The organism is Daejeonella sp. (assembly GCF_017495225.1).
Lineage (GTDB): Bacteria > Bacteroidota > Bacteroidia > Sphingobacteriales > Sphingobacteriaceae > Daejeonella.
Window position 1 is genome coordinate 1 of the sequence record NZ_JAFEIG010000036.1, and the last position, 43,309, is coordinate 43,309.

At 36.8% G+C, this 43,309-nt stretch carries 38 protein-coding genes; 26 read left to right on the plus strand and 12 right to left on the minus strand.

Annotated features, from left to right (window positions below; all coding sequences use genetic code 11):
• Nucleotides 1-1,193, plus strand: a 1,193-nt coding sequence (locus tag QZ136_RS13235; protein ID WP_291404397.1) for a gliding motility-associated C-terminal domain-containing protein, incomplete at its 5' end; no start/stop codon positions are given.
• Between the two features lie 42 nt (nt 1,194-1,235).
• Complete coding sequence (locus QZ136_RS13240) at nt 1,236-2,129, plus strand: PorP/SprF family type IX secretion system membrane protein (RefSeq protein WP_291404399.1); 894 nt, start codon at nt 1,236-1,238, stop codon at nt 2,127-2,129.
• Between the two features lie 75 nt (nt 2,130-2,204).
• Here QZ136_RS13240 and QZ136_RS13245 read toward each other — a convergent pair whose 3' ends face one another.
• On the minus strand, nt 2,205-2,669 hold the full coding sequence (locus QZ136_RS13245; RefSeq protein WP_291404401.1) for a rhodanese-like domain-containing protein: 465 nt from the start codon (nt 2,667-2,669) through the stop codon (nt 2,205-2,207).
• A gap of 59 nt (nt 2,670-2,728) precedes the next feature.
• Complete coding sequence (locus tag QZ136_RS13250) at nt 2,729-3,316, minus strand: TlpA disulfide reductase family protein (RefSeq protein WP_291404403.1); 588 nt, start codon at nt 3,314-3,316, stop codon at nt 2,729-2,731.
• Between the two features lie 283 nt (nt 3,317-3,599).
• Here QZ136_RS13250 and QZ136_RS13255 point away from each other — a divergent pair, with 283 nt between their 5' ends.
• Entirely contained in the window at nt 3,600-3,896 is a 297-nt protein-coding gene (locus QZ136_RS13255) for a hypothetical protein (protein WP_291404405.1), read from the plus strand.
• A gap of 15 nt (nt 3,897-3,911) precedes the next feature.
• Here QZ136_RS13255 and QZ136_RS13260 read toward each other — a convergent pair whose 3' ends face one another.
• The 5 genes from QZ136_RS13260 to QZ136_RS13280 form a co-directional block, all read right to left on the minus strand.
• The gene (locus QZ136_RS13260; protein WP_291404407.1) at nt 3,912-4,772 is read right to left on the minus strand and encodes an N-acetylglucosamine kinase; all 861 of its coding nucleotides are present in this window, start codon (nt 4,770-4,772) and stop codon (nt 3,912-3,914) included.
• A gap of 3 nt (nt 4,773-4,775) precedes the next feature.
• Nucleotides 4,776-5,171 carry a response regulator gene (locus tag QZ136_RS13265; protein ID WP_291404409.1) on the minus strand — a complete coding sequence of 132 codons (396 nt, stop codon included), beginning with the start codon at nt 5,169-5,171 and terminating at the stop codon, nt 4,776-4,778.
• Nucleotides 5,172-5,220: 49 nt separating this feature from the next.
• On the minus strand, nt 5,221-6,534 hold the full coding sequence (locus QZ136_RS13270) for a TolC family protein (protein ID WP_291404411.1): 1,314 nt from the start codon (nt 6,532-6,534) through the stop codon (nt 5,221-5,223).
• Between the two features lie 71 nt (nt 6,535-6,605).
• Nucleotides 6,606-9,680 (minus strand): efflux RND transporter permease subunit, encoded by a 3,075-nt coding sequence (locus tag QZ136_RS13275; RefSeq protein ID WP_291404413.1) that lies wholly within the window; start codon nt 9,678-9,680, stop codon nt 6,606-6,608.
• A 41-nt stretch (nt 9,681-9,721) separates the two neighbouring features.
• Nucleotides 9,722-10,804, minus strand: a complete 1,083-nt coding sequence (locus QZ136_RS13280) for an efflux RND transporter periplasmic adaptor subunit (RefSeq protein ID WP_291404415.1) — start codon at nt 10,802-10,804, stop codon at nt 9,722-9,724.
• A 268-nt stretch (nt 10,805-11,072) separates the two neighbouring features.
• On the opposite strand from QZ136_RS13280, the gene QZ136_RS13285 reads away from it, so the two are divergent.
• Nucleotides 11,073-12,878, plus strand: a complete 1,806-nt coding sequence (locus tag QZ136_RS13285) for a PDZ domain-containing protein (protein ID WP_291404418.1) — start codon at nt 11,073-11,075, stop codon at nt 12,876-12,878.
• Between the two features lie 41 nt (nt 12,879-12,919).
• Here QZ136_RS13285 and QZ136_RS13290 read toward each other — a convergent pair whose 3' ends face one another.
• A complete protein-coding gene (locus QZ136_RS13290; RefSeq protein ID WP_291404420.1) occupies nt 12,920-13,393 on the minus strand; it encodes a hypothetical protein in 474 nt (157 codons plus the stop codon).
• Nucleotides 13,394-13,593: 200 nt separating this feature from the next.
• On the opposite strand from QZ136_RS13290, the gene QZ136_RS13295 reads away from it, so the two are divergent.
• Both QZ136_RS13295 and ggt read left to right on the plus strand, forming a co-directional pair.
• On the plus strand, nt 13,594-15,360 hold the full coding sequence (locus tag QZ136_RS13295) for a long-chain fatty acid--CoA ligase (RefSeq protein WP_291404422.1): 1,767 nt from the start codon (nt 13,594-13,596) through the stop codon (nt 15,358-15,360).
• Nucleotides 15,353-17,056, plus strand: a complete 1,704-nt coding sequence (gene ggt, locus QZ136_RS13300) for a gamma-glutamyltransferase (protein ID WP_291404424.1) — start codon at nt 15,353-15,355, stop codon at nt 17,054-17,056. Before QZ136_RS13295 ends, ggt begins: the two co-directional genes overlap by 8 nt.
• 13 nt (nt 17,057-17,069) lie before the next feature.
• On the opposite strand, the gene QZ136_RS13305 is transcribed toward ggt, so the two are convergent.
• Nucleotides 17,070-17,468: a hypothetical protein gene (locus QZ136_RS13305; protein ID WP_291404425.1), complete on the minus strand. Its 399-nt coding sequence runs from the start codon at nt 17,466-17,468 to the stop codon at nt 17,070-17,072.
• Nucleotides 17,469-17,594: 126 nt separating this feature from the next.
• Here QZ136_RS13305 and QZ136_RS13310 point away from each other — a divergent pair, with 126 nt between their 5' ends.
• From QZ136_RS13310 to QZ136_RS13360, 11 genes are all read left to right on the plus strand, one after another.
• Nucleotides 17,595-18,059, plus strand: coding sequence for a MarR family transcriptional regulator (locus QZ136_RS13310; protein ID WP_291404427.1), 465 nt, complete (start codon nt 17,595-17,597; stop codon nt 18,057-18,059).
• An 11-nt stretch (nt 18,060-18,070) separates the two neighbouring features.
• Complete coding sequence (locus tag QZ136_RS13315; protein ID WP_291404429.1) at nt 18,071-20,476, plus strand: 3-hydroxyacyl-CoA dehydrogenase/enoyl-CoA hydratase family protein; 2,406 nt, start codon at nt 18,071-18,073, stop codon at nt 20,474-20,476.
• Nucleotides 20,477-20,557: 81 nt separating this feature from the next.
• Complete coding sequence (locus QZ136_RS13320; RefSeq protein ID WP_291404431.1) at nt 20,558-20,929, plus strand: four helix bundle protein; 372 nt, start codon at nt 20,558-20,560, stop codon at nt 20,927-20,929.
• A 66-nt stretch (nt 20,930-20,995) separates the two neighbouring features.
• A complete protein-coding gene (locus tag QZ136_RS13325; RefSeq protein ID WP_291404433.1) occupies nt 20,996-22,168 on the plus strand; it encodes an acetyl-CoA C-acyltransferase in 1,173 nt (390 codons plus the stop codon).
• 277 nt (nt 22,169-22,445) lie between these two features.
• Nucleotides 22,446-22,832 carry a four helix bundle protein gene (locus QZ136_RS13330; RefSeq protein ID WP_291404435.1) on the plus strand — a complete coding sequence of 129 codons (387 nt, stop codon included), beginning with the start codon at nt 22,446-22,448 and terminating at the stop codon, nt 22,830-22,832.
• Between the two features lie 253 nt (nt 22,833-23,085).
• A complete protein-coding gene (locus QZ136_RS13335; protein ID WP_291404436.1) occupies nt 23,086-24,876 on the plus strand; it encodes an acyl-CoA dehydrogenase family protein in 1,791 nt (596 codons plus the stop codon).
• A 172-nt stretch (nt 24,877-25,048) separates the two neighbouring features.
• Entirely contained in the window at nt 25,049-25,231 is a 183-nt protein-coding gene (locus tag QZ136_RS13340) for a hypothetical protein (RefSeq protein ID WP_291404438.1), read from the plus strand.
• A gap of 4 nt (nt 25,232-25,235) precedes the next feature.
• Complete coding sequence (locus QZ136_RS13345; RefSeq protein WP_291404440.1) at nt 25,236-25,907, plus strand: TetR family transcriptional regulator C-terminal domain-containing protein; 672 nt, start codon at nt 25,236-25,238, stop codon at nt 25,905-25,907.
• A gap of 28 nt (nt 25,908-25,935) precedes the next feature.
• Nucleotides 25,936-27,246 carry an AarF/ABC1/UbiB kinase family protein gene (locus QZ136_RS13350; protein ID WP_291404442.1) on the plus strand — a complete coding sequence of 437 codons (1,311 nt, stop codon included), beginning with the start codon at nt 25,936-25,938 and terminating at the stop codon, nt 27,244-27,246.
• Between the two features lie 121 nt (nt 27,247-27,367).
• The gene (locus QZ136_RS13355; RefSeq protein WP_291404444.1) at nt 27,368-27,841 is read left to right on the plus strand and encodes an FKBP-type peptidyl-prolyl cis-trans isomerase; all 474 of its coding nucleotides are present in this window, start codon (nt 27,368-27,370) and stop codon (nt 27,839-27,841) included.
• 12 nt (nt 27,842-27,853) lie between these two features.
• Complete coding sequence (locus QZ136_RS13360) at nt 27,854-28,729, plus strand: FKBP-type peptidyl-prolyl cis-trans isomerase (protein ID WP_291404446.1); 876 nt, start codon at nt 27,854-27,856, stop codon at nt 28,727-28,729.
• A gap of 142 nt (nt 28,730-28,871) precedes the next feature.
• Here QZ136_RS13360 and QZ136_RS13365 read toward each other — a convergent pair whose 3' ends face one another.
• Nucleotides 28,872-29,300: a CBS domain-containing protein gene (locus QZ136_RS13365; RefSeq protein WP_291404448.1), complete on the minus strand. Its 429-nt coding sequence runs from the start codon at nt 29,298-29,300 to the stop codon at nt 28,872-28,874.
• Nucleotides 29,301-29,556: 256 nt separating this feature from the next.
• Here QZ136_RS13365 and QZ136_RS13370 point away from each other — a divergent pair, with 256 nt between their 5' ends.
• The 3 genes from QZ136_RS13370 (at nt 29,557) to odhB (ending at nt 35,193) form a co-directional block, all read left to right on the plus strand.
• The gene (locus QZ136_RS13370; RefSeq protein ID WP_291404450.1) at nt 29,557-30,996 is read left to right on the plus strand and encodes a DASH family cryptochrome; all 1,440 of its coding nucleotides are present in this window, start codon (nt 29,557-29,559) and stop codon (nt 30,994-30,996) included.
• Between the two features lie 177 nt (nt 30,997-31,173).
• Entirely contained in the window at nt 31,174-33,924 is a 2,751-nt protein-coding gene (locus QZ136_RS13375) for a 2-oxoglutarate dehydrogenase E1 component (RefSeq protein WP_291404452.1), read from the plus strand.
• A 57-nt stretch (nt 33,925-33,981) separates the two neighbouring features.
• Nucleotides 33,982-35,193: a 2-oxoglutarate dehydrogenase complex dihydrolipoyllysine-residue succinyltransferase gene (gene odhB, locus QZ136_RS13380; RefSeq protein WP_291404454.1), complete on the plus strand. Its 1,212-nt coding sequence runs from the start codon at nt 33,982-33,984 to the stop codon at nt 35,191-35,193.
• Nucleotides 35,194-35,329: 136 nt separating this feature from the next.
• On the opposite strand, the gene QZ136_RS13385 is transcribed toward odhB, so the two are convergent.
• Nucleotides 35,330-36,067 carry a head GIN domain-containing protein gene (locus tag QZ136_RS13385; RefSeq protein ID WP_291404456.1) on the minus strand — a complete coding sequence of 246 codons (738 nt, stop codon included), beginning with the start codon at nt 36,065-36,067 and terminating at the stop codon, nt 35,330-35,332.
• Nucleotides 36,068-36,136: 69 nt separating this feature from the next.
• Complete coding sequence (locus QZ136_RS13390; protein WP_291404459.1) at nt 36,137-37,777, minus strand: M1 family metallopeptidase; 1,641 nt, start codon at nt 37,775-37,777, stop codon at nt 36,137-36,139.
• A gap of 139 nt (nt 37,778-37,916) precedes the next feature.
• Between QZ136_RS13390 and lpdA the strand changes: the two genes are divergently transcribed.
• The 6 genes from lpdA (at nt 37,917) to QZ136_RS13420 (ending at nt 42,508) form a co-directional block, all read left to right on the plus strand.
• On the plus strand, nt 37,917-39,320 hold the full coding sequence (lpdA, locus tag QZ136_RS13395; RefSeq protein WP_291404461.1) for a dihydrolipoyl dehydrogenase: 1,404 nt from the start codon (nt 37,917-37,919) through the stop codon (nt 39,318-39,320).
• A 28-nt stretch (nt 39,321-39,348) separates the two neighbouring features.
• Nucleotides 39,349-39,807, plus strand: a complete 459-nt coding sequence (locus QZ136_RS13400) for a sterol desaturase family protein (RefSeq protein WP_291404462.1) — start codon at nt 39,349-39,351, stop codon at nt 39,805-39,807.
• Nucleotides 39,808-39,811: 4 nt separating this feature from the next.
• Complete coding sequence (gene murB / locus QZ136_RS13405; RefSeq protein ID WP_291404464.1) at nt 39,812-40,825, plus strand: UDP-N-acetylmuramate dehydrogenase; 1,014 nt, start codon at nt 39,812-39,814, stop codon at nt 40,823-40,825.
• A gap of 156 nt (nt 40,826-40,981) precedes the next feature.
• Nucleotides 40,982-41,515, plus strand: coding sequence for a sigma-70 family RNA polymerase sigma factor (locus tag QZ136_RS13410; protein WP_291404467.1), 534 nt, complete (start codon nt 40,982-40,984; stop codon nt 41,513-41,515).
• 73 nt (nt 41,516-41,588) lie between these two features.
• Entirely contained in the window at nt 41,589-42,272 is a 684-nt protein-coding gene (locus QZ136_RS13415; protein WP_291404469.1) for a lycopene cyclase domain-containing protein, read from the plus strand.
• On the plus strand, nt 42,269-42,508 hold the full coding sequence (locus tag QZ136_RS13420) for a cytochrome b5 domain-containing protein (RefSeq protein WP_291404471.1): 240 nt from the start codon (nt 42,269-42,271) through the stop codon (nt 42,506-42,508). Before QZ136_RS13415 ends, QZ136_RS13420 begins: the two co-directional genes overlap by 4 nt.
• The last annotated feature ends 801 nt before the right edge of the window (nt 42,509-43,309 follow it).

Genomic DNA, 43,309 nt, shown 5'->3' on the forward strand with positions numbered 1-43,309 from the left:
ATGCTGGCGGACTAAGCTTTGAGAACAGCTTTAGCATCAGTATTAATGATGTAAATGAAGTTCCAACAGCTATTTCGCTAAGCGCAACAAGCATCAATGAGAATTCAACTATCGGCACTGTCCTAGCAAACCTAAGCAGTAGCGATGTAGATGCAGGTGATTCGCATAGCTACACCTTAATTAGTGGAACAGGTGATACCAATAATTCAAGCTTTGAAATTGTAGCTAACCAAATCAAAGTGAAGGAAAGCTTCAATTTTGAGAATAAATCGAGTTACTCTATTCGTGTTCGTACCACCGATGCTGGAGCATTAAGCTATGAAAATACATTCACCATTACTGTGAATGATGTAAACGAGGTGCCAACCTCCATCGCAGTCACTAAGCTGAATCTTTACGAAGATAATAATGTGGATGAGCTCATCGGACTCCTATCTAGCACCGATGTGGATGCTGGTGATGCACATACTTATACTTTAGTCTCAGGAACTGGATCCACAGATAATGGCGCCTTTAAAATCCTGAATGGTCAGCTTCGTGCCGCGCAGGTATTAAAGTATGATTCAAAAAGCACATATACTGTTAGAATTAGAACTACTGACAAGGGTGGGCTAAGTCTTGAGCAAATTTTTTCAGTTACTCTCTCTCAGCGACCAGTCCTAACAGGAACAGGCAATGAAACCTATCCAAATACAAGAATATCAGCCAGCGCCAACCCTTCCATCAGCATGGGCTATAGCTCTGATTTATATGTTAGTGGAGCAGATATAGTGTCTTACAATTGGTTCCCATCTACGGGTTTAAACTCCAGTACTATCAGTAATCCAATAGCAAGTCCAAAAACTACTACGACTTATACGGTAGAAGTAACTAACCGCTTTGGAAGTAAGACGAGGATAGCTATAACAGTAACCGTGAGAGAAGATTATAATATCACGCCTAGCAATATTTTATCTCCAAATGGAGATGGAGAGAATGATGTATGGACGATTGAGAATCTATCAGCTTACCCGAATAATAAAGTCATGATTATAGACCGATCGGGTAAATTAATCTATTCCAAAACTAATTATACAAACGATTGGAACGGAATTTTTAATGGCAATGCGCTACCTGAAGGCACCTATTACTATATAATCACATTAAACAACGGAGCCGGCGAGAAGAAAGGCTTTATTACCATTATCAATTAAATCTATAGCCCTATAAATTAAATCTATATGTACCTAAAAAACATGTTTAAAAGTCTTTTTTTAACAGTAATTGCTCTTCTGATATTAGAAAGCAATTCAAATGCACAAATCAATCCGATGGCGGCTCAATACTTCCAGAATACGTATTTAGCTAATCCGGCGATGGCTGGAGTAAATCAAGGGATCCGCCTTAATTTAGGATACCGGAATCAGTGGAGTAATATCCAGGGGTCGCCAAGAAACTTATCGGTAACGGCTGATTATGGTGGCGAGAAGGTAGGCGTAGGAATGAATTTTTATAAGGATGAAGCGGGATTGCTAAATAGATCAAAGCTTCAGGCGACTTATGCTTATCACCTTCCATTAAATAATGAGGAAGGGAAACTTCATTTCGGGATATCGTTGGGCTTGCAAACCAATTCATTAAACACTCAAAATATTGTGGGTTCTAGCAATGATTTAAGTGCCATGCGCTATAATGATCAGGAGAATATCATTGATGGTGATTTTGGAATGGCTTATTCGGATAAGAAGTTCAGAATTGAGGGGGCTGTAAGTAATCTTAAAAATCAGTTACAGATTGAGGATAATGAAATCTCGGATTATGCTACCTTCATGACTGCCTTTACGTATATGGCTCAAGTGTCCGACTGGCAGGTACATCCTAAATTGGTTTATCGTGGCGTTAAAAACTTCAATGATATATTGGATATGGGACTAGAGCTTCGTACACCAGATGATCAATTGGGCTTTATGAGCATGTATCATACTAATAAAAGCATGAGCTTTGGTTTAAGTTATCAGAAGTTGAAGCAGTGGCAATTATTAGTGCTTTATAATACGCCTGTCCAGGCCTTAAAGAGTTATGCAACGGGTACTTTTGAAATTGGCTTGCAATTGAATGCAGGAGGGATTTTTAAGGGGAAAAAGCAATAGGTAATATATAATACGAACAAAAGCCTGCTAATTCTTAATTAGTAGGCTTTTGTATTTAATGATTAACTAATTCAATTATTTTCCTGCCAGCGGATAACCTTTGTCAATCCAATCTTTCTTCACATTTGTAGGGATATTCAAGAGTTTCCCATTATTAAAACCCATGCTCTTTAACATGGCTACCGCAGGACGAATATTAGGGCATCTGCTGAATGGGCAACAGCCGCAATAAACTACAACATAACTTGTTTTTGGGAGTCCCGAAAGTGTTTTTCTTAATCTCTCTAAATTCTCCTTTTCGCTAGCCGCACCAAGGTTTTTGGCTCCTTTAATGTTTTCAACTACTCCAATATTATAAATTAAAGGCTGCTTTGCCTTCGGATTTGCAAGTATTGCAGCTAAGGCAGCTGGTTCTATTAAATCTTTCTGAGTCCAATTATCTTTTTTATCCAAAGATTGGTTGGTATTTATGCTGGTTTGAGCATTAGAAATAGAAATTATGCTAATGCTAAATAGGAGTGTAAATAGGATTTTTTTCATTTGTTTTGAATTATAATACAAAATTAACGATTTTTTAGTCAATTAATTTTTTAGTCGCCTTATTTACTAAGGGTATTTAAGAAATCAATCATTTTCTGATTATTATAATCCGCCATGCCAGTATGGTGAAAAACTAAAGTACCATCGGGACCAATAATTGCGGTTGTTGGGAGGCTTCCACCGAATATATTTTCCGGTATTCCAGATTCACTTGTATAAACCTTTAAGTTGAATGAATTGGTTTTCATGTATGCCACAGAAGATTTTACCTTAGCATCCACATCCACCATAATAAACTCAACTTTGTCTTTGTTTGTAATTTTTGATGCTAATGTATTGATGGAGGGCATTTCTGCGCGACAAGGAGGGCACCAAGTAGCCCAAAAATTAATAAAATAAACTTTACCATTCCGCTCAGCGGTATTTATGATTTCGCCATTTTCGGATCTGAAAATCATAGGTGGTGGAATTGTTTTATTGCTACCCGAATCTTCTGTCTCTACGCTTGCTTCTGCATTAAATAATCCAGTAAACATCAAACCTCTTATCAAAAATGCTCTTGCATCAGTGCTGAAAAATACAACAGAGATAAATAGAATAAAAAAAACATTCCCAATGTTAGCTTTCAAATAATTCAATATTTTCATGATTCCTTAATCCTTAAGATGCAATTTACAGAGATTTCTTCACGACTTATGTAACAAGTGTTGCATTGCTTTTATTTTTTTATAGTTTATTTTATTCCCAAACATATTCCTGTTTTTATTTTTAGTTAAAATATTTCTTTTTGATTCATAAATAAATTTAATATATTTAATTAAAATGATATATATTTAATTCAAAATACACTATATTTCTATTGTATTTATTTAAAAAAAAATCGAATTTTATAATTCTTCTTCTTTTTTGAATCAATTTACCTATTGTATTATGGCAAAAAGTAATATTTCGGCAATAAAAAATTGGATTAAAACAATGGGTTTTGAATTGGTTGACACACATGATTTTATAGATCAAGCAGTTAAAATCAATTATTATACCTTAGGTAATTTTGGCGTTTATGAAGAAATTTCAATTAAAGTTGGCAAACCTGATGATTTGCGATTTATAACCTGGAATCCCTGGGGTATTGATTTTGAGGTTCATTCAATAACAGAGCTGCATGATGCATACCAAGACTTTATTCGTTTTAGTCCCGAAATGAAATCCCAAAATAAATTTCTATAAGTCTATTTGTGCAATTTATCTCAATATTTTCTCTCCATTTTTAGAGATAAACGAAGATAGTTCTTCAATAGGATGCTTTAGGATTTTACCAACCTTTATACCTTGTTCTGCGCATAATCGTTTTAAAATATCCGAAAAATGAAAGGCGATTGATCCCACAAAATGACAGGTATGTAGTTTATAGTCTTCGTATGATTTGATATTCGTTTCAATAAATTCATTAAATCCCTTTTCCAATAATTCTATGATGTAGGGATGGCTCAAGTTTTCACTCATAAATGGAGCAAATGAGGCCAAATAAAAATTAGGTGATGGTTCTTGATAAATTCGTTTGATAATCGATTCTTTGTCGATTTGATATTTATTGTAGAACTCTTTAGAAAGTTCTTGTGGCATGGTGCCATATAAAAACCCGGTAATTAGTTTTCTGCCAAAGTAAGTGCCAGAGCCTTCATCACCTAAAATATAGCCTAAGCCATGCTTACTATCATGCACTTTTTTCCCATCAAAATATGATATGTTTGATCCAGTGCCTATAATGCAGCAAATGCCTTTGCTCAGTCCAGTGGTAGCGTAAATACACGCAATCAGGTCGATATCTACACTAACAAATGCATTTTTAAAGATTTTGGATAGTGCATTGGAAATTAATTCACGTCGATCGGGACTAGAGCATCCGGCTCCAAAGAAATAGATTTCTTTTACCTGTTCAGTATATCCCTGTATTTCGGGTGTTTCCTGAAAAATTTTAATAATGTCTTTTTCAGTTAGAAAGAAGGGATTTATTCCAGCTGTTCTAAACGAGATACTTTGATTTTCTGATACAGTTAATATCCAATCGGCTTTACTTGAGCCACTATCCGCAACTAATAACATAATTTATATTTCCTGAATTGATTGTTTACTTAAGGGTTTCCCAATAAATTTTGAAACCATTGGGTTTTCCTTAATTTGTTTTATGTCTGTTGGATCAAGGGAAGATGTGAGTATGTATATTTTGATTTTACCAGGCTCTAAGCCAGGGATTTCCATTAAAGAATTAAGAAATTCGAAACCATTCATCATGGGCATTCTTAGGTCTAGGAAAATTACTTCTGGTAATAATTGCCCATTTTCTAGAGCAGTTTTTATTAACTGAAACGCTTCAATGGGATTATCAATAAGGGTGATTGATTGCGCGAATTTCTCATTTTCTAAAATCTTTTTATTGATCAGATTGTCGATATAACTATCATCAATGAGAAAAACATTTTTGTATTTAAAGCCATCCATCATGCCAAAAATACTAATTCTTGGCGTTAAAGCAAATCAAGTGTCTTTTAAATTAATCTAGATTTAATTTCCCAGATAGTTGGAGTAAAGCTATTTCTGCTAGCTTAGCCTCAAATTGTGAATTAGTGAATCGGGCGTTCGCATTGATATAATTGCGTTGCGCCTCTCTAAATTCTAATGGAGCTACACTTCCAATCTTGAACTTCTCTAGCGTAATATCCATGTTCTGTTTTGCTACAGCTAGGTTCTCTTGTTCTAGTCTAACAAGCTCTAAATTAGTTTGATAGGTTTGATAAAGAGAGGTTAGTTGTGAAACTATATTCTGGTTCACTTTATCATACTGAATTCGACTGTTTTCAATCTCTAGTGAGGCATTTTTCTCATTTCTCTTCTGCAAATAGCCATTAAATATGTTAACAGACGCAGTCAATCCATAGTTTAGTCCCCGCCCCGTTGATGTCCTCGCAAATCCCAATTCTGAAGTCGATTGATTGAAATTATAACCCGAATTTAGGTTAATAACCGGATATCTATTGGCCTTAACCTGCTTGAGATTAATCTCTGCAATTCGTCGGTTAATTAGCGCAGTTTGTAAATTGGGGTTTAATTGGGATGCAGATGATTGTAAATCTGCAAATAGGAGGTTATTACCGATGATGATGCTATCTGAAACAACAAAATCTGCCTTTATCTCTCTGGCTAACAGTTCATTAAGCTTAATTTTAGTGCTGCGATATAAATCTAACTGCCTCAACAGATTGGTAGTGTCTGTATTTAAATCTACCGATGCTGCAAGTACTTCCAGCTTAGCAGCTTTCCCAATTTTAAATCTATTATTTGAGTTCTTTAACCTTAATTGTGAAATAGTTAAAGCCTCATTCAATGCCTTTATCTGTTGCTGCTGTGAAACAAGATCGTAATAATTATTGATTACATCGGCTAACGTATTCTGTATAGTTAACTTTAAATTAGCTTCTCCTAATAGCTCCAATTCTTTTAGTCGGTCGTAGCGTGCAAACATTTGAAATCCGTCAAATACTTGCCAGTTTATAACCGGACCATAAACTAAGTTTGAATTTCTTGCACCATTTCTTTCTTGGGTTACTCCACTAGAAAGTGTTTGTTTGGTATTAGAAACGGTATTATTAGTGCTAAAATTTCCGGTTACAACAGGCAACATTCCAGCATTTGCACGATTGAAATTATTCTTAGCTTGCTCAACATTGTTCTTAGTGAGCTTAATGTCAAAATTATTTTCAAGTGCAATCTGCACGGCTTGCTCCAAACTTAACTTTTCCTGTGCCTGTGTATTACTGGCAAAAAGTAAAATTAAGACTAGATATTTTATCAATACTTTTTTGTTCATATGCTTTTAATGTGCATCAACTAATGTTTAAATTCAATAATTAATTTTAAATTAATATTTTTAATAAATTATTAATTATTCTTTTCGAATTCTGGGTGTGCTTTATGTTTTCTTGACCACATTGAATAAATGGCTGGGATGACATAGAGTGTTAATACCAATGAGAATAAAGTACCACCGATAATTACAATTCCCATACTCATGCGACTCTTTGCAGCTGCTCCAAGGGCCATGGCGATTGGTAATGCGCCAAGGGCAATAGCTAGACTTGTCATTAAGATTGGTCTTAAACGTGCCGCAGAAGCCTCAATAATTGCTTCAGAGATAGGCTTTCCTTGTTCTTTTAACTGATTTGCAAATTCCACAATCAGAATACCATTCTTTGTTACCAGTCCTATGAGCATAATTGTACCTATCTGACTAAAGATATTCCATGTTTGGCCAAATAGCCACAAGGATAAAAATGCACCTGCTACAGCCATTGGTACCGTTAAAATAATGATAAATGGATCGATGAAGCTCTCAAATTGGGCTGCCAAGATTAGGTAAACCAATAGAAGCGCCAGAGCAAATGCAAATAGTGTATTTGATGAGCTTTCTTGAAAGTCTCTTGACTCTCCACTTAATTCTGTCGTGAAGCTGTCGTCTAAAATTTTATCCTTAGCGCGATCCATGGCTTCAATTCCATCTCCAATACTTTTTCCTGGTGCTAATCCTGCAGAAACGGTTGCCGACATGAATCGATTATAATGGTATAATTGCGGCGGAGTACTTGTTTCTTCTACCTGTATAAGATTATCTAATTGAATAAGTTGTCCTTGATTGTTCCTCACAAAAATGGAGGTAAGATCTAGAGGGTCGTTTCTATTAATCTTTTCGTACTGCCCAATAACTTGGTACTGCTTCCCATTCATCTGGAAATATGCAAATCTTTGTCCGCTAAGTGCAAATTGAAGTGTTTGTGCCACATCTAAAATAGATACTCCAAGGTTTCTAGATTTTTCACGATCTATGGATATATTTATTTCAGGCTTATTAAACTTTAAATTTACATCCGTCACGGTAAAGGTTGGATCTTGCCCAATCTCATTCATAAATAAAGGCAATTTTTCTCTTAGCTTCTCGAAATTAGGTGCCTGAATGATATAAGATACTGGAAGTCCACCACGTCTGCTAACCGAAATAGTTGGTTGTTGAATAACAAATGTACGCCCTTCGGTATAGCCTTTGGTAATTTTGGTGAGTTTATCAGCAATTTGTGCCTGACTACGTTTTCTTTTGTCGGCTTCTGTAAGTCTTATCCTTAAAAAACCTGTATTGGCAGCACCAGAGCCACTAAATCCTGGTGAAGTTACTGTTAAGTTTATCCTCTTCTCTGGGATAGAGTCTTCAATCATTTGAGATAATTCTAAAACGAAGTTATCCGTATAATCATAAGATGATCCCTCGGGAGCAGTAAGCTGAATATTTACAGAACCACGGTCGTCGTATGGAGCAGTTTCTTTTTGAAGGATATTCCAAAATAAAGCGATTAAGCCGATGCAAAAAAGGATAATTGGAAATGCTAACCACTTTCTTTTCATGAAATTACTTAGCGATTCTGAATATCCAGATATCATATTTTGAAAATAGGGTTCCGACCAATTGTAAAATTTGGTCTTCTTTTTATTAGCCTTCATCATGTAGGCATTTAGCATCGGAGTTAATGAGAGCGATACAAATGCCGAGATTAAAACGGCAGCACCTATCACCACCCCAAATTCTCGGAAGAGGCGCCCAACAAAACCTTCCAAAAATATTACAGGAAGGAATACAGCAGCAAGGGTAACAGATATGGAAATAACAGCAAAAAATATTTCATTTGAACCTTTAATAGCGGCCTCTATCGGGCTATATCCTTCTTCTACTTTTTTGTAGATGTTTTCAGTAACTACAATTCCATCATCTACTACCAAGCCCGTTGCCAATACAATTGCTAGTAATGTTAGTACATTGATGGAAAAGCCAAAAAGGTACATGATGAAGAATGTAGCAATCAATGAAACAGGAATATCTATCAGGGGTCTGAATGCCATACTCCAATCACGGAAAAACAAGAAGATAATGAGTATAACTAGAATGAGGGATATTAAAATAGTTTCAGCTACCTCCGTTACTGATTGTTTTATAAATATGGTATTATCTAAGGCAATATCTACAGTAAAATCATCAGGAAGATCTTTTTTTAATTGTTCGTATCGCTTATAAAACTCCTTAGAAATCTCTAAATAATTTGCTCCAGGTTGAGGCTCAATCGCTATTCCAATCATCGGTGTACCCGATTGACGAAGCATAGTTTCTTCATTTTCAGGGCCTAATATTGCAGTTCCGATGTCTCTTAAACGTACAGTATTGTCGCCAGTACTCTGAATAATAAGGTTGTTAAATTGCTCCTCATTGGTTAAATTTCCTAGTGTTTTTACGGATAGCTCTGTCGATTTACCTGTTATTTTTCCTGAGGGAAGCTCCACATTTTCTCTGTCGAGCGCATTTTTAACGTCTAAGGCAGTTAGGCGATAGGCCGCAAGCTTGGCAGGATCAATCCAAATACGCATTGCATATCTTTTCTGCCCCCATATCTGCACTCCACTTACTCCTGGGATTGTTTGTAAACGTTGTGAAATTACATTTTCAGCATAATCACTTAGCTCCAGTTGATTTCTTTTACTACTCTGGAGGGTCATCGATATGATCGATTCCGAATTAGCATCAGCCTTTGAAACTGCCGGCAATCCATCGATGTCTTTAGGTAATTGACGAACAGCCTGAGAAACACGATCTCTAACATCATTCGCCGCCTCCTCTAAGTCTTTTTCAAGGTTGAATTCAATGGTAATATTACTAGTACCCTGATTACTTGAACTGCTGATACTCTTAATACCTTCAATGCTATTAATTGCCTTTTCAAGAGGTTCAGTTATTTGTGACTCAATGATGTCTGAGTTTGCTCCTGGATAACTTGTCCGAACAGACACAATGGGAGTGTCAATAGATGGGAACTCCCTTACGCCTAAAAAGTAGAAACCAATGATTCCAAAAAGTACTATTAGTAAATTTAATACTATTGCTAAAACCGGTCTTTTTATACTGATGGTAGATAAACTCATTATTTATTTTATTTTAATAAATGTCACAAACTCCCTAAAGATTACTCATTGATAACTTTAACCTCAATAGGTGTATCATTTTTAAGTGACATAATTCCCGTTGTTAAAACAGTATCTCCTACACTTAAACCGGAACTTATTAAAACCGATTTGTCAGTTCTTGTATCTGTCTCTACCATCACTTCTTTAGCCTTTCCATTTGAGCTTATAAACACTTTTTTACCCATTAAAACAGGGATAACTGATTGGGTTGGGACTAATATTGCATCGTTTGTATTGCTTAGAGGAAGTTCAATTTTAGCAAATGAACCCGGCATTAATTCACCATTCGGATTGGATGCCTTAGCCTTCAACTGCAAGGTACGTGTTGCAACATTAATTCCTGGTTCGATTGCATAAACTGTAGCGCTATACACATTCTTTGACCCAGAAACAGTAAATGAAATTTGAGTGTTCATTTTAATTGTTCCAGCATATTTTTCAGGTATAGAAAACAAAATTTTTACCGGATTGCTACTTACTAAACGTGCAATAGTGCTTGCAGGTGTAATGTATTCGCCAGCAGAAATTGAGCGTAATCCAATTTTTCCACTAAAAGGCGCACGGACTAAAGTCTTGGCCAATTGTGCTCTAATTACCTGAGTCTGTGATTGTAATGACCGAAGCTCAGCTAGTGCAACATCATATTCTTCTTTACTAATTGCTTCTTTCTCAAGAAGCATACCTGCACGGAATTCTGTTTCTTGAGCTAACTTTTGCTTTGTTAATGCTTGGGAAAGCTGAGCTTGCAATTCAAGGTCATTGATTTTTAATAAAACTTTGCCTTTGCTAACACTGCTACCCTCCGTGAATTGAATGGAAGTCACAAGGCCCGAAATTTCACTTCGTATATCTACCTGCTCATCGGCTTCAATTGAACCGGCAATTGAAAGTGAATTAGAAAAATTCTCGGTTTTAACTACTATTCCGTTTACTTTCAAAGCCGATGGGGAACCACCGCCTGGTCCACCTGGTCCACGACCTCCAGAAGCAGATTGCTGCGCTTTATTTTTATTAAAACGATAGGCAACAGCTCCGCCAATAAGAATTACCAAGATCAGATAAATGATATACTTTAATTTCATGTGATGTTTTCTATTTTTTATTATAAAAGATTTCCGCTTTCAATTATTTGATAACCAAGTGTTTATGTATTTTTAATAGGGTTTTTGGCTCCTATTGGGATAAAAACAATTGAATGGCGAGGGATTTTAACATAATTAGTTTGCAAATTTATCTTTTATACATTGTATTTGGTGGTATTGTAGCATTTATTTTACAGCCTTTAATTTAATAACTAGCAAGAAATGTATTAAAAAGTTATTTTTGACAAATCTCATTTATTAATCAATTATGAAACATCTGATATCCTTATTTTTTATTGCAATGATTACTACTTCTCTGAGTGCACAAAATAAAATTGCCTTTGAAGTTTCTTTCTCTGAGCCTCAAGCCCATTATGTAGATGTGGCAATGGAAATTTCCGGAATAAAATCTCCCTACATTGATTTAAAAATGCCGGTTTGGACCCCAGGGTCCTATTTAATTAGAGAGTTTGCAAAAAGTGTAGAATCTTTTAACGCTGTAAATGCTAACGGAGCTATACTTAATGCGGAAAAGATAAATAAAAACACTTGGCGCGTAGCTACGCAAGGGGCTAACCAGGTTAAGCTGACTTATCGTGTTTACGCATTTGAAATTTCTGTAAGAACCAGTTTTGTAGATGAATCGCATGCATTTTTATCTCCAACGAGCATTTTTATGTATCCTGATGGACAGATAAATAAACCATCAACAATAACAATTAAACCTTATAAAGCTTGGAACAAAATATCTACGGGCCTTGAGCCTCTAGCTTCTAAAGCAAATACTTTTATTGCCCCCGATTTTGATATTCTTTATGATTCTCCTTTTGAAATTGGCAATCAGGATATTTTTGAATTTGATGCAGCAGGCGTAAAACATGAGGTAGCCATGTATGGCGGTGGTAATTATGACTCCGAAATTTTAAAGCGAGATATGGCAAAAATTGTTGTGGAGCAAACCAAAACATTTGGTGTTAACCCAAATAAAAGATATGTTTTTATTGTTCATAATTTTAATTCTGGTGGCGGTGGATTAGAGCATTTAAATTCTACCGTTTTAGGTGGAAGTCGTAATTCTTATAATACTGAATCTGGACGCTTAAGATTTTTAAGCCTTGTTTCTCATGAGTATTTTCATTTATGGAATGTTAAGCGTATGCGCCCAATTGCTTTAGGGCCATTTAATTATGATGCTGAAAACTACACCACTAATTTGTGGATTGCTGAAGGCTTTACAGCCTACTATCAGGATATTTATACCAAAAGAGCGGGTCTGTTAAGTCCGGAGCGTTATGTTGCCGATCTTGCCAATGCCATTACCCAAGTAGAAAATCAGCCAGGAAATAAGGTTGATCCTGTGAGCCAAGCCAGTTTTGATGCATGGATAAAGCAATATCGTCCGAATGAAAATTCAGTTAATTCAACGGTTTCTTATTACAGCAAAGGAGCTTTAATTGCGCTAATTATGGATTTGGAAATCATCCATTCTACGGGAGGAAAATACGGCTTAGATGAAGTCTTGAAGGCCGTTTATGATGAATATTATGTAAAGAAATCTAGAGGCTATACCGATGCAGAATTTAAGGCAATGGCTGAGAAAATTGCAGGAAAATCTTTCGATGATATTTACTCGAATTACGTTAACGGAGTCAAAACTATTGATTACAATAAATATTTGAATTATGCAGGCTTCAGTTTAATTGATGATGCTAAAGCGTCAAAGGAGGTCTATTTGGGAGCCAACACTAGTCTTCGCGATGGAAAAATAATTGTTACTAGTGTTTTACGCCAAAGTCCTGCTTGGATATCAGGCTTAAACGTTAACGATGAAATTCTGGCTATGGATGATCAACGTATTAATAATGTTTCTGATCCTCGCTTGTCTGAGGTAAATAAATATATTAGCACTAAGCGCGCAGGCGATAAAATTAAGGTCCTTATTAATCGTGACGGTGAATTGTTAACTTTAGATGTTACTCTCCAAAGAAATCCGAACCATAAGTTTAAAATTTTGAGCTTGGATGGGGCAACTGCAACGCAAAATGCAGTCAGAAAGAGATGGCTCCATCTGTAATATGGATAAACAAAAAAGCAGCCCTAGGGCTGCTTTTTTGTTTAAAAAGTAAATCTAATTGCTAAACCTAAATCATTCGAACTTAAGCCAGAATTAGGTGTAATTTCTAATCTTGGACGCCAGTCGAGTGCCAGATTTATCGGCGCATCATTAAATTTATAGTCTAAGCCAATAACCCCATCGGCACTAAAAAATACCTCTCCATCAAAATCTCTTCTTTTGTAGGAACCAATACTCGCACCTCCACCGTAATACCAATTCAATCCGGGTGCATCATTAATTGGATTATGAACTTCATATAGTCCGGTGAAGAAAAAACGATCAAAATCGTCATTGTTTCTAAACGATAAATTGAAATCCAAGGCTTTATTTGAATTTAAAAAGGTTTTGTAGTTTATACCATTGTATGGACCTAGTCGGACACCTATTGCATTTTCATAAGATTGGGCAATTGCATCCGTTTTTGCTATTAGCAAAAATCCTGCTGTTAAGCTTAGTAATAATAGTTTTTTCATGATTTTATTTATTAGTTCAATAAACTATTCAAATACAATGCCAACAAGCTTTTTATTCTTAAAAACAATGTTTTTTCATCCCGTAAATTAATCTATGGACAGTTTTTTTAAAACCAAATTGCGCTTCTAAGCTAATTCTAATTTGCAGTGCTCGAAATTTTAGCTATTTTGCTAAATTAACGGATAAAACTATTGTTCTTATGGCACAAATTACACGCGTTTTTGATCTTCTACAGCTTTCAATGGAAAAGTATCAGAAGGATGATATGGTGGCAGCCAAGCAGGACGGCGTTTGGGTTAAGTATTCAACTGAAAAGTTTGTGGGCTTAGCAAACGGATTAAGTTGTGGTTTGATAGCTAGCGGAATTAAGAAGGATGATAAAGTGGCTATCATGTCGCCAAACAGACCTGAATGGAATATTGGTGATTTTGCTATCATGCAAATTGGTGCAACTCAGGTCCCAATGTATCCAACATTGGCCGAAAATGACATAAAATTTATTCTGAAAGATGCCGACGTAAAAATTGTATTCGTCTCTGATAAAATATTGTTTGATAAATTAGATAAGGTTCGGACAAAAGATTCAATAAACTTTGATATCTACAGTTTTGATAAAATTGACGGTGTACCACATTGGATGGATTTAATCGAACTTGCAAATCGTTCTGAAGCAATTGATCTGCAAGTCTACCGCGATCGTATCACTCCTGAAGATTTATTGACCTTAATTTATACTTCAGGTACAACCGGAACTCCCAAAGGTGTAATGCTTACTCATAATAACCTAGTTAGTAATTGCATCGCTTCTTCCGTAATGTATCCCGAAAACTTCTCAAAAGCATTGAGTTTTCTTCCTTTATCCCACATTTTTGAGCGCATGGTTTTTTACATGTATTTCTATTTAGGGATATCTATTTATTATGCACAAAGCATGGAAACCATTGCCGCTGATCTTGTTGAAGTGAAGCCACATGGTTTTACTACTGTGCCGCGACTACTCGAAAAAGTGTACGACCGTATCGTAGCTAAAGGCTCTGAACTTACCGGCATTAAAAAGCAATTGTTTTTTTGGGCACTCAATTTAGGACTTAGGTATGAACTGGAAGGAAAAAATGGATTTTTCTACGAATTGCAATTAAAAATTGCCAATAAAATTATTTTCCCAAAATGGCGTGAAGCACTCGGTGGGAATATTATGGCGCTAGTTTCTGGTGGAGCGGCTTTGCAACCAAGGTTAGCACGTGTATTTTGGGCCGCTAAAATGCCGGTTCTTGAGGGCTACGGATTAACAGAAACTTCGCCGGTTATTGCAGTCAACGGACTCAGACCTGGAGCAGCAAAATTTACTACCGTAGGTAAAGTTATTAAGGATGTTGAAGTGAAAATTGCCGAAGACGGCGAGATTTTATGTAAAGGGCCTAATATTATGAAGGGCTATTATAATCGTCCTGATCTAAGCGATGAGGTAATAGACAAAGATGGTTTTTTCCATACTGGCGATATTGGTGAGTTTGTAGATGGTGTTTACCTTCGCATCACAGATCGTAAAAAAGAAATTTTTAAAACTGCAGGAGGTAAATATATCGCTCCTCAGGTGCTTGAAAATAAATTCAAAGAATCACCTTATATTGAGCAGGTGATTGTAATTGGTGAAAATGAGCGCTTCCCTGCTGCTTTGATTTTACCTGCTTTTCCAGCATTGTCTGCTTGGTGTGAGAGGTCTGGAATATCTTATACCTCCAATGAGGAAATGATTAAAGATCAGCGAATTATCGATAAAATACAATCGGTGATTAATCACTTTAATCAGGAATTTGGAAATTGGGAGCAGGTGAAAAAATTTGAACTATTACACAATGAATGGAGTATTGATGGTGGCGAGTTAACTCCTAAATTAAGTTTAAAAAGAAAAGTAATTTTACAGAAATACAAAACTCAAGTTGAGAAAATTTATAAAAATGAATAAGAATATTAAAGTCGCACATAATTTATTTGTCCTTTTTGCCTTCGGTCTGTTTTTAACCTCATGTGTTGGTGGTCAAACAGGCAGGAATAATAGCGGGCAATATAAAAATGGTATGGTGGTTTCGGCTCATCCGGAAGCATCAAAAGTGGGACTTGATATTCTTAAAAAAGGTGGAAATGCAATAGATGCGGCCGTAGCAGTGCAATTTGCATTGGCAGTTGTTTATCCAGACGCAGGAAATATCGGTGGTGGCGGATTTTTAGCTTATCGCTCAGCAAAAGGTGAGATTTCAACACTTGATTTCAGGGAAAAAGCTCCCGGAAATGCTAGCCGTGACATGTATCTCGACGCTGCAGGAAATGCTATTACTGAAAAAAGTATCTACGGCCACCTAGCAGCAGGTGTTCCAGGAAGTGTTGATGGAATGGTGAAGGCTCATGCTAAATATGGTAAGTTATCCTGGGCAGAAGTGGTACAACCAGCGCTAAACCTTGCTCAGAATGGTTTTTCTATCACAGAAAGTCAGGCGCAAGAGTTTGCTGCAATGCAAAAATCAATAAAAAAGTATAATCCTGGCAAAAGCTATTTTATTAAAGATAAGTGGACTAAGGGGGAGTTGTGGGTTCAAAAGGATCTTGCTAAAACTCTGCAATTAATTCGTGATAATGGTCGCGATGGCTTTTATGCCGGTGAAGTTGCCGATCTTATTGTCGCTGAAATGAAAAAAGGTGGCGGTTTAATCTCCAAAGAAGACCTTAAAAATTATCAGGCACAATGGCGCGACCCTCTAGTGGGTAATTATAAGGATTTTAAAATTATAACAATGCCACCACCATCAAGCGGAGGTATTGCATTATTACAATTGCTCAACTCAGTAGAAGCCTATCCTTTAAAACGTTATGGCTTCAATTCAGATTCAACTATTCAGCTTCTTGTGGAGGCAGAAAGACGTGTTTATGCCGATAGAGCTACTCACCTCGGTGATCCCGATTTTTACAAAGTGCCTCAAAAACAATTGATCGATCCTAAATATTCAGTCGAGCGTATGGCTAATTTTAATTGGAATAAAGCCACCTTAAGCTCTGATATCAAGGCAGGTGAAATTATCGCTGAAAGCGAGGAAACAACTCATTTTTCTATAGTTGATCGTCAAGGTAATGCAGTAGCGGTAACTACAACATTAAATGGGGGCTATGGCTCCATGGTTTTTGTAAATGGTGCCGGATTTTTATTGAATAATGAAATGGACGACTTTTCCGTTAAGCCAGGAACACCCAATATGTTCGGTCTTCTAGGTGGTGAAGCAAATGCTATCCAACCCGGAAAAAGAATGTTGAGCTCCATGACTCCCACCATCCTTGAAAAAAATGGTGATCTTTTCATGGTTGTGGGTACCCCAGGTGGCTCCACAATTATTACCTCTGTTTTTCAAACAATTTTGAATGTAATCGAATTCGATATGGGCATGCAAAGTGCTGTAAATGCCAAAAGATTTCACCATCAATGGCTACCAGAAGAAGTAGTTGTGGAAAAAGGTGGGGTGGATAGCCTAGCAAGACTTAAGCTAGAAAATAAGGGTTATAAATTCAGAGAAAGAAAAGCAATCGGTCGCGTAGATGCAATCTTAAAAACTAAATGGGGTTATTTTGAAGGTGGCGCAGATCCTCGTGGCGATGATACAAAGCTAGGTTGGTAAAACAGCGCTAAAATTATTTGAAAGGGTATTTTATAAGACTCGTCTGACTCATACCATTCTTTTCATAAAGGGCTATGCACTGCTTTTGAAAAGACTTTTCAATGTTTTCTCCTTCTAATTGTAGCTTGCCATCGTAAGTATTTTTGCTCAAGAAAAAATAAATGCGCGTAGTGCCATATTTATTGTGAGGCATATAATTGCCATATTGCTCCATCGATTCCCAGTTTTCTTCATCAATGCTTACGGCGTAAATACGAATAATCGGCCCAGTATTTTGTTCATTTCTGATGAAAGAGATCTCCTTTAAATTCCCTTTTAAATCCCTAATTCCAGGAGTACTTAGCGCACTCCAAAGCATCGCAACAATTATTATTGTAGAAATAAGATATAGGTAAATTTTGTTTTTCTTCATTGCTGCCCAAATCTAAGCTTAAAATAATTCAGAAAAAACCTTTAAATTCTAATAAAAAATATGCTTTTGTGTTTGTTTTATAAATTTCTTATCAATAAATTTGCTATGCTTGCATAGTAATTTGAAATGAAGCCTGAAGAAACTGTAGATTATTTTTTAAAGATTGTTTGGCAAACGGTTGCCAATAAATACAATCAGATAGCATCTGATTTTGGGATTACACAAGCCCTAGGTTATATGCTGATTAATATTCATGAAGAAGGGACTGCTGTATCACAGATTGCGGCGCTATCAGGAGTGAAGTCGACTAGCTTGTCGAGAATTCTCAAAAATATGGAGGAATTGGGTCTCATTTTTAGGGAGATTGATCCAAAGGATAAAAGATCTGTTAAGATATTTTTGACCTCTATCGGAAAAGAGAAACGCCAATTAGCAAAAGGGGTAGTGCGAAGTTTTAATGAGTATTTAAATGCACATATTTCCGATAAGGAAAGACTCCAATTGATTAAAACATTGAATAAAATAAATCAACTAACCGCTGATTATAAACCTCAGCCTCATTGTTCGGATCCTTCGAACAGTGAGGCTTGAATTCAAAAGATATGAAACGAGTGATTAGAAAAGTTGCTGTATTAGGTTCGGGTATCATGGGCTCCCGAATTGCTTGTCATTTCGCCAATATAGGTGCTGAAGTGCTTCTGTTAGATATTTGCCCTAAAGAATTAAATGCTGATGAGCAGGCTCGGGGACTTGATTTAAACCATAAAGCTGTGCGGAATCGCATTGTGAATGCTGCTCTCGACAGTACTTTAAAATCGAACCCCTCAGCCATTTTTTCTAAAAAAGTTATTCCTAATATCACTACGGGCAACTTTGATGATAACATGAAGGATATCGCCACTTGCGATTGGGTTATTGAGGTGGTTGTTGAAAAGCTTGAAATCAAGAAGTTGATTTATGATCAGGTTGAAAAATATAGAACAGCGGGTACTTTAATAAGTTCCAATACATCTGGGATTCCTATTCATTTAATGGCTGAAGGCCGTTCTGATGATTTTAGAGCTCATTTTTGTGGAACACACTTTTTTAACCCGCCACGTTATCTTCGTCTATTAGAAATAATTCCTACGCCCGAAACAAAGTCTGAGGTGATTGATTTTCTCATGCATTTCGGAGATAAATTTCTTGGCAAAACTACCGTTTTATGTAAGGATACGCCGGCATTTATCGCCAATAGGGTAGGTGTTTATTCGATTATGGCACTTCTTCATTTGGTGCAAAAAATGGATCTCACAGTTGAAGAGGTCGATAAATACACGGGTCCAGTTTTAGGAAGGCCTAAGTCAGCTACTTTCCGTACCACAGATGTTGTTGGTTTAGATACCATGATTAATGTGGCTGCTGGTTTATACAATAATCTGCCGAATGATAAAGCGCATCAACTCTTCGAACTTCCTGATTATGTGAAGAAGATGCAGGAAAATCAATGGCTTGGCGATAAAACTAAGCAGGGCTTTTATAAGAAAATTAAAGGTGCCGATGGGAAGTCGGAAATTCTTGCTCTAGACCTTAAAACTTTAGAATACAAGGCACAGCAAAAAGTAAAATCTCCTACACTCGAAGCATGTAAGTTGGTTGATAATTTACGTGAGCGAATGAAGGTTTTTGCGCAAGGAACTGATAAGGCTGGGGAGTTTTTCAGGACCTCTTTTTTCGGACTTTTCGAGTATGTTTCAGATCGTATTCCCGAGATTTCTGACGAATTATACCGCATTGATGATGCTATGAGGGCAGGTTTTGGCTGGGAGCTTGGTCCTTTTGAAGTATGGGATGCTCTTGGTGTTAAAAATGCCCTTGAGGGAATGAAAAAATATGGCAAAGAAGCAGCTCCATGGGTGCATGAAATGATCTCTGCCGGTCATGATTCCTTTTATAAGGTTGAAAATGGCATTAAGAAATATTATGATATCCCATCTAAAGCTTACAAGGTAGTTCCAGGCTCGGAAGCATTTATTATTCTTGATAATATTCGCTCAAACAATACGGTTTGGAAAAATTCGGGAACAACTATTACCGACCTTGGCGATGGTATCCTAAACCTTGAAATTCATACCAAAATGAATACAATTGGTGGTGAAGTTATTCAGGGTATGAATAAGGCAATAGACCTTGCTGAAAAAGATTTTAGAGGTCTGGTAATTGGTAATGATGGAGCAAATTTTTCGGCGGGAGCAAACATCGGAATGATATTTATGGCCGCCATAGAGCAGGATTGGGATGAAATTAATTTAGCTATCCGCATGTTCCAAAATACAATGATGCGGATGCGCTATTCGAGTATTCCTGTGGTGGCAGCAGCTCATAATCTTACCCTTGGCGGTGGTTGTGAATTATGCTTACATGCCGATTTCGTACAAACCAATGCCGAAACTTATATGGGTTTGGTGGAGTTTGGTGTGGGATTAATACCTGGTGGTGGCGGGACAAAAGAATTTGCACTCCGACTTTCAGATGAATTTAAAGAGGGACAAATTGAACAGGCAGCGCTAAGAGACCGATTTTTAACGATTGGGCAGGCTAAAGTTTCTACCTCTGGCTTAGAAGCATACGAACTTGGCTACCTTCAAAAAGATAAATTCGGAATCACCATGAACCGGAGTCGCTTGATTGTTGACGCTAAAAATAAAGCTTTAGAGCTTGCTGATAGAGGTTATACCCAACCTGTAAGACGTAAAGATATTCGGGTTTTGGGTAAGCAGGGACTAGGAATAGTTTATGCAGGAGCGAATTCAATGTTTGCCGGGAACTTTATCTCAGAGCATGATAAAAAGATATCTGAAAAGCTAGGTTATGTATTGTGTGGTGGTAATTTATCGCAACCTGCTCTTGTTACAGAACAATATTTACTCGATTTGGAGAGAGAAGTGTTCCTCTCACTTTGCGGCGAAAGAAAAACCCTAGAGCGTATTCAAAGCATTTTGACGAAGGGGAAACCTTTGAGGAATTGAGAAAGCAGATGTGAGATTTGAGATGTGAGATTTGAGACATGTGACATTAGAAAAGAGTGTATAATTTGATTTTAAGACTATATGCATAATTTGAAAGAGCTTAAAATATGGAAAAAGGCTATTGATTTGGCAGTTGAGGTATATCAAGTTACTTCCTTATTCCCTCTTGAAGAGAAATACGGTTTAACCTCACAAATTCGCCGTGCAGCTGTCTCTATTTCATCTAATATCGCTGAAGGAGCTGGAAGAAATTCCGAAAAGGAATTTAAACATTTTTTAGGAATTGCGAATGGCTCTTCTTATGAACTTCAAACTCAATTATTTATATCAAATAAACTAAGTCTTATAAACAATGAAGATTTAGAAAAATTGCATCACTGTATCGATGAATTACAAAAAATGAATTATGGTTTTCAGAATATGTTAAACAAAAAATCCTCAAATTTTAAATAAAAATCTCATATCTCACATCTCAAATCTAATGTCTCATATCTCAAATCTAACTACTAAGTACTAAATATGGCATACATCATAGCAGCATATAGAACCGCAGTTGGAAAGTCTGCTCGCGGCGGATTTCGTTTTACTCGTGCCGATGATCTTGCGGCCGACGTTGTCAAACATTTGATGGCGGAAATCCCAAATTTGGATAAAGATGAAATTGACGACGTGATTGTTGGAAATGCTACGCCAGAGGCTGAGCAGGGACTAAATATCGCACGTATGGTCTCATTGATGGGTTTAGGTACAGATAAGGTGCCAGGGGTGACGGTAAATAGGTATTGTGCTTCGGGTTTAGAAACCATCGCGATGGCTACCGCAAAAATAAAATCAGGTATGGCCGATTGTATCATTGCGGGTGGTGTTGAAGTCATGTCTGGGATGCCTTTCGGTGGATGGAAATTAGTCCCGAACCCAGAAGTTGCCAAAAACAATCCAGATTGGTACTGGGGTATGGGACTCACAGCTGAAGCTGTTGCAAAAGAATATAAGGTTAATCGTGAAGATCAAGACGAGTTTTCCTTCAATTCTCACCAAAAGGCTATTGCAGCGATAAAAAATGGGCATCTCAAGGATGGTGTGGTGCCAATTACCGTGAAGGAAACCTATTTAGATGAAAACTTAAAACAAAAAACTAGAGAGTTTATCGTAGATACGGATGAAGGTCCGAGGGCTGATACCGCCATCGATAAACTTGCAAAATTGAAGCCTGTTTTTGCCGCTGGTGGTACTGTTACAGCGGGAAATTCATCACAAACATCAGATGGAGCAGCTTTTGTGCTTGTTGTTTCTGAGAGAATGCTTAAAAAATTGAATGTAGAGCCTATTGCACGTTTAGTGAGTTATGGAGTAGCCGGTGTGCCCCCTAGAATTATGGGTATTGGTCCGATAGAAGCTATCCCCCTCGCATTAAAAAAGGCTGGAATGAAGCAAGATGACCTTGATTTGATCGAATTAAATGAGGCCTTTGCTTCACAATCTCTTGCTGTAATTAGAGCGCTCAATCTCGACCAAAACAAGGTAAATGTGAATGGAGGAGCAATTGCTCTGGGCCATCCACTTGGATGCACTGGTGCTAAACTTTCTGTTCAACTATTCAATGAGCTGAAAAGAAGAGAAAAGAAATTCGGTATGGTTACAATGTGCGTTGGAACGGGACAAGGGGCAGCGGGAATATTTGAAATAATGTAAAAGGAGTAAAGAGCAAGGAGCAAAGAACAAGGAAAAAAGAATAAAGAACAAGGAATAAAGAACAAAGATCAAGGAATAAAGAACAAAGACAAAACTTTATTAGCACGAACTAGTCCTTACTCTTTACTCCTTGTTCCTTGCTCAAAAAATCATGTAGAAAGAACAAAGATTAAAGAACAAAGACAAGCGTATTAGAAATCATTAACCTAACCTGTCCATACTCCTTGCTCCTTGTTCCTTGCTCAAAAACCAGGGGGATTTTAATAGTTATTATACGATGCACAATTTTAGAAAACTAAACATTTGGATAGATGCGATGGCTCTCGCAAAAGAAGTGTATTTGATCACATCTAAATTCCCAAAGGATGAAAAATTTGGTTTAGTTTCTCAAATTAATAGGTGCTCAGTATCAGTTCCTTCTAATATAGCTGAGGGATCTTCAAGAAGCTCAAAAAAGGAGTTTTCACACTTTATAAAGATCGCTTTAGGGTCTTTATTTGAGTTGGAAACTCAGTTGATTTTGTCAAATGAAGTCGGATTTTATGACATCGAAAAATTGAATGCTTTGGAGCCAAAGATTGTCAAGCTTCAGAAAATGCTGTGTAGATTTTTAATTAGTATAGAAGAAAAAAACAATGTAGAAAGAACAAAGAACAATGAATAAAGACAAGCGTATTAGAAATCACTAACCTAGTCCTTACTCTTTACTCCTTGCTCAAAAACAATGTAGAAAGAACAAAGAACAATGACTAAAGACAAGCGTATTAGAAATCACTAACCTGTCCTTACTCTTTGCTCCTTGTTCCTTAATCAAAATATAATGTAAAAAGAACAAAGAACAATGACTAAAGACAAGCGTATTAGAAATCACTAACCTAGTCCTTACTCTTTGCTCCTTGTTCCTTAATCCCAAATTTATGGAAGAATTAAAAAACAAATCAATCAGAGGCGGAGAGTTCATCATCCGCGAAACAGCATGTGAAGATATTTTCATTCCTGAAGAGTTTGATGAAGAGCAGTTGATGATCAAGAAAACTTGTGAAGATTTTCTTGAATCGGAGGTTTATGCCAATTTAGACAGAATTGATAAGCTAGAAGAAGGTTTAATGGTTAGTTTAATGGATAAGGCTGGTGAACTTGGTTTATTAGCCGTATCTATCCCTGAAGAGTATGGTGGTTTTGGAAAAAATTTCAATACCTCTATGCTTGTTGCGGATTCTGTCGGACCAGGTTGTTCCTTTGCAGTTGCTCTTTCAGCCCATACAGGAATTGGCACCTTACCTATTTTATATTACGGAAATAAGGAGCAGAAAGATAAATATATTCCGAAATTGGCTACAGGCGAATGGAAGGCTTCCTATTGCCTTACAGAGCCAAACTCTGGTTCGGATGCTAATTCGGCTAGAACAAAAGCAGTTCTTAATGAAGCAGGCACACATTACCTCATTACGGGACAGAAAATGTGGATTACCAATGCTGGTTTTGCTGATATTTTTATTGTTTTCGCCAAAATTGACGACGATAAAAATCTATCTGCATTTATTGTAGAAAAAGACTTTGGTGGGATTACCATGAATCCTGAGGAGCATAAAATGGGAATTAAGGGCTCATCAACACGTCAGGTGTTTTTTAATGAATGCCCTGTTCCTGTAGCTAATTTGCTTTCAGAGCGTCAAAATGGGTTTAAGATTGCAGTTAATATTTTAAATATCGGTAGAATTAAACTGGGAGTTGCCGCAATTGGTTCATCTCGCAGGGTTTTAAATCACGCCATTAATTATTCGAATGAACGCGTTCAGTTCGGACTACCAATCTCAAAATTTGGGGCAATCCGATACAAACTCGCCGAAATGGCCAGCAGAAATTTTGCGATTGAAAGTGCCGCCTATCGTGCCGGACAAAATATTGATGATGCCTATGATGCTTTAGTAGCTGAAGGTATGGATCCATCTCAAGCAAAGCTTAAATCTACTGAACAGTTTGCCGTTGAATGTGCCATTTTAAAAGTTTGGGGATCTGAAATGCTCGATTATATCGTTGATGAAGGAGTTCAGGTTTATGGTGGAATGGGCTATTCTGCCGATGCGCCAATGGATCGTGCATATCGCGATAGCCGCATCAACAGGATTTTTGAAGGTACCAATGAAATTAATCGAATGTTGATTCTAGACATGCTTTTGAAGCGTGCCATGAAAGGGGAGTTGGATTTAATGACCCCTGCTCAAGCAGTTGCATCCGAATTAATGTCGATTCCTGATTTTGCTGAGGAAGATACCACTCTATTTGCCGCCGAGAAGAAAGTACTGCAAAATCTTAAAAAAGCGGGACTAATGATTGCTGGTGCTGCCGTACAAAAGTTAATGATGACACTCTCCAAAGAACAAGAGATTTTAATGAATATCGCCGATATTATTGGCTATGTATATGTTCTTGAATCAACCGTTCTTCGTGTTGAAAAATTAGTTAAAATGAGAGGTGAAGAGGCTTGTAAAGGTCAGCTAGATTTAATGCGAATCTATCTTTATCAATCAGTGGACAAAGTTTCAATAGCCGGTAAAGAAGCCCTCTGCTCTTTTGCTGAAGGCGATGAATTAAGGATGATGCTTGTGGGTCTTCGCCGATTTACGAAAATTGAACCATTTAACATTAAGGATGCCAGACAGCGTGTTGCCAAACAGCTCATTGAATCCAATAAATACTGTTACTAAAAATCAAAAACATCAGCTTCAATTTTGGGGCTGATGTTTTTTCTCTTTATCATCATTCTGTCAATGTTTTTCATTGCTCGTGTTTTCTATAGAAATATGACAATATTTCAACCGTAGAAAACAATCCTATCTTTTGTATTTGCGATATTTGTATATCAAAATTCAAAACCTGATGGAAAACAGAAATTTTAACCTAGTTAAAAGAACAGCACTTCTTTTAAAGAAATATTTTTTATCTATTTCGAATTTACTTTTCGCTGTAGATAATGATCGTGCATTTGTTTTTATACCATCGAGAACTAAAAACTCAGCTAATACACTAAGAGCTTTTAGAAATCAGACTCTAAATAAATAATAAAATGGCTAAGAAAAAGAGTTTAATCAGTGCAGAAGAACTGCAAAATGCCTATGTAGACTATGTTTTAACGCAGGGGCAGATGCCGAAGTCGGTTTATGTTTTCGCCAAAGAAAATGGAATGTCGGAGGAGGAGTTTTACACTCATTTCGGTTCTTTTGAGGGTATTGAACAGTCCATATGGACAGATCTTTGTCAGAAAGCGCTTACCGAAGTTGAAAATCAGGAAATCTGGTCTCAATATTCGTCTAGAGAGAAAGCGCTTGCCTTCTTTTATGCATTAATTGAGCTTTTGAAGAGTAAAAGAAGTTTTGTGCTGTATAGCCTTAAGCAATCAGGTCCTAAAATTGGTAGCCCATCCGTTTTAAAAGGGGTGAAGACTATTTTTGAGAGCTTTGCAACAGGAATTATCAATCAAGGCCTTGAGCAAGGTGAGCTTGCTGATAGAAAGTTTTTTACCAGCAAATACAAGGATGCACTTTGGATGCAGTTTGGTTTTATTCTTAATTTCTGGGCCAAGGATAGCAGTGCAGGTTTCGAAAAGACAGATGAAGCCATCGAAAAAGGAGTTAATGTAACTTTTGATTTATTTGAAAAATCAGCGCTTGATAGTATTCTCGACTATGGTAAGTTCATGATGAACAATGGTGGCATGAAACAGAACATGAAATTTTAATTAATTTTATTGGCATTAGCCAAAAAATATGAAAGAACAAGATAGTATCCCAACCTCAAAAACACAGCGTTCGGCAAAATTTGTTAAAACAGGTTTTAAGGTTGGCGGTAATTATATTAAGCATTATTCTAAGAAATTATTTAATCCTGAACTTAGTAAAGACGAGTTAAATCTCGACAATGCGACAGATATTTATACCTCTTTAAGTGAGCTAAAAGGCAGTGCTTTGAAAGTTGCTCAAATGCTTAGCATGGATAAAAATATCCTTCCTAAGGCTTATGTAGATCAATTTTCTTTATCCCAATACAATGCGCCACCATTGTCTGGTCCGCTAATTGTTAGAACTTTTACCAAGTATTTCGGAAAAACTCCATCCCAGATTTTTGATGAATTTAATATCAAATCCACTAATGCTGCATCAATTGGTCAGGTGCATCAGGCGGTTTTAAATGGGAAGAAATTAGCAGTTAAAATTCAATATCCTGGGGTTGGGGATAGTATCTCATCCGATTTAAAGATGGTTAAACCCTTTGCTTTTCGCTTGCTTGGTATGAGTCAGAAGGAGCTTGAGGTTTACATGTCGGAGGTTGAAGATCGTTTATTGGAGGAGACTGATTATGATCTTGAAATTAAACGTTCTATTGAATTCTCGGAAGCTTGTAAAAACATTCCTAATCTAGTATTTCCTACCTATTTCCCTGATTTATCATCGAAGCGAATAATTACTATGGAGTGGCTCGATGGGATGCACATGAAGGAGTTTTTGAAGACCAATCCTACTCAGGAGATTCGTAATCAGGTAGGGCAGGCCTTATGGGATTTTTATAATTTCCAACAACATGAACTAAGAGCTGTTCATGCAGATCCACATCCAGGAAATTTCTTGATCACGCCCGATGGTAAATTGGGAGTTATAGATTTTGGCTGTATCAAAGAAATGCCATCCGATTTTTATAATCCTTTCTTTTCCTTAACATCAACAGACATGCTTCAGGATAAGGCAAAAACAATTGTTGCTTTCCGTGAATTAGAAATGATTCGTGCCGATGATAACGCTTCTCAAATCGAGTTTTTCTATCAAGTTTATAAAGAAATGATCGAGCTATTTGCTCAGCCATACATGTCTAAAACCTTCAACTTTAGCGAAAAGGGCTATTTTGATAAGCTCTATAATTATGGTGAGAGGATAGCTAAAATGCCTGAATTTAAGCAGGCTAGAGGTGTAAAGCACTTTATTTATGTAAACCGCACCAATTTTGGTTTATATAATATGCTTAATGAGCTGGGAGCAACAGTTAAAACGGATACCTGGAAACCTCACGTTAATCTAGCTTCCTAAAGTATTATTGCCGATTTTTCTTTCAATTGTTATTTATTTTTCGTATATTATTGTCTATTTATTTAGTTAAATAATGTTAATCCTTACTTTTTAACATTTAAATGGATAAATTTGCATTATTATGAAGATTAATAAAATATTGATTTTGTCGTTTATTATGGCGCTAACCTTAGGTTCATGCTCAAAAAACGATGATTTTGACCCTGCGAAGCAAGCCGAATTAGATGAAGCTTTAATTGTAAAGTTCATTGCTGATAATAAAATAACAGCAACTAAACATTCAAGTGGTGTTTATTATCAGATTTTAAGTCCAGGTACAGGTTCTGTAATTTATAATGCAAATACCGTTGTAACTGCAAAATATACTGGCAGGCTACTAAATGGTTCTATATTTGACCAAACAACAACACAAATACCATCGTTCGCTCTTGGAAAAGTTATTGTAGGATGGCAAATTGGAGTTCCCTTAATTCAAAAAGGTGGAAAAATACGAATACTCATTCCTTCACAATATGGATATGGTCGAAATGTAGCTGGCACAATTCCTGCTAATTCAGTTCTTGATTTTGACATAGAACTTACTGACGTAAAATAATTTATAGACGAAATGAGACAATTTTCAAAATACGCATTCCCGGTTTTTTTATCAATAGTAATTTTAGCTTCTTGTAAAAAAGAATACGAAACTATTGATGTAATTGATGATAGGTCTGTTCAGGAATATATTCAGCAAAATAAATTGAATGTTCAACAATATGAAAGCTCAGGCATTTATTATCAGGTGGTATCGCCAGGTACCGGACCGGTAGTTGAGTATTCTGATATGGTACCCGCAATCATCACTACTCGCACTTTAGATGGTAAATATCTTTCTATTGATACATTTAGTGTTTCAAATAGATATTATAACTATCTCGGCTATTTTAACCCCGAAGCAATTCGAGTTGGTGTAAAAGAAGTGTTAAAAAAATCAAATGGTACTATCAGAATGATCATTCCTTCACGTTTAGCATTTGGACGTAATGGTTCAGGGGATATTCCAGGAAATGCGTCAATAGATATGACAGTCAGGATTTTAGATGTTTCTAAATTGGCAGATTATGAGGATTTTACAATTAAAAAATATCTTCAGACTAACTCTCTGACTGGCTTTACAAAAACTTCTTCCGGACTTTATTACAAAATTGCACAACCAGGAACGGGAAGTCCGATTACAGCAGATTCAACCATTGTTGCAAATTATACTGGTAAATTATTAAATGGCGTTGTTTTTGACAGAGCTGCCCCAGGAAGTGAAGCTACGTTTGCTTTGAAAAATTTAGTTCAAGGGTGGATACAAGCTATTCCATTAATTAAACAAGGTGGCTCCATCAGATTACTTGTTCCATCTTCTTTAGCTTATGGAATGCAAGGGAGCTCTCCAACTATTCCAGCATTCTCTACTCTTGATTTTGAAATTAATGTAACCGACGTTAAACCCTAATAAAAATTATTATTCAAAATCTGTCAGTCCGGACCCCGATCCGTTAGAAAACATATTATTAAACTCTGTCAGTCTGGGCCCCGATCCGTCAGATAATATTATTATTTGAACTCTGTCAGTCCGGACCACGATCCGGACTGGATTAACTGCTAATATAATTCTGCAATTGCTCAATTGTTTGTTGTTGATCTTCAATTACAAATTTCACTAGGTCACCAATCGAAATTATACCAATAACAAGTCCATTTTCAATAATAGGCAAGTGCCTGATACGGCGTTCAGTCATAATTTGCATACAATGATCTATGCTTGTCCCGAGTTCAATTGTTACAAGCTTCTCAGACATTACCTCTTTGATTTTTGTTGCCTTGGAAGATTTCCCAACTAAAATAATTTTTCGGGCATAGTCTCTTTCCGTAAAAATTCCATTCAATTTAGTGCCATCCATAACAAGTAATGCACTAATGTTTTTATCCATCATCACCTGTAATGCATCTAATACCGAAGTTTCAGGGCTTACAGAAAAAATAGATTTGAAATTGTTCTGTACGATATTATTTACTGTTTTCATATCAGTATATTTTAGCTAACTAAATATAATTAAATATTATCGTATTATTAGATTCAATTTATTTCACAAAGCAGGAAGCCCCGACTTTTGCCCCTTAAATCGTAAGGATATCTGTATTTTTTAAAAATTGTTGCTATTTATCAAAAATCTTACAAGAAAATGATCAATAAAACCAATTCTAGACCGTATTTTGGCCTAAATTTTAAAAAGAGGAAATTCTTCTTTTAAAAGCAATCAGGGATAGCCCTTTATACTTATGAGCGGGAAAACCATATTAGTTTGGTTTAGAAAGGATTTACGAATTCACGATAATGAAATATTAACTGAGGCGGTACGCAAGGGTAATAATATTATTCCTGTTTATTGCTTTGATCCTAGGCATTTTGAATTAACCTCTTTTGATACTTTAAAAACTGGAGTGATTCGTGCCCAATTTCTATTGGAAAGTGTTGCCGATTTACGTAAATCATTCCAAAATGTGGGAGGCGACCTTATTATTCGCGTGGGTAGGCCTGAAAATATTCTTCCTGAATTAGTTTCTAAATATCAAGTTCATGAGGTTTATCACCATCGTGAAGTAGCCTCTGAAGAAACTGGTGTTTCGGCAATGGTTGAAGATGCCTTGTGGAAATTAAAAATTAATCTTAAACATTTTATTGGTCATACCCTCTATCATAAAGAAGATTTACCCTTCCCAATAAATAATATTCCGGATGTATTTAGCAATTTCCGAAAAAAGATAGAACGTGATAGCTCCGTGAGAAGCTGCCATGATGCGCCCGGGGCAATGACTTTCCCTGCTAATTTAGAATATGGAGAACTACCAAGTTTATCAGAATTAGGTTTTCCTGAGCCAGTTAAGATAGATGAACGTTCGGTTATGAAATTTCAGGGTGGAGAAACAGAAGCTTTAAAACGCTTGCAGGATTATTTCTGGACCACTAATTCCGTAAAAACATATAAACAAACTAGAAATGGTTTAATCGGAGCAGATTATTCTTCTAAATTTTCAGCGTGGATTGCCTTAGGATGCCTTTCACCACGTGAAGTATATTGGGAAATTAAGAAATATGAGCAGGTTCATGGGGCAAATGATTCAAGCTACGGACTTTACCTCGAATTATTATGGCGTGATTATTTCCGCTATATGTTTAAAAAATACGGAAATAAATTCTTTCAAAAGTCTGGTTTTAAGGGTGTTGCACCCGAAGAAGGAGAAAGTCAATTGGCATATTTCGAACTTTGGAAAAAGGGTGAAACAGGAATACCTTTTGTGGATGCAAACATGCGCGAACTCAATGCTACAGGATTTATGAGTAATAGAGGGCGTCAAAATGTAGCAAGTTTTCTAGTTAAGGATCTCAAAGTTAATTGGATGTGGGGAGCAGCTTATTTTGAAGAAAAGCTAATCGATTACTGTCCCGCAAATAATTGGGGCAATTGGGCTTATATCGCTGGTGTAGGAAATGACCCTAGAGAATATCGTTATTTTAATGTGCTTAAGCAAGCTTTAGACTATGATTCTCAAGGAAATTATGTGAAACTCTGGTTTCCAGAATTAAGTCCCTTGAGCCCTGAAAATATTCATCAACCTTGGAAAATTTCGGAAGATGAGCGTGCAGAATACCAGTTGAAGAGTTTCGAGAAAGCTCCAGTTTATGCGCCAGAACTTGGTGCTACGAAGGGAAAAATTTAAATAACTGTTCAAATTATGCTCTTTTGAATATTTAGGGCGTTTTTTGGAACATTTTTACTAATTTCACATGCAATTATTCTGATTAAATTGTTTGACTTAAATTAAAAAATAGCGCTCAATTTTCAGGATTCTATGCTTAAAGTCTTATTTTTGTGTCGCAAAAGACATTGTTTTTAAATGGATAAATTATCATACCTAAGTAACGCGAATTCCGAATACATCGATTCTCTTTATCAATCATACAAAGAAGATCCAAACTCTATTGATTTTGGATGGCAGAAATTTTTTGAAGGTTTCGATTTTGGTCGTGGATCTGAAGCTGGAGTTGTAAGTGCCGAAACTCCCGATCACTTTCTCAAAGAAATAAAAGTTTTAAACCTTATCAATGGTTATAGGCAGCGTGGGCATTTGTTCACAAAAACTAATCCCGTTCGTGAGCGTAGATCTTACTTCCCAGGAAAAGAACTTAGTACTTTTGGTTTAGAAGATTCAGATCTTAATACCGTTTTTAATGCTGGTGTTGAAGTAGGCCTTGGTGCTGCTACTTTGCGTGAGATTCTTGCCCTAGTTGAGCAAACTTATTGCCAGTCGATAGGCGTTGAATATAAATATGTTAGAAATCCTGAAAAACTAAAGTGGTTTGAACACAGGATGGAGTCGGAGCGAAATACTCCTAATTTTAATATTGATACCAAAAAGAGAATATTGAGTAAGTTGAATGAGGCGGTTGTCTTTGAAAATTTCCTCGGAACTAAGTTTTTAGGTCAGAAAAGATTTTCTCTTGAAGGTGCAGAAGCTGTTATTCCTGCCTTAGATTCAGTAATTCACAAAGGTGCTGAGCTAGGAATTGAAGAATTTGTAATTGGTATGGCGCATAGAGGTCGTTTGAATGTCCTAGCTAATATCATGCAGAAGACCTACAAAGATATTTTCTCTGAATTTGAAGGGAAAGGATACGATGTAAATACTCCATTTGGGGGCGATGTAAAGTATCACATGGGCTACTCAACAGACGTAAAAACTGATTCAGGAAAGAACGTTCACTTAAGCTTATGTCCTAATCCATCGCATCTTGAAACCGTTGATTCGGTGGTTCAGGGTATGGTACGCTCAAAAATTGATTTTAAATACGAAGGTAATCATAAGCGCATTGCACCGATTTTGATTCATGGGGATGCATCTCTTGCCGGACAAGGTATCACCTATGAGGTTTTACAAATGGCTAAGCTTGATGGCTATAGAACAGGCGGAAGTATTCACCTTGTGATCAATAACCAAGTCGGATTTACCACTAATTATAAGGATGCTCGTTCATCAACTTATTGTACTGACCTTGCAAAAGTGACCCTTTCGCCAGTATTTCACGTAAATGGTGATGATGTTGAAGCCATCGTTTATGCTATTAACATGGCCGTTGAATATCGTCAGAAGTACCATAATGACGTATTTATTGATATTCTTTGTTACCGCCGTTATGGCCATAATGAAGCGGATGAGCCTAAATTCACACAGCCACTTTTATACAAGGCTATTGAGAAACATGCTAATCCACGTGAAATTTATAATCAGAAATTATTAGATCAAGGGACTGTAGATGCCAATCTTGCGAAGGAAATGGAAAAAGATTTCCGTGCCCTTTTGCAGGAAAAATTAAATCAAGCCAAAGAAGAGAACTACTCGGCAGTTCATCAGGTATTTGGAGGTGTTTGGGCTGGTTTAAAATTAGCTAAGGAAGGCTCTATTTTAAAGCCTGTGGAAACGAAAGTCTCTGAAAAAGAGATGCTTGAGTTAGCAAAATCTATTAGCACCTTGCCAAGTGGGAAGAAATTTTTCAAGAAGATTGAAAAACTTTTTGATGAGCGTAGAAAAATGGCTGATACCAAAGTCTTTGATTGGGCTATGGGCGAATTACTAGCTTATGCAACATTGCTTAAGGAAGGTTTTAGAGTGCGTATCAGTGGTCAAGATGTGGAAAGAGGTACTTTCTCTCATCGCCATGCTGTTTTAACATTGGAGGATTCTGAAGAAGAGTATATCCCTCTTGCTCAATTAAATAGTGATATTGCGAAGTTTGAAATTTACAATTCTCATTTGTCAGAATATGGTGTTTTAGGTTTTGAATATGGTTATGCGCTAGCAAACCCAATGGCACTGACTATCTGGGAGGCTCAATTTGGAGACTTTGTGAATGGTGCTCAAATTGTAATCGATCAGTTTATTACCAGCGCCGAGACTAAATGGCAACGTTCTAATGGTTTAGTGATGTTGCTTCCGCACGGTTTTGAAGGTCAGGGACCAGAACATTCATCTGCAAGGATAGAACGTTTTATGGAGGCTTGTGCCGATGATAATATCCAAGTTGCCAATTGTACAACGCCAGCAAACTTATTTCACATTTTACGTAGACAGTTAAAACGCGATTTCCGTAAGCCGCTAGTAGTCTTTACGCCTAAAAGCTTGTTGAGAAGTCCGAAGTGTGTGAGTTCACTCGAAGAATTTACTAAAGGGAACTTCCAAGAAGTTATTGATGATGCTTTTGTAAAAGCAGCAGATGTTAAGCGTGTTCTTTTCTGTAGTGGTAAGGTTTATTATGACCTGCTCGATAAGCAGCAGACTGATAAGAGAAATGACGTGGCTATTGTTCGTTTAGAGCAGTTATATCCATTACCATTAACGCAGCTTGAAGCAATAAAAAGTAAGTATAAAAATGCTTCCGAATTGATTTGGGTGCAGGAAGAGCCAGAAAATATGGGTGCATGGCCTTATATTTCAAGGAAGTTCCGTAAATCAGCATTCGACTTCGATTTAATATCCCGTAAGGAGAGTAGTAGTACAGCTACAGGCTATGCCAAACAACATGCGGCACAGCAATTATATATTGTAAGTAGTGCTTTTGAAAATGTTGCTGGATCGAAAAGTAAAAAATAATAGAAGAGCAGCACGTATATTTGTTAATATTGAAGAATTTTATTAAAAAATACCATTATGAGTTTAGTGATCAAAGTCCCACCAGTTGGCGAATCTATTTCTGAAGTTACCTTATCCCAATGGATAAAAAAGGACGGCGACTATGTTGAAATGGATGAAGTAATTGCCGAATTAGAGTCGGATAAAGCAACTTTTGAGCTAACAGCTGAGAAAGCTGGGACTTTAAAAACTATTGCTAGTGAGGGAGATACCCTTGCAATTGGTGCTCCTGTATGTAGTATTGAGGAAGGCGGACAGCCTGCAGCAGCAAAAGAAGAAGCTGCTCCAAAGGCTGAAACAAAGGAGGCTGCACCTAAGACTGAAGATGCAAAGGCTAGTACTTATGCTTCTGGCGCTCCATCGCCTTCGGCGGCTAAGATTTTAGCTGAGAAGGGTGTTGATGCCGCTAGTGTTAAAGGAACTGGTGTTGGAGGTAGATTAACTAAAGAAGATGCCTTAAATGCAGATTCTTCTAAGAAAGCAGCAGCTCCTGCAGCCGCTCCTGTTGTTGCCGCTTCTGTACCTGGTTCTCGTTCTGAAAGACGCGAAAAAATGTCTTCTTTAAGAAAGACCGTTGCAAAGCGCTTGGTTTCAGTTAAAAATGAAACTGCGATGCTAACAACCTTCAATGAGGTTGATATGCAGCCAATTATGGATATTCGTGCCAAATACAAAGATAAATTCAAAGAAAAGCATGGTGTTGGTTTAGGATTCATGTCTTTCTTCACCAAAGCAGTTTGTGAGGCATTGAAGGAATACCCTTCAGTAAATGCTCGCATTGAAGGTGAAGAAATTGTATTTAATGATTTCGCTGATATTTCAATTGCTGTTTCTGCACCAAAAGGATTAGTAGTTCCTGTAATCAGAAATGCAGAAGCGATGTCTTTAGCTCAAATTGAAGCTTCTGTAATGGCATTAGCAGTGAAGGCACGTGATAGTAAGTTAACTCTAGAAGAAATGACTGGTGGTACTTTTACAATTACCAATGGCGGTGTATTTGGTTCGATGATGTCGACGCCAATTATCAATGCTCCTCAGTCTGCAATTTTAGGAATGCACAATATCGTAGAGCGCCCGGTAGCAGTAAATGGACAAGTTGTTATTCGCCCAATTATGTATGTGGCTTTATCTTATGATCATAGAATTATCGACGGACGTGAATCTGTTGGATTCTTGGTGAAGGTTAAGCAATTATTGGAAGATCCTACTAGATTGCTTCTAGGAGTTTAATGAGATAGAAAATTAATCTTATATAAAAGGCCGGTGCATTTAAATGTACCGGCCTTTTGCTTTATGTTATTTGTAGCTTTTGATCGATTTTATTCGATTTTTTGCTAAAATGTCAAGAAAAATGAGTAAATTATGTTTAGTATTTTGAAATATTACCTGAGCCCGATTTCGTATATTTTACGCTCGGATTTCCAGCATATTTGATGTTTCCTGAGCCACTAATCAGGGCATCCAAGTTCTTGTTCACATGAATTTCAATATCTCCTGAGCCGCTAATCTTTGCATTCGCAATTTCTGATTGTAGATTCTTACCCATGAAATTGCCCGAACCTGCAATAGTTATAGATGTGTTTTCTGATTTTCCTTTAGCATCAATTTTACCAGACCCACTGATTAATGCCACATAGTTTTCAGCATCCATCTCTAAGGTAATATTTCCTGAACCACTTATAGTGTTGGTGAGCTTAGTAGAATTAACCAATCCGCTAACCTGAATATCTCCCGAACCAACCACAGTAAGGCTATGAAGTGTTTTGGCCTCTATGTAAATATCTATACGCTCTGTACTTTTCCAAGTCCTTTTGTTTAGCGTTTTCTTTCTTCCGATTTTTAAGATGCCATTCTCAATTCTGGTCTCAATTTCACTTATAACCTCAGCATTGCCTTCTAAACGGAGACTTTCACTCGTTCCCATTGTTATATAAACGTTATAGTTGCCAGCAGATGATACACCTGAGAAGCCAGCTACTGTTCGGTTTTCATCTACTATGTTTGCAGTGCTTCCTATTGAAAAGGTTCCAGTACATGCCAGAGCAAAGTTAGAAATTGCGACTACAAACAGCATGAATGTTAGTCCCTTGATTATTTTTTTCATATTCTAATATATCATTGATTTTATTTAAAGACGAAATGTTTTTATAAACGTTGCACCTTTTCTCTATTTTTATTTTAATTCTTTTAGTTCCACGTAAAAATTCTTCAAATCAGGTTTGAATCCCTTTTTGAGAGCAATTTTCTTCCATTCGCTTGTTGGATAAATCCAAGTTTGTTTCTCTCCCGAATTAATTCTAATTGGCATATTAAAATCTTGAACATTGGCAATCCAGCGATATTGCGTTTGTTTCCCACTTGTTTTATACTCAAGAATTGGGATGCTTTTATAGTTAAGATATTGATTATAAACCTTAGTAAAATCCTTCCCTGAAGTCTGATTAATAAATCCAACAATGTCTTCTGTAGTACTGGTTTTTAATCCGAATTCGCTATTCAAGCCTCTCAATATTTCACGCCATTTTTTATCATCATTGATAATTGTACGGGTTAAATGAAGCAAATTAGCTCCTTTAGGATACATATCGCCCGAACCTTCTTGATTTACTCCGTAGGGTCCAGTGATAGGTTTATCATTTCTGATATTTTTTCTTATTCCTTCAATGTATCTTGCACCAGCCTCTTTTCCGTCGCGACTCTCAACGAATATTGCTTCGGTATAGGTTGTAAATCCTTCATGAATCCACATATCTGCAATGTCTTTGGATGTAATATTATTGCCAAACCATTCGTGTCCAGTTTCATGGATGATGATATAATCCCAGCTCATTCCAAGTCCAGTGCCTGACAAATCCCGACCTAAATAGCCGTTTAAATATTTATTACCATAAGCAACTGCACTTTGATGCTCCATTCCTAAATAAGGAGTTTCCACTAACTTAAATCCATCGCGATAGAAGGGATAGGGGCCAAACCAATTCTCAAAGGATGTAAACATCGGTTTTACGTTGGCATTGAATTGCTTTTGTGCCTTCTCAAGGTTTTCTTTTAAGACATAATAATCGAGGGTTAAATTCCCGTTTTCGCCGGCATATGAATCCTTAAAGTGCGCATAATCAGCGATGTTAAGGGTCACGTTGTAATTATTAATGGGGTAGGAAACAAACCAATTGTACTGGGTATAGTTAGGGTCGGTATTTTTTGTGGAAAGCAAGCGTCCATTACTTACATTCATTAAACCTTTGGGTACGCTAACGCTAATCATCATGCTATCCACCTCATCCGATTGGTGATCCTTATTTGGCCACCAAGAACTTGCCCCAAAGCCCTGGCAAGACACCGCAACCCAAGGTTTTCCTTGTTTATCTTTTGCATAACTGAAACCACCATCCCATGGGGCACGCTTAGCTATTATGGTATTTCCACTATAAAAGACTGTAAATTCGTCAGTACTGCCTTTCTTTATCGTGCTCGGGAAATCGATGAAAACTGCATTAAATTCTCTTTTAAAAGGGATCTCTATGCCTTTATAAACTACCTTTTCAACCTTAAGTTGTTCAAAAAGATCAAATTGTAGTCGCTTGATATCATTTACAGCCCTAAACTTGAATAAATTCGATCCGCTGATAAATTTATTTTCAATGTCAAGTTTTACGTTTAAATGGTAATAATTAATGTCATAAGAACTTCTAAATTCGCTTAAAGTCCCTCTTAGCGTATCTGCTTTTGAGAATACATCATTTGGACCTTGTGAAAATGCAGCTTTTGTACATAGGCAGGCCAACAAAAGAGTTAAGGCATATATTTTTTGCATGCTGATTGTTTTTAATGTTTTTTCAAATCTAATTAAATAAAACATTTTAAATATTACCTAATTGCGCAACATTTTAATAATCGAATTTTTTTAAGGGTCGATATTTATTAACTTTGAATGAAATTAAAGATATTATCGCATGCAATTTGACGTAATAGTAATAGGAAGTGGTCCCGGTGGTTATGTTGCCGCCATTCGTTGTGCCCAATTGGGTTTGAAAACAGCAATTATAGAAAAATATAGTACTTATGGTGGTACCTGCTTAAATGTGGGTTGTATTCCGTCAAAGGCCTTATTAGACTCTTCAGAGCATTATCATAATGCAGCACATACTTTTAAGGAGCATGGTATTAATCTGAAAGATCTTTCTCCTGATATTAAGCAAATGGTTAATCGTAAGAATGAGGTAGTTGCTCAAACTACTGGTGGGATTACCTATTTATTTAAGAAAAATAAGGTAAGCACCTACCATGGAATGGGTTCTATGCTTGATAAAAATACAGTTAAGGTTACGAAGGCCGATGGTTCTTCAGAGAATATCACTGCTAAAAATATTATTCTAGCAACTGGTTCAAAGCCAACACAATTGCCATTCTTAAAGACTGATGGTAAGCGTATTATTACTTCTACAGAGGCTTTAAATCTGCAGGAAATCCCTAAACACCTAATTCTTATAGGTGGCGGTGTTATCGGATTAGAATTAGGATCTGTTTATGCTCGTTTAGGTTCAAAAGTTACCGTGGTTGAATTTATGGATTCAATTATCGGGACTATGGATAAAAGCTTGGGTAAGGAGCTCCAAAAAGTACTTGCTAAGCAGGGAATGGAGTTTTTACTAAGCCATAAAGTGACTGGTGCAAGTGTAAAAGGATCAAAAGTTACGGTTACAGCCGATAATGCTAAAGGTGAAAAGATTAGTCTGGAGGGCGATTATTGCCTTGTTGCCGTTGGTCGTACAGCATATACCGAAAATTTAGGGCTTGAAAACATTGGGATAAGCTTAGAAGAGAGAGGTAAGAAAATTCCTGTAAATGCTCATCTTGAAACCTCAGTACCAGGTATTTATGCTATTGGTGATGTGGTAAAGGGTGCCATGCTTGCGCATAAAGCGGAAGATGAAGGTACTTATGTTGCTGAAATTATTGCGGGACAGAAGCCGCATATCAATTATAATCTTATTCCAGGTGTTGTTTATACTTGGCCAGAAGTAGCCAGTGTTGGTCAGACGGAAGAACAATTAAAAGAAGCGGGAATTAAATTTAAAGCGGGTTCTTTCCCGTTCAAGGCGAGCGGAAGAGCACGTGCAAGTAATGATACCGATGGTTTTGTTAAAGTTTTAGCTGATGCTACTACTGATGAAATTTTGGGAGTTCACATGATCGGACCAAGAGCTGCGGATATGATTGCTGAGGCTGTTGTGGCGATGGAATTTAGAGCATCTGCAGAGGATATTGCTAGAATTTCTCATGCGCACCCTACTTATACTGAGGCATTTAAAGAGGCAAGTATGGCTGCGACAGAAAACAGAGCCATCCATATTTAATTTCTTTTAAAAAGGATTTAGAATAGATATGCAAATAATCATCAATACTGCGATCATACTTGCTACTCTAGCTGGAATGGAAGCATTTTCATGGTTTATTCATAAATACTTGTTCCATGGTCCGCTATGGTTTATTCATAAAACGCATCATCAACATCGTTCAGGTTGGTTTGAGCTGAACGATGTTTTTAGCCTCCTTTTTGGCGCTACATCCATGTATTTAATTTGGGAAGGTAAAGCAAACTTGGATTTCAAGTTTTGGGTAGGTATCGGAATTTCTATCTATGGTATTATCTATTTTATTTTCCACGACTGGTTCATTCATAATCGGTTAAAGAGTTTTAAGACCGACAATTCCTATCTTTTGGGAATTCGCAGGGCGCATAAAATTCATCATAAATCGACTGAGAAAAATCCTTCTGAAGAGTTCGGATTGTTATTAGCATCCAAAAAGTATTTTAAGCAATCAAACCAATCTTCACAATAATTGTATGCAGGTACTTGAAAATATCTCACTAAAAACACTTAATACCTTTGGTGTAGAAGCAAGAGCCGAATATTTTGTGGATATTGAATCTGAAAATGACCTACAGGACTTATTTTCTGATGATAAGTGGAGAGATTATCCTCGATTAGTCCTAGGAGGGGGTAGCAATATGCTCTTTACCCAAAACTTTGGAGGTTTAGTCATTCATCTTAAAATCCAGGGATTAAGTGCAGAAATTGAAGGAAATGATGTTTATGTACGTGCTGGGGCTGGTATTGTATGGAATGATCTGGTAAATTACTGTGTAGATAATGACTATGCAGGAATTGAAAATTTAAGTCTCATTCCCGGTTCTGTGGGAGCATCTCCCGTCCAAAATATTGGTGCATATGGAGTTGAACTTCAAGATATTTTCCATTCTTGTCGTGCTTTTGAGATTTCTACGGGTAAAATTAAGGTTTTTTCCAAAGAAGATTGTGCTTTTAGCTATCGTGATAGCGTGTTTAAATCCTCATTCAAGGGATTGTACATCATCACGGAAGTGACTTTTAAGCTCTCAAAAATATTTAAGCCCAATGTTAGCTATGGCGCAATTACTGAGGAATTGGCTAAGCGAGGTATTAATGTGCCCAGTATCAAGCAGTTATCGCAGGTGATTTCGCATATTCGGGTGAGTAAGCTCCCAGATCCCACAACCATTGGTAATGCAGGAAGTTTTTTCAAGAATCCTATTATAGCCGAGTCTACATTTAATAGATTGAAATCACAGTTTGCTGATATAGTGCATTTTCCGGCAGGAGAGGGCTATGTTAAGGTTTCTGCCGGTTGGCTTATTGAGCAATGTGATTGGAAGGGTAAAGTAGTAGGGAACACAGGAACATGGAAAAACCAAGCCTTAGTATTGGTAAATCATGGTCATGCTACTGGAGATGAAATATTTCAGTTCTCTTCCTCAATTATCGATAGTGTTAATGCTAAGTATGGCATTCTCTTGGAGCGTGAGGTGAACATCATTTAATTCCTCTACTTCACACAATTGTGTGCAATCTTTACAATTTGGTATACAGTTTTTCTGAGCTCCTCTTAGGGGCATAGCAATTGTTTAATTTAGTATGTCTTTCATTGAACACCGATTTCTTGGTGGTTCAGAGTATTAACATATAAGCTAAACAACATGACTAGCATCGAATTTAACACCATGGTCACACGTCAGGCCGATTCATTAAAGCTTTATGCACTCCGATTTACTCACGATGCGGAGGATGCCAATGATCTTGTTCAGGATACGATACTTAAAGCTCTATCCTATTGCAATAAGTTTAAGGAAGGTACAAACCTGAAGGGTTGGCTTTATACCATCATGAAAAACACCTTTATTAATAAATACAGGCGTTTTGTAAAAATTGGCACAATGGTTATACAATCTGAAGACATTCATTATTCTAATTTAATGTACAGTGCCAGCAATAATCAAGGCGAGTCGAAATTTGTGATGGACGATATTAAAAATGCCCTTGAAAACCTTTCAGATGAGTATTATGTGCCATTTACAATGTATTTTGATGGGCATAAATATCATGAGATTGCCGAACATCTCACCATTCCGATTGGTACAGTTAAGACTAGGATCCATGTGGCAAGGAAGCTATTGAAAAAATCATTGAATGATTATGATCCCCAAAAAGGGCGCGCAGTATTTATGAATTGATATAATAGTGTAAATATCTTTCAGTTTTTTGGGAGAAGGTACATGCATTTAAGAAGAATGCCTAAATTTACATATGGAATTTTCTTATCTGCTGATCAATTTCTTGACCATCTTTTTCCCAATTGTGCTCTCTTTTGATAAAAGAGTGGCTTTTTTTAAGAGTTGGGCTTATGTTTTCCCGGGACTTTTAATTACGGGCTTGCTTTTTCTTTTTTGGGATTACCTATTTACAATTTATGGCGTTTGGTCCTTTAACCCGGAATATATCATTGGTTTTCATATCCTAGACTTACCTATAGAGGAAATTCTTTTCTTTATTACAGTGCCTTTTGCCTGCATTTTTGTGTATGAATGCTTGAATTATTATGTTAAACCGGATCTTTTAAAGCGGTTTTCAAGTCCGATAAGCTATTTTCTGATCGCCTTTTCAATTTTAATGCTTGTTCTTTTCTATGATCGAGTTTATCCCTTAATTACTTTCGGATTATTGGCTGTAGTGCTAATTATTACCGAATTTGTAGTAAAAAGCACTATTATGAGTCGCTTTTACTTAGCCTATCTCGTTTCATTAATCCCATTTTACCTCGTTAATGGCTTATTAACATCTATTCCTATTGTGATGTACAATAATGCCGAAAATATGGCTTTCCGCGTAGGAACTATTCCCTTTGAAGATCATTTTTATTCTCTTTCCATGCTATTAATCAATATTTTATTGTTTGAGTATTTTAGGAAAAGAGCTAGAGTTGCAAAATGATGGATTTGCCTGAATATAGTAAATCGTACTTAGCCTTACGCAACGGACAGGATAAACCTGAAATATGGGTAGCCTTTAAGGGATTAATTTACGACGTGACTGAAAGTCGCTTATGGAAAAATGGCAAACACTACGAGCATTGGGCGGGACAAGATTTGACGGAGGAGTTAAAAGACGCACCACATTCGGAGAAGGTTTTTGAGAAGTTTAGGGTAGTTGGTAGGATTAGGGATTAGTTATCAGTTGTCAGTTATCAGTTATCAGTTGTCAGTTATCAGGCTGGCGACATCTGTTACCTGGTGGCTGAAGTTCTCGAAGCCTAGTTCTTGAAGGTGGGAAATGACTTATCTTTATTAGTTATCAGTTGTCAGTTGTCAGGCTGGCGACATCTGTTACCCGCTGGCTGAGGTTCTTGAAGTCCGGGATCAGTTGTCAGTTATCGGTTGTCAGTTATCAGGCTAGCGACATATGGTACCCGGTGGCTATTGCCTACAACCGGTGGCTGAGGTTCTCGAAGCCTAGTTCTTGAAGGCAGGAAAAGAGTTATCTTTATCAGTTATCAGTTGTCAGTTGTCAGGCTGTCGACATCTGTTACCCGTTGGCTGAGGTACTCGAAGCCCGTGATTAGTTGTCATGATAGCGTCAACTGTAAACCGCTGGCTGAGGTACTCGAAGCCTAGTTCTTAGAGGCAGTTATTTTACATTAATAATCTCCCTAATCCCATTAATCAAATAAATCATAGTTCAGACAATTTAGTATTTAGTACATAGTATTTAGTACAAAGTATTTAGAAATGAACTGATAAGACTTTATTTTTTAACTAGCTCCTTTCTGTCCTTACTCCTTGCTCCTTATTCTTTGCTCCCAATTAGTAGTTAGTACATAGTATTTAGAAATGAGTTGACAAGATTTTTTAGTTTAGTCTTTTTTTTGTCCTTACTCCTTGCTCCTTATTCTTTGCTCCCAATTAGTAGTTAGTATTTAGTACATAGTATTTAGAAATGAGTTGACAAGATTTTTTAGTTTAGTCTTTTTT

Excerpts from the sequence above, each read along its gene's own strand:
- QZ136_RS13285 (WP_291404418.1), top strand. The coding sequence starts at position 11,073 with ATGAAACATCTGATATCCTTATTTTTTATTGCAATGATTACTACTTCT.
- QZ136_RS13305 (WP_291404425.1), bottom strand. The coding sequence starts at position 17,468 with ATGAAGAAAAACAAAATTTACCTATATCTTATTTCTACAATAATAATT.
- QZ136_RS13365 (WP_291404448.1), bottom strand. The coding sequence starts at position 29,300 with ATGAAAACAGTAAATAATATCGTACAGAACAATTTCAAATCTATTTTT.
- ggt (WP_291404424.1), top strand. The coding sequence starts at position 15,353 with ATGAATAAGAATATTAAAGTCGCACATAATTTATTTGTCCTTTTTGCC.
- QZ136_RS13375 (WP_291404452.1), top strand. The coding sequence starts at position 31,174 with ATGGATAAATTATCATACCTAAGTAACGCGAATTCCGAATACATCGAT.
- QZ136_RS13260 (WP_291404407.1), bottom strand. The coding sequence starts at position 4,772 with ATGTTATTAGTTGCGGATAGTGGCTCAAGTAAAGCCGATTGGATATTA.
- QZ136_RS13325 (WP_291404433.1), top strand. The coding sequence starts at position 20,996 with ATGGCATACATCATAGCAGCATATAGAACCGCAGTTGGAAAGTCTGCT.
- QZ136_RS13250 (WP_291404403.1), bottom strand. The coding sequence starts at position 3,316 with ATGAAAATATTGAATTATTTGAAAGCTAACATTGGGAATGTTTTTTTT.
- QZ136_RS13385 (WP_291404456.1), bottom strand. The coding sequence starts at position 36,067 with ATGAAAAAAATAATCAAGGGACTAACATTCATGCTGTTTGTAGTCGCA.
- QZ136_RS13240 (WP_291404399.1), top strand. The coding sequence starts at position 1,236 with ATGTTTAAAAGTCTTTTTTTAACAGTAATTGCTCTTCTGATATTAGAA.
- QZ136_RS13320 (WP_291404431.1), top strand. The coding sequence starts at position 20,558 with ATGCATAATTTGAAAGAGCTTAAAATATGGAAAAAGGCTATTGATTTG.
- QZ136_RS13340 (WP_291404438.1), top strand. The coding sequence starts at position 25,049 with ATGGAAAACAGAAATTTTAACCTAGTTAAAAGAACAGCACTTCTTTTA.
- QZ136_RS13255 (WP_291404405.1), top strand. The coding sequence starts at position 3,600 with ATGGCAAAAAGTAATATTTCGGCAATAAAAAATTGGATTAAAACAATG.
- QZ136_RS13370 (WP_291404450.1), top strand. The coding sequence starts at position 29,557 with ATGAGCGGGAAAACCATATTAGTTTGGTTTAGAAAGGATTTACGAATT.
- odhB (WP_291404454.1), top strand. The coding sequence starts at position 33,982 with ATGAGTTTAGTGATCAAAGTCCCACCAGTTGGCGAATCTATTTCTGAA.
- QZ136_RS13280 (WP_291404415.1), bottom strand. The coding sequence starts at position 10,804 with ATGAAATTAAAGTATATCATTTATCTGATCTTGGTAATTCTTATTGGC.
- QZ136_RS13390 (WP_291404459.1), bottom strand. The coding sequence starts at position 37,777 with ATGCAAAAAATATATGCCTTAACTCTTTTGTTGGCCTGCCTATGTACA.
- QZ136_RS13415 (WP_291404469.1), top strand. The coding sequence starts at position 41,589 with ATGGAATTTTCTTATCTGCTGATCAATTTCTTGACCATCTTTTTCCCA.
- lpdA (WP_291404461.1), top strand. The coding sequence starts at position 37,917 with ATGCAATTTGACGTAATAGTAATAGGAAGTGGTCCCGGTGGTTATGTT.
- QZ136_RS13330 (WP_291404435.1), top strand. The coding sequence starts at position 22,446 with ATGCACAATTTTAGAAAACTAAACATTTGGATAGATGCGATGGCTCTC.
- QZ136_RS13360 (WP_291404446.1), top strand. The coding sequence starts at position 27,854 with ATGAGACAATTTTCAAAATACGCATTCCCGGTTTTTTTATCAATAGTA.
- QZ136_RS13265 (WP_291404409.1), bottom strand. The coding sequence starts at position 5,171 with ATGATGGATGGCTTTAAATACAAAAATGTTTTTCTCATTGATGATAGT.
- QZ136_RS13350 (WP_291404442.1), top strand. The coding sequence starts at position 25,936 with ATGAAAGAACAAGATAGTATCCCAACCTCAAAAACACAGCGTTCGGCA.
- QZ136_RS13315 (WP_291404429.1), top strand. The coding sequence starts at position 18,071 with ATGAAACGAGTGATTAGAAAAGTTGCTGTATTAGGTTCGGGTATCATG.
- QZ136_RS13355 (WP_291404444.1), top strand. The coding sequence starts at position 27,368 with ATGAAGATTAATAAAATATTGATTTTGTCGTTTATTATGGCGCTAACC.
- QZ136_RS13335 (WP_291404436.1), top strand. The coding sequence starts at position 23,086 with ATGGAAGAATTAAAAAACAAATCAATCAGAGGCGGAGAGTTCATCATC.
- QZ136_RS13275 (WP_291404413.1), bottom strand. The coding sequence starts at position 9,680 with ATGAGTTTATCTACCATCAGTATAAAAAGACCGGTTTTAGCAATAGTA.
- QZ136_RS13420 (WP_291404471.1), top strand. The coding sequence starts at position 42,269 with ATGATGGATTTGCCTGAATATAGTAAATCGTACTTAGCCTTACGCAAC.
- QZ136_RS13410 (WP_291404467.1), top strand. The coding sequence starts at position 40,982 with ATGACTAGCATCGAATTTAACACCATGGTCACACGTCAGGCCGATTCA.
- QZ136_RS13345 (WP_291404440.1), top strand. The coding sequence starts at position 25,236 with ATGGCTAAGAAAAAGAGTTTAATCAGTGCAGAAGAACTGCAAAATGCC.
- QZ136_RS13270 (WP_291404411.1), bottom strand. The coding sequence starts at position 6,534 with ATGAACAAAAAAGTATTGATAAAATATCTAGTCTTAATTTTACTTTTT.
- QZ136_RS13295 (WP_291404422.1), top strand. The coding sequence starts at position 13,594 with ATGGCACAAATTACACGCGTTTTTGATCTTCTACAGCTTTCAATGGAA.
- murB (WP_291404464.1), top strand. The coding sequence starts at position 39,812 with ATGCAGGTACTTGAAAATATCTCACTAAAAACACTTAATACCTTTGGT.
- QZ136_RS13310 (WP_291404427.1), top strand. The coding sequence starts at position 17,595 with ATGAAGCCTGAAGAAACTGTAGATTATTTTTTAAAGATTGTTTGGCAA.
- QZ136_RS13400 (WP_291404462.1), top strand. The coding sequence starts at position 39,349 with ATGCAAATAATCATCAATACTGCGATCATACTTGCTACTCTAGCTGGA.
- QZ136_RS13245 (WP_291404401.1), bottom strand. The coding sequence starts at position 2,669 with ATGAAAAAAATCCTATTTACACTCCTATTTAGCATTAGCATAATTTCT.
- QZ136_RS13290 (WP_291404420.1), bottom strand. The coding sequence starts at position 13,393 with ATGAAAAAACTATTATTACTAAGCTTAACAGCAGGATTTTTGCTAATA.